The 57,671-nt window shown below is 49.4% G+C and carries 55 protein-coding genes and 1 tRNA gene (2 of these 56 cut by a window edge); 34 read left to right on the plus strand and 22 right to left on the minus strand.

Annotated features, from left to right (window positions below):
• The 3 genes in view from D4L85_RS33780 to D4L85_RS34600 are tightly spaced (at most 10 nt apart) and all read right to left on the minus strand, a layout consistent with a single transcriptional unit that may run on beyond the window.
• Nucleotides 1-308, minus strand: the 5' portion of a protein-coding gene (locus D4L85_RS33780; RefSeq protein WP_119758503.1) for a carboxymuconolactone decarboxylase family protein. The gene continues 292 nt to the left of window position 1, outside the view; 308 of the gene's 600 nt are visible here — the first part of the coding sequence; its start codon is at nt 306-308; its stop codon lies off the left edge, out of view.
• Complete coding sequence (locus tag D4L85_RS33785; RefSeq protein ID WP_119758504.1) at nt 286-864, minus strand: cupin domain-containing protein; 579 nt, start codon at nt 862-864, stop codon at nt 286-288. Before D4L85_RS33785 ends, D4L85_RS33780 begins: the two co-directional genes overlap by 23 nt.
• A 10-nt stretch (nt 865-874) precedes the next feature.
• Complete coding sequence (locus D4L85_RS34600) at nt 875-1,105, minus strand: 2TM domain-containing protein (protein ID WP_160144191.1); 231 nt, start codon at nt 1,103-1,105, stop codon at nt 875-877.
• 183 nt (nt 1,106-1,288) lie between these two features.
• Here D4L85_RS34600 and D4L85_RS33795 point away from each other — a divergent pair, with 183 nt between their 5' ends.
• Nucleotides 1,289-5,434: a hybrid sensor histidine kinase/response regulator transcription factor gene (locus D4L85_RS33795; RefSeq protein ID WP_119758506.1), complete on the plus strand. Its 4,146-nt coding sequence runs from the start codon at nt 1,289-1,291 to the stop codon at nt 5,432-5,434.
• Nucleotides 5,435-6,155: 721 nt separating this feature from the next.
• Here the strand turns inward: D4L85_RS33795 and D4L85_RS33800 are convergent.
• The 5 genes from D4L85_RS33800 to D4L85_RS33820 form a co-directional block, all read right to left on the minus strand.
• Nucleotides 6,156-6,527: a hypothetical protein gene (locus D4L85_RS33800; RefSeq protein WP_119758507.1), complete on the minus strand. Its 372-nt coding sequence runs from the start codon at nt 6,525-6,527 to the stop codon at nt 6,156-6,158.
• A gap of 1 nt (nt 6,528) precedes the next feature.
• Nucleotides 6,529-7,284 carry a hypothetical protein gene (locus tag D4L85_RS33805; RefSeq protein WP_119758508.1) on the minus strand — a complete coding sequence of 252 codons (756 nt, stop codon included), beginning with the start codon at nt 7,282-7,284 and terminating at the stop codon, nt 6,529-6,531.
• Nucleotides 7,285-7,370: 86 nt separating this feature from the next.
• Complete coding sequence (locus D4L85_RS34905; RefSeq protein ID WP_228450720.1) at nt 7,371-8,120, minus strand: hypothetical protein; 750 nt, start codon at nt 8,118-8,120, stop codon at nt 7,371-7,373.
• Between the two features lie 56 nt (nt 8,121-8,176).
• The gene (locus D4L85_RS33815; RefSeq protein WP_119758509.1) at nt 8,177-11,272 is read right to left on the minus strand and encodes a T9SS type A sorting domain-containing protein; all 3,096 of its coding nucleotides are present in this window, start codon (nt 11,270-11,272) and stop codon (nt 8,177-8,179) included.
• A gap of 196 nt (nt 11,273-11,468) precedes the next feature.
• On the minus strand, nt 11,469-12,143 hold the full coding sequence (locus D4L85_RS33820; RefSeq protein ID WP_160144192.1) for a hypothetical protein: 675 nt from the start codon (nt 12,141-12,143) through the stop codon (nt 11,469-11,471).
• Nucleotides 12,144-12,695: 552 nt separating this feature from the next.
• Between D4L85_RS33820 and D4L85_RS33825 the strand changes: the two genes are divergently transcribed.
• Complete coding sequence (locus D4L85_RS33825; RefSeq protein ID WP_119758511.1) at nt 12,696-13,991, plus strand: BamA/TamA family outer membrane protein; 1,296 nt, start codon at nt 12,696-12,698, stop codon at nt 13,989-13,991.
• A 39-nt stretch (nt 13,992-14,030) separates the two neighbouring features.
• Here D4L85_RS33825 and D4L85_RS33830 read toward each other — a convergent pair whose 3' ends face one another.
• A complete protein-coding gene (locus D4L85_RS33830; protein ID WP_119758512.1) occupies nt 14,031-14,516 on the minus strand; it encodes a hypothetical protein in 486 nt (161 codons plus the stop codon).
• Between the two features lie 200 nt (nt 14,517-14,716).
• On the opposite strand from D4L85_RS33830, the gene D4L85_RS33835 reads away from it, so the two are divergent.
• Nucleotides 14,717-15,391: a potassium channel family protein gene (locus D4L85_RS33835; RefSeq protein WP_119758513.1), complete on the plus strand. Its 675-nt coding sequence runs from the start codon at nt 14,717-14,719 to the stop codon at nt 15,389-15,391.
• 4 nt (nt 15,392-15,395) lie between these two features.
• Here D4L85_RS33835 and D4L85_RS33840 read toward each other — a convergent pair whose 3' ends face one another.
• On the minus strand, nt 15,396-15,980 hold the full coding sequence (locus tag D4L85_RS33840; RefSeq protein ID WP_160144193.1) for a hypothetical protein: 585 nt from the start codon (nt 15,978-15,980) through the stop codon (nt 15,396-15,398).
• A 153-nt stretch (nt 15,981-16,133) separates the two neighbouring features.
• On the opposite strand from D4L85_RS33840, the gene D4L85_RS33845 reads away from it, so the two are divergent.
• The 17 genes from D4L85_RS33845 to D4L85_RS33925 all read left to right on the plus strand — a co-directional run bounded on the left by D4L85_RS33845 (nt 16,134) and on the right by D4L85_RS33925 (nt 34,966).
• Nucleotides 16,134-17,153: a hypothetical protein gene (locus D4L85_RS33845; RefSeq protein WP_160144194.1), complete on the plus strand. Its 1,020-nt coding sequence runs from the start codon at nt 16,134-16,136 to the stop codon at nt 17,151-17,153.
• A 310-nt stretch (nt 17,154-17,463) separates the two neighbouring features.
• A complete protein-coding gene (locus tag D4L85_RS33850; protein ID WP_119758516.1) occupies nt 17,464-19,566 on the plus strand; it encodes a sigma 54-interacting transcriptional regulator in 2,103 nt (700 codons plus the stop codon).
• A gap of 354 nt (nt 19,567-19,920) precedes the next feature.
• On the plus strand, nt 19,921-20,244 hold the full coding sequence (locus D4L85_RS33855; protein ID WP_119758517.1) for a hypothetical protein: 324 nt from the start codon (nt 19,921-19,923) through the stop codon (nt 20,242-20,244).
• A gap of 141 nt (nt 20,245-20,385) precedes the next feature.
• Nucleotides 20,386-21,525, plus strand: a complete 1,140-nt coding sequence (locus tag D4L85_RS33860; protein ID WP_228450721.1) for a hypothetical protein — start codon at nt 20,386-20,388, stop codon at nt 21,523-21,525.
• A gap of 60 nt (nt 21,526-21,585) precedes the next feature.
• Nucleotides 21,586-22,203: a DUF4136 domain-containing protein gene (locus tag D4L85_RS33865; protein ID WP_119758518.1), complete on the plus strand. Its 618-nt coding sequence runs from the start codon at nt 21,586-21,588 to the stop codon at nt 22,201-22,203.
• Nucleotides 22,204-22,214: 11 nt separating this feature from the next.
• Entirely contained in the window at nt 22,215-22,805 is a 591-nt protein-coding gene (locus tag D4L85_RS33870; protein WP_160144195.1) for an outer membrane beta-barrel protein, read from the plus strand.
• 51 nt (nt 22,806-22,856) lie between these two features.
• Nucleotides 22,857-24,212, plus strand: coding sequence for an anaerobic C4-dicarboxylate transporter family protein (locus D4L85_RS33875; protein WP_119758520.1), 1,356 nt, complete (start codon nt 22,857-22,859; stop codon nt 24,210-24,212).
• Nucleotides 24,213-24,301: 89 nt separating this feature from the next.
• Complete coding sequence (locus D4L85_RS33880; protein ID WP_119758521.1) at nt 24,302-25,351, plus strand: asparaginase; 1,050 nt, start codon at nt 24,302-24,304, stop codon at nt 25,349-25,351.
• A 111-nt stretch (nt 25,352-25,462) separates the two neighbouring features.
• A complete protein-coding gene (locus D4L85_RS33885; protein WP_228450722.1) occupies nt 25,463-26,917 on the plus strand; it encodes an aspartate ammonia-lyase in 1,455 nt (484 codons plus the stop codon).
• A gap of 49 nt (nt 26,918-26,966) precedes the next feature.
• Nucleotides 26,967-28,163 carry a porin gene (locus tag D4L85_RS33890; protein WP_119758522.1) on the plus strand — a complete coding sequence of 399 codons (1,197 nt, stop codon included), beginning with the start codon at nt 26,967-26,969 and terminating at the stop codon, nt 28,161-28,163.
• A 23-nt stretch (nt 28,164-28,186) separates the two neighbouring features.
• Nucleotides 28,187-29,500, plus strand: a complete 1,314-nt coding sequence (locus D4L85_RS33895) for an OprO/OprP family phosphate-selective porin (RefSeq protein WP_119758523.1) — start codon at nt 28,187-28,189, stop codon at nt 29,498-29,500.
• A 60-nt stretch (nt 29,501-29,560) separates the two neighbouring features.
• Nucleotides 29,561-30,274: a DUF2490 domain-containing protein gene (locus D4L85_RS33900; protein ID WP_160144196.1), complete on the plus strand. Its 714-nt coding sequence runs from the start codon at nt 29,561-29,563 to the stop codon at nt 30,272-30,274.
• Nucleotides 30,275-30,315: 41 nt separating this feature from the next.
• Nucleotides 30,316-31,404: a calcium/proton exchanger gene (gene cax, locus D4L85_RS33905; RefSeq protein WP_119758525.1), complete on the plus strand. Its 1,089-nt coding sequence runs from the start codon at nt 30,316-30,318 to the stop codon at nt 31,402-31,404.
• Entirely contained in the window at nt 31,401-32,078 is a 678-nt protein-coding gene (locus tag D4L85_RS33910; protein ID WP_119758526.1) for a hypothetical protein, read from the plus strand. The genes cax and D4L85_RS33910 overlap by 4 nt, the downstream gene beginning before the upstream one ends.
• Nucleotides 32,075-32,698, plus strand: a complete 624-nt coding sequence (locus D4L85_RS33915) for a hypothetical protein (protein ID WP_119758527.1) — start codon at nt 32,075-32,077, stop codon at nt 32,696-32,698. Before D4L85_RS33910 ends, D4L85_RS33915 begins: the two co-directional genes overlap by 4 nt.
• Before the next feature lie 235 nt (nt 32,699-32,933).
• The gene (locus D4L85_RS33920; RefSeq protein ID WP_119758528.1) at nt 32,934-33,461 is read left to right on the plus strand and encodes a DUF4136 domain-containing protein; all 528 of its coding nucleotides are present in this window, start codon (nt 32,934-32,936) and stop codon (nt 33,459-33,461) included.
• Nucleotides 33,462-33,661: 200 nt separating this feature from the next.
• On the plus strand, nt 33,662-34,966 hold the full coding sequence (locus D4L85_RS33925) for a BamA/TamA family outer membrane protein (RefSeq protein WP_119758529.1): 1,305 nt from the start codon (nt 33,662-33,664) through the stop codon (nt 34,964-34,966).
• A gap of 33 nt (nt 34,967-34,999) precedes the next feature.
• On the opposite strand, the gene D4L85_RS33930 is transcribed toward D4L85_RS33925, so the two are convergent.
• Genes D4L85_RS33930 through D4L85_RS33945 form a run of 4 tightly spaced genes read right to left on the minus strand, consistent with a single transcriptional unit; the run spans nt 35,000 to nt 37,535 of the window.
• A complete protein-coding gene (locus tag D4L85_RS33930; protein WP_119758530.1) occupies nt 35,000-36,247 on the minus strand; it encodes an RNA polymerase sigma factor in 1,248 nt (415 codons plus the stop codon).
• Between the two features lie 50 nt (nt 36,248-36,297).
• Nucleotides 36,298-36,642: a YciI family protein gene (locus D4L85_RS33935; protein ID WP_119758531.1), complete on the minus strand. Its 345-nt coding sequence runs from the start codon at nt 36,640-36,642 to the stop codon at nt 36,298-36,300.
• Between the two features lie 40 nt (nt 36,643-36,682).
• Nucleotides 36,683-37,030, minus strand: coding sequence for a YciI family protein (locus tag D4L85_RS33940; protein WP_119758532.1), 348 nt, complete (start codon nt 37,028-37,030; stop codon nt 36,683-36,685).
• Nucleotides 37,031-37,082: 52 nt separating this feature from the next.
• Complete coding sequence (locus D4L85_RS33945; RefSeq protein WP_119758533.1) at nt 37,083-37,535, minus strand: carboxymuconolactone decarboxylase family protein; 453 nt, start codon at nt 37,533-37,535, stop codon at nt 37,083-37,085.
• 253 nt (nt 37,536-37,788) lie between these two features.
• Here D4L85_RS33945 and D4L85_RS33950 point away from each other — a divergent pair, with 253 nt between their 5' ends.
• The 5 genes from D4L85_RS33950 (at nt 37,789) to D4L85_RS33975 (ending at nt 44,394) form a co-directional block, all read left to right on the plus strand.
• Complete coding sequence (locus D4L85_RS33950; protein WP_119758534.1) at nt 37,789-38,460, plus strand: succinate dehydrogenase cytochrome b subunit; 672 nt, start codon at nt 37,789-37,791, stop codon at nt 38,458-38,460.
• Between the two features lie 35 nt (nt 38,461-38,495).
• On the plus strand, nt 38,496-39,764 hold the full coding sequence (locus D4L85_RS33955) for a transglutaminase domain-containing protein (RefSeq protein WP_119758535.1): 1,269 nt from the start codon (nt 38,496-38,498) through the stop codon (nt 39,762-39,764).
• Nucleotides 39,765-39,991: 227 nt separating this feature from the next.
• The gene (locus tag D4L85_RS33965; RefSeq protein ID WP_119754284.1) at nt 39,992-40,381 is read left to right on the plus strand and encodes a hypothetical protein; all 390 of its coding nucleotides are present in this window, start codon (nt 39,992-39,994) and stop codon (nt 40,379-40,381) included.
• An 8-nt stretch (nt 40,382-40,389) separates the two neighbouring features.
• Complete coding sequence (locus D4L85_RS33970) at nt 40,390-41,232, plus strand: IS3 family transposase (RefSeq protein ID WP_119754285.1); 843 nt, start codon at nt 40,390-40,392, stop codon at nt 41,230-41,232.
• Between the two features lie 489 nt (nt 41,233-41,721).
• On the plus strand, nt 41,722-44,394 hold the full coding sequence (locus D4L85_RS33975) for an ABC transporter permease (RefSeq protein ID WP_228450723.1): 2,673 nt from the start codon (nt 41,722-41,724) through the stop codon (nt 44,392-44,394).
• Nucleotides 44,395-44,425: 31 nt separating this feature from the next.
• On the opposite strand, the gene D4L85_RS33980 is transcribed toward D4L85_RS33975, so the two are convergent.
• Nucleotides 44,426-44,956, minus strand: coding sequence for a hypothetical protein (locus D4L85_RS33980; protein WP_119758537.1), 531 nt, complete (start codon nt 44,954-44,956; stop codon nt 44,426-44,428).
• A 167-nt stretch (nt 44,957-45,123) separates the two neighbouring features.
• Between D4L85_RS33980 and D4L85_RS33985 the strand changes: the two genes are divergently transcribed.
• The 5 genes from D4L85_RS33985 to D4L85_RS34005 all read left to right on the plus strand — a co-directional run bounded on the left by D4L85_RS33985 (nt 45,124) and on the right by D4L85_RS34005 (nt 48,489).
• Nucleotides 45,124-45,711: a Crp/Fnr family transcriptional regulator gene (locus tag D4L85_RS33985; protein ID WP_119758538.1), complete on the plus strand. Its 588-nt coding sequence runs from the start codon at nt 45,124-45,126 to the stop codon at nt 45,709-45,711.
• Nucleotides 45,712-45,783: 72 nt separating this feature from the next.
• Nucleotides 45,784-46,251 carry a DUF4440 domain-containing protein gene (locus D4L85_RS33990; protein ID WP_119758539.1) on the plus strand — a complete coding sequence of 156 codons (468 nt, stop codon included), beginning with the start codon at nt 45,784-45,786 and terminating at the stop codon, nt 46,249-46,251.
• Between the two features lie 5 nt (nt 46,252-46,256).
• Nucleotides 46,257-47,069 (plus strand): helix-turn-helix domain-containing protein, encoded by an 813-nt coding sequence (locus tag D4L85_RS33995; protein ID WP_119758540.1) that lies wholly within the window; start codon nt 46,257-46,259, stop codon nt 47,067-47,069.
• A gap of 81 nt (nt 47,070-47,150) precedes the next feature.
• Nucleotides 47,151-47,537, plus strand: coding sequence for a YybH family protein (locus D4L85_RS34000; protein ID WP_119758541.1), 387 nt, complete (start codon nt 47,151-47,153; stop codon nt 47,535-47,537).
• Nucleotides 47,538-47,715: 178 nt separating this feature from the next.
• The gene (locus D4L85_RS34005; protein WP_119758542.1) at nt 47,716-48,489 is read left to right on the plus strand and encodes an isocitrate lyase/PEP mutase family protein; all 774 of its coding nucleotides are present in this window, start codon (nt 47,716-47,718) and stop codon (nt 48,487-48,489) included.
• A 77-nt stretch (nt 48,490-48,566) separates the two neighbouring features.
• Here the strand turns inward: D4L85_RS34005 and D4L85_RS34010 are convergent, their stop codons facing one another.
• From D4L85_RS34010 to D4L85_RS34020, 3 genes are all read right to left on the minus strand, one after another.
• Entirely contained in the window at nt 48,567-51,026 is a 2,460-nt protein-coding gene (locus D4L85_RS34010) for an ABC transporter permease (RefSeq protein ID WP_119758543.1), read from the minus strand.
• 140 nt (nt 51,027-51,166) lie between these two features.
• Entirely contained in the window at nt 51,167-51,598 is a 432-nt protein-coding gene (locus D4L85_RS34015) for a hypothetical protein (RefSeq protein WP_119758544.1), read from the minus strand.
• A gap of 93 nt (nt 51,599-51,691) precedes the next feature.
• Complete coding sequence (locus D4L85_RS34020) at nt 51,692-52,309, minus strand: FMN-binding negative transcriptional regulator (RefSeq protein ID WP_119758545.1); 618 nt, start codon at nt 52,307-52,309, stop codon at nt 51,692-51,694.
• Nucleotides 52,310-52,379: 70 nt separating this feature from the next.
• Between D4L85_RS34020 and D4L85_RS34025 the strand changes: the two genes are divergently transcribed.
• Nucleotides 52,380-52,703, plus strand: coding sequence for a hypothetical protein (locus tag D4L85_RS34025; RefSeq protein ID WP_119758546.1), 324 nt, complete (start codon nt 52,380-52,382; stop codon nt 52,701-52,703).
• Nucleotides 52,704-52,888: 185 nt separating this feature from the next.
• Nucleotides 52,889-53,854 carry a glycosyl hydrolase family 18 protein gene (locus D4L85_RS34030; protein WP_119758547.1) on the plus strand — a complete coding sequence of 322 codons (966 nt, stop codon included), beginning with the start codon at nt 52,889-52,891 and terminating at the stop codon, nt 53,852-53,854.
• Between the two features lie 15 nt (nt 53,855-53,869).
• Here D4L85_RS34030 and D4L85_RS34035 read toward each other — a convergent pair whose 3' ends face one another.
• From D4L85_RS34035 to D4L85_RS34050, 4 genes are all read right to left on the minus strand, one after another.
• Nucleotides 53,870-54,217 carry a hypothetical protein gene (locus D4L85_RS34035; RefSeq protein ID WP_119758548.1) on the minus strand — a complete coding sequence of 116 codons (348 nt, stop codon included), beginning with the start codon at nt 54,215-54,217 and terminating at the stop codon, nt 53,870-53,872.
• Nucleotides 54,218-54,283: 66 nt separating this feature from the next.
• A complete protein-coding gene (locus D4L85_RS34040; RefSeq protein ID WP_119758549.1) occupies nt 54,284-54,796 on the minus strand; it encodes an anthrone oxygenase family protein in 513 nt (170 codons plus the stop codon).
• A 150-nt stretch (nt 54,797-54,946) separates the two neighbouring features.
• Complete coding sequence (locus D4L85_RS34045) at nt 54,947-55,393, minus strand: DUF2141 domain-containing protein (RefSeq protein ID WP_119758550.1); 447 nt, start codon at nt 55,391-55,393, stop codon at nt 54,947-54,949.
• A 178-nt stretch (nt 55,394-55,571) separates the two neighbouring features.
• Nucleotides 55,572-56,297 (minus strand): DNA alkylation repair protein, encoded by a 726-nt coding sequence (locus tag D4L85_RS34050; RefSeq protein ID WP_119758551.1) that lies wholly within the window; start codon nt 56,295-56,297, stop codon nt 55,572-55,574.
• 113 nt (nt 56,298-56,410) lie between these two features.
• Between D4L85_RS34050 and D4L85_RS34055 the strand changes: the two genes are divergently transcribed.
• Both D4L85_RS34055 and D4L85_RS34065 read left to right on the plus strand, forming a co-directional pair.
• A tRNA-Arg gene (locus D4L85_RS34055) sits at nt 56,411-56,482 on the plus strand.
• Nucleotides 56,483-57,126: 644 nt separating this feature from the next.
• A protein-coding gene (locus D4L85_RS34065; RefSeq protein ID WP_119758553.1) for a hypothetical protein crosses the window boundary here: on the plus strand, nt 57,127-57,671 show its 5' end (the start). Its footprint extends 1,093 nt past the window's final position; only the first 545 of its 1,638 coding nucleotides appear in the window; its start codon is at nt 57,127-57,129; its stop codon lies beyond the right edge, outside the window.

The following is a 57,671-nucleotide window of genomic DNA, read 5'->3' on the forward strand; positions in this document are numbered from 1 at the left end:
TCGAAGCGGGCACCGAACGCTGCCCCTATCGTGAGAATGGCAACTTCACGTACCCGTTTTTCAAGTGTCGCGTGAATGTCCAGCGTTCGTATAAAGCTTAACGCCGGGACACCGAACTGTGGGTAGTGGAGCATGGGCGGAAAGGGTCCAAGCAACGCGCCTTGCTCGTCGATCATGGTCACCGGGCCTTGACTTCGCCCAATGAGGTTGGCGATCTCGTCATGCACGTGGCGGGCTTCGACACCGAGGGTATGGGGTGGTAACGGTTTGATGCGCATCGTTCTATTATTTTTTTGGTGCAAGGTCATGGGAGAATCGCCCATCGATCAGGACAAAAGCCATGCGGCAGATCTTTCCTGACCGGTTAGCCCAGGCGTGGTTTGTACCGTTTTGAACGATGACATCGCCGGCCTTGAGGGTGGTCTCGCCGCGATCGAGAACCATCGTGATCTCGCCTTCGAGCACGATGCCGTAGTCCACGGTTTGCGTACGGTGCATTAAGGGGTGAGGCGCGCCTGCCTGTGAAGTCGAGGCGCTTTCGTTGCCCATGGATTTGAATTTTGCCTGGGCATCTGCCCCGGTAAGTTTTCGGATCTCATCGCCTTCCGGTGGAAATTCGATAACCCGTATCCGGGTCCCGTTTCCAGGAGGCGCCAGCACCAGGCTATGCTCGTCTGGAGCGCCAGGCTGTGCCGTGATCAGAGCAGGTGTTTCCACTGTGTGCCATACTTCAAAGAAAGTAGGACCACCGGGCCCGCCGATAAGCTGTGTCGTCATCGGCGGCAGGTTGGGAATGATAATGGCTTTCCCTTCGGCGTCATGGCCTGTCACGATGCGCCGGAATAGCTTTGGCTGTTCGTTCATGCGATGGGTATTAATGGTTTACTGATTTTCTGAAAACGAATGCGCCGAGGTAGTGAAAGAGTACGCCGATGGCCCATGCCGGCGTTGACCAGAGCGGCCACGGATACGTTCTGTCGGTGAGGTACCAAACCAGCCATAGGACCGGTGTGGCCAGCAGAAAAACAAGCAGATGAATTCTGAAGCCCTTCTTCAAATTCTCATTGGTGGCGGCAGGCCAGTTCGATGGATGTTGATGTGTCATAAGATTTAGATTTAGTGTGATCGATTTATTTGTTTTTGCCTGCACAAATATTGTAGACGGACGGGCGAGGAAGGGGCGAAATTCGTTTGGAAATAGGGGTACAAATGTCCTGATTGAACACATCGCCACTGATTGAAGGCACATTTTTTTAAATTTGCTTAACTTGAGTTGCACCTACAGCCTATGAATTTTACGGTAACGGCCAGGCGTAAATATTACCTTGTATTACTAATCACAGGGCTCCAGTCCGGTTTGCTGGCTGCACAAACAGGCCCTGTCAATTTCAAACACCTTTCCTATCGCGAAGGCCTGGTGCAAAGTCCGGTTTCGGCATTCCTGCAGGACGATCAGGGTTTTATTTGGTTCGGCAATCTGAAAGGCCTTACCCGTTATGACGGCTATGAATTCAAAACATTCGTGCACAACGTTTCCGATACAACCAGCATCAGCAACGATCGCGTGAATGCTGTTTTTATGGATAATGAGAAAACCATCTGGGTGGCCACCGCGCATGGGCTAAATCGCTTCGATCGCGATCTTGAAACCTTTGAATCCATTGACATCGTCAAGGCAAAAGGCGGCAGAAACTACATTTCTGCGATCGCCGAAGATGGCCGGAAAAACTTGTGGATCGGTACTTTCGCGGGCCTGAAGAAATTGAATCGAGCCACTAAAACGCTGGAAAAGGCCTCCCTAACGGACACCCTTTCGATCGCCAACGAGGCCGTGTACTCCTTATACATAGACCACGAAGACAAACTGTGGGTTGGATCAAAAAGTGGGCTGAACCGATTTGATCCCGGTTCAAGAAAAATGCTCACCCTGCCCGATGCTATTCAGACGAGCAAGCTACACCAGGCTACAAAAGTTGTTGTCACCCGGCAAACCGCCGATGGCGACCTGTGGTTTGGCACGGAAACTTCCGGCGTCTTTCGGTTCAACGCTGTCAGAAATGAAATACAATCGTATGTTTTCAAAGAGCATTGCGCTAATTGTTTGTCGTCCGACTGGATCAAGGATATTCTGATCTATGATAACAACACATTGTGGTTTGCCACACAGAATGGCATTAGTCAATTGAATACCACAACCCATCAGTTTACCAACTATCTGCACGATCCTACCAATACGAACACGATCAGCGACAATGCAACGCGGTGCCTCATGAAGGATCGCGCATCTTGTGTGTGGGTAGGCACCTTCTCCGGTGGCATTGATTTCTATTACCCCGGAAATTCAAACTTTAGCAATATCGGTGAAGCCGTCGGTCCAAAGGGGCTGTTGCATCCACTGGTGAACGCACTGGTGGAAGATGCTGATGGTTCGCTTTGGGTGGGTACCTATGGCGGCGGCGTAAGTCATATCAATAGAAAATCAGATTCTTTCACGCACTATTCAGTCAAGTCGCCGCGCCACGGAAGGATCATCAATGGTATCAAATCACTGGCCGACGACGGAAAGAATTTATGGATAGGCACCCTGGAGGGATTAAGCGTCTTACAAAAACCGTCCGGAAAAATCACCCATTTCGATATTCCCATCCGGCAGGGGCGACTCGGTGAGAAGATCGTCAATACGATATTACCGTATGACGGTGGCGCATGGATTGGTACAAACGGAGGTGGATTGAAATTCTTCCGCAACGGGCAAACCATTCTTTCGTACTTAAATGAAGGCGGCGCAGGATCGATCGCAGACAATTTCGTTACTGCACTCCTAAAAGATTCATTGGAAAATATTTGGGTAGGCACTCAGAACGGCTTGTCGTACTACGATACCCAAAAGAAGGCGTTTACGCAACTCTATAGAAGGAGTCGGGACATTCAAAGCCACATCAGTCACAATCACGTCACGGTCTTCTTCGTTGACTCGAAGCACAGGATGTGGATTGGCACTGAAAGCGGGCTAAACTACTTCGACATAAAATCAAAGGAATTCTACCCCATCACAGACCTGTTGGGTCTACCCGATCAATTCATTCACGCCATCACGGAAGACAAGGATCAGAACTTGTGGTTTAGTACCGATCTGGGCATTGTAAAATTGTCGTTTCGAAAATTCAGTGCCCCATTTCATGTTGATGATTTCCACTTTACGGTATACAAATCGTCCGACGGACTGTCGGGTAATCAATTTTCCAACACCTGTGGTCTGTCGCTTCAAACGCATGAACTGGCCTTTGGCGGACCGAACGGGTTGTCTATTTTTTCTCCCGACAAATTGCTGACAAACACCAGTCCAGCAACGATTGTGTTGACGGAAATATTGATCAACAACAAACGCGTTCCCATCGGAAGCGAATCTCCCATAGCAAAGTCACCCACACGGGTTGACAAAATAACGTTGAACTATAACCAGGGCCTCGTTAGTTTTAAGTTTGCTGCCCTTAATTACATCAATTCGGAAAAGAGCCAATATGCCATCAAACTTGCAGGGCTACGAGGCGATGACGCGTGGCAGCCCCTAGGCAATCAGCGGCTCGTCAATTTCACCAACCTCCAGCCGGGCAGTTATACCCTTCAGATCAAGGCATCGAACGATGGCAAGCAGTGGGGTGACGAAATCAGAAAAGTAGCGTTGATCGTGCTCCCTCCCTGGTGGAGAACCTGGTGGGCTTATGCCCTTTACGTTTTACTGGCCATGGGGTTTGTAACGGCCGTGCTGGGCCTTATGGATTATCGGCGGCGAATGCGTGCTGACTTGCAAATGGAGCATCTTCTGAATGAACGCCGGCAGGAGTTGTACCAAATGAAAATGAATTTCTTTACAAATATTTCGCATGAGATCCGAACCCCGCTTACACTCATTCTTGGACCGGTACAAAAACTGATGGATAGTTTTCCCGGTGAAGGATTCACCAGTAAGCAACTTCACCTGATCCGGAATAACGCTTCGCGCCTCCTGAAGCTTGTCACGGAACTCATGGACTTTCGCAAGGCCGAAGAGGGGCATATGTCACTTTATATATCGCAACACGACATCGTCCCTTTTTGCAGAAAGATATTCGAACACTTCCAAGGGCTTGCAGACGACAAAGGCATTGCTTATGAGTTTTTAAGCCATGAAGAATCGATAGGACTTTACTTCGATTCAAATCATCTTGAAAAAGTAGTTTTCAACCTTCTTTCCAATGCCTTTAAATTCACACCAGACCATCGCAGGATCGTCTTGAGCATCGAATCCCGCCAGGATTGGGTGGATATTCATGTTTCTGATAACGGGAAGGGAATTCCCGAAATGCACCAGGATCAATTATTTAAGAATTTTTATCAGGTCGATGACTCGGGCAGGCAGAACATGGGGAGCGGGGTTGGGCTGGCGCTTTCAAAGACTATCGTGGAACTCCACAAGGGCATGTTGCATTTTAAGAGCCATACGTGGACCGACGAAAAAGCCGGTAGTACCACCTTTACAGTGTCGCTAAAAAAAGGGACAGACCATTTTGATAAGACCCAGATCGTCTCCGAGTCACTCTATCCGGATGATTACCCGGAAATCGAATCGTTTCCGGATCCCGTGCAGAACGACGCATTGGAAACGGTCTTTGCAGCGCAGGTGAAACCGACCATTTTGATAGCGGAAGACAATGACGACGTCCGGTCATTTATAGCCGATACGTTAAGACCAAACTATGATATCATCGAGTTCGCTAACGGATCGCATGCCCTTCTTTCCATGGAGCGCAACATACCCGATCTCATCATCAGCGACATCATGATGCCGGGCGCCGATGGGCTCGCACTGTGCGCTTCTGTTAAGTCCACGGAGAACACAAATCACATACCGGTAATCCTGCTGACGGCTCGTTCCTCTATCGGGCACCAGGTACAAGGCCTGGCTACTGGCGCCGATGCCTACATCTCGAAGCCGTTCAATACGAAAATACTCGAGCTTACCATAAAAAATCTCCTCATGGCGAAGGAGATCATGCGCGAGAAGTTCTCGCAACAACTGATCCTTCAGCCCAGCAAGATCTCTTTAACTTCAAATTCGCCAGAGGAAAAGTTTATCGGCAAACTCATGGCCATCATTGAATCAAAAATGGATAACCCGGAATTTGATGTCGATGCACTGGTCATTGAAATTGGCATGAGCCGGTCTGTCCTTTACAAGAAAGTACAAACCCTTACAAGCTATTCGGTTGCAGACCTTATTAAAGAAATGCGGCTGAAAAAGGCTGCCGAACTTTTGAAGCAGCCCTCTATGTCCGTGGCCGACGTTGCGTTTTCCGTTGGCTTTAACGACCGCAAGTATTTTAGCAAGGAGTTCAGAAAACAGTTCGAAATGTCGCCCTCTGAGTTTATCGACGCCCATCAAGCGAAGGGTTGATTCGTTCCAAAGCAGCTATTTTCCCATCTCTCTTTTTGATAGTTTTTCCCCAATCACCTGCATTCGCTTTCAATCTTCAAACCGCTGATCATAAATTCCCCAGCCGGCATCCTCAACTGGCGCAACCCGGTATTCAGCGAGGCAGGCAGCTTGCAAAAAACTCAATTGGCAATCGAATCAGGAAAAACGGGGAAACCCTTTTCTTACTTTGACAAAAGTACCATGGCTGTTATCGGGTGGAGAAAAGCTCAACTGGGCAACGGGTTACTTTTCAAGGGGTCAGACATTAAGACGGATCATCCGGCCAGAATCAAGACAAGACCGCTCCGAATGATCCTTAGAAGGAATCATAGTTCAACTATTCAAAGATAAAAACAATGACAAGAAAAATGATCAGCTTTTTAATCGGCCTTTCGCTTTTTCTCCTGATGCTGACTTTGAAGGTTATACATTGAGAAAAGCGCATCATTCGTGCAAGAACTACACAAGATAACGCTTTTCGCCAGGTCAAACATTAATGATCATCCGGCCGGAATCAAGACGAGACTGTGGCGAATGATGCTTCCATCGAATGGTCGGGGAGAGTCGTTTGGGAACCTTGAAATTCCCAAGCATCACATAAAAAATCGGAATTCTTTTTTATGATCTCCAGCTTTCAATCTGCACGGATGTTCCGCCGCTTGATCACGTTTATAGAGAAAAATGCCGGCTAATAAAATATTCACAGCCTTTTATATAGTGTTGATCCGATTTTAAGTTCTTCAAAAGAATCAAAGCTGAACTTGTAGGTCACCGGTGGCTCGTCTCCCGGGGATTTTACTAGTCGTGTACTGTCGTTCACTTGAACTACCTGCAAAAACTGAAAGGTGACACTATCGTTCTGAATTCGCCAGGCACCCTTCTCCACGATAGCGACCTGGTTGGAGTCGTCGATCAGATTGGAGACAAAGTCGCCGTTGGGTAAAACAATAAAGATTTCGCTTACATTCCCGTTCTTGGATCGTATCCACGTCCCTGACAAATCGTGGCCTGCGTCGGAGCAACCCTCCAGCAGGACTAAAAAGAGACAGCAGAGTTGAACGCGCCGGCGCATACTATTGAAAATGGGTTATCGTTTTGAGCTTCGTAAAAATTATCCCCGGATAGTGCCCTTCCAATTTTAACAGCTCATGGCCTTCCTTACTGATCCAGCTATAGTCAAAGCTCTCGCTGTCGTACTGCAGTTTTATCTTCCAGCACTTTATTTTCACACCATTCGGCCCCAAAAAATCCTCTTCACTCAGAACCTCTACCGGATAATACTGGGGTGGCGTTTCGCCTCCCGGGTGATAGAAGTTAATGGCCAACTTCTGCCCAACCTTCTTAATGGGTAACAACGCCAGCGTCTCCAAATCCATTTCGAAGCAAAATGGAAAATCCCTAAATTCCGTGGCGAAACCAGCTTTCGTGTTGTGCTCAACCGTATCTGCTCCAACGATCCGGCCAGGCAAATAATTGAATGCCTCAATTCCGGATCTTAGCCTCCTCGTGTAGTCATAGATAGTCCTCAGGCTGCCACGATCAGAGAGGGTATAGACAAACTTGTTATTTACAGTATCCGCATAATATCTCATCTGTTTCACAAGGACCACGTCCCGCCCCTCTTTTTTTTCAAATCGCGTCTCGCGGTTCCACATTGAAATTTGAGTAACCGCTCCCGTTTTGGCGTTTGCAGAGGTCACCAGGTAGGTTGATTTACCGGGTTTCAAAAACTTAATCAACAGGTTTCCCCTTTCAACACTGACCGAGTCGCGTTGCGCAACGGATTCAATAGAAAACAGCAGAAATAACAAAGCGAGTTTTGTCTTCATGGGTTCGAGCTTAACTATGTTTAGGCTGATGAACGTAAAAAATTGGCAAGCAATCGTATCAGGGAGCCATTTTTTTTACATTTTTTTTATGCATCATACCATTCAGCCTCCACGTTGCGGTATTGATCAGGGAGTTGTTTCATCGCCTCCTCTATCGAATCGTAAGGAGCGTCATTCTGAACTTCCCAATCGCTGGAGCAGCTAAAACGATATACTTGCGATGTATCCTTGTATCGGCAAATGGCCAGCCCGTATATCTCTATTTCACGCTCATCATCAACAAAGGGCATTACTCCAAAGGGTCTGTCGCCAGACCAGGCCCATTTGATTACCTGTGCTCCGTCTAATTCGGCTGGCGGTGCATGCTGTAGTTCGTCCTTCATCTCTTTCTTCAAGTCCGTAACTTCGACGCCGATGTCCAGCGGAAGTTTGTCGGTGTACCCACAGCTGTTGAACCAAAATGGATTTTCCTCATATCCCTCAACAACTTCCAAGAACTTACTCGACATCACGCCCCATCCCCTTCCGGGGAGTTCAATCCAGTTGTTTCGGAAGCCATCCTCCGTCTTGTAGTCGGATACTTTAAAAATATACCGGTCCACGCTTACCAGCGCTCCATCCTTGAACTTCGCTATTTTTCGAATTTCGTGGGCAAACGCTGATATCTCATCCGTTGTCCCTATGAATGTCACCTTCTCCTCTGAATGTTCAATGTTTAGACCCTTGGGGAGCGTTACACGTAATGTGATCTTGTTCGCCGAAAAAAGGTCAAACAGCCTCGTAAGTAACCTGGCCACTTTATCTTTTTGGCCTGAATTAAAAGCTGAGTCTTTCATACATTTTTTAGGCAAATGAATCATCTAATCACGCAGTCTTTTTGCGCAGTAAGAGATTATTCTTTCACCAACTTCACCTGCAGGGTTTGGCCACAATCCTTCCATTTCAAAATATAGACGCCGTTAGGTTGATAGGTGAGGTTCAGTACGAGTTCATCACCGGACCGCACTGCCGTGGCCGACTGCAGTTGCCCCATCGCATTAAAGAGATCATAACTTGTACTGCAACCTGTAGCAGGAATTTTTACATAATACGATCCGGCACTCGGATTGGGATACACCGCCAGCGGTTCGTTCGTTGACTGTTCCGTTGCTGTGATCAGCTTTACGACGAGTGTATGCTCTACCGGCGTGGCCGGCAGGTAGTTGGCGTTGCCTTCCTGGGAAGCCCGGATCGTGGCTTCGCCGCTTTTCAGAACGGTAACGGTGTTGCCGTTTATGGATGCGATCTCGGGATGATTGCTGGTGAACGCAACGACCAGCCCCGAGGAAGCTGAAGCTGTAAGATCAAACGGCACGCTGTCGGTATCTTTTTCTTCCAATGAACCGAACGTGATGACTTGCGTGGCTTTTTGGATCGTTAACGTCTGCGGCACAGCCTTTGCTGCGGCAAACGATTCGTTGCCTGCCTGCGTTGCTGTGATGATCGCGGTGCCCGCGCCGACCACCGTGATTTGATTTTCCAAAACGGTGGCGACCGCGAGGTTTGAACTGGAAAACGAAACAGGCAAATTCGAGGTGGCGGTGGCATGCACTTCAAAAGGTGCGTCACCATAAGTTTTGCCTGGCAGCGGATCGAACGTAATGGTTTGACCGGTCTTTAAGCCGGAATAAACAGAAGCCAGATGCGAACGGGGCCCATCGTTGTAAGTATAAAAATACCCCCCGATTACAAGCGTGCCGTTGGGATGAATGGCTATCGCGTTTACCGCGCCATCAAATCCGGTTCCGGCATCGAACGTAGGGTCTACCGTGCCGTCGGCATTGAGTCTTACGATATTGTTTTGTGTGTTGCCCTTGTACTTGGTGAAGTAACCACCCACCAGAATTTTATCATCGGGCTGCGATACAATTTTGTATACGCCAAGGTCAAAGCCGCTGCCGCTGTTGAAGGTGTTGTCGATGGTGCCATTGGTATTCAAGCGAACGATATTCTTAACCGCCGTGCCGTTATAGGACGAAAAGGTGCCGCCGACCAATATTTTCCCATCGGCTTGAACGGCCAATGCAAACACGCGATCGGTCACGCCGCTTCCCATTAAAAACGTATTGTCAACCGTACCGTCGGCGTTTAGCCGTACGATGTGGTTAGCAGCATTGCCGTTTACTTTTGTAAAACTGCCGCCCGCAATAATCTTTCCGTCGGCCTCCTGTACGGCCAGTACTTCGATCTCCTGGTCGAAGGTGAGTGCTGCGTCAAATGCGGGGTCGAGTGTCCCGCCAGGTAAAAGTCTCGCAAAATTTCCACGTGGCGTGCCATTGTAATTTGAGAAATATCCGCCGATCAGAATTTTTCCATCCTTTTGCAAGGCCATCGAAAACACGCCGCCGTCGAGGCCGGTACCTGCGGCCAGGGCGTTGTCTACACTTCCATCGGGATTTAGCCGGATTAACCCTCGATGTTGCTGGCCTTGATAAGTCGAAAATTGGCCGGCCACCAAAATCTTGTTGTCGGGCTGGACGATGAGATCGCTGAAGTAAGTATTAAAGCCCTTACCGACAGCAAACGTTTCGTCGAGGCTGCCGTCTTCGTTGATCCGCACAATTTTATTGCGGGCTTTCCCGAGGTATGATGTAAAATATCCGCCGGCAATAATCTTACCATCGTTCTGAACGGCCACGGCCGTCACCTGATCGTCGAAGTGGTAGGTGTCGTTTGTGTTAAACGAATCGTCGAGGGAGCCATCGGCATGGAGGCGTGCTATGCGTTCGCGGGTCACCCCGTTGTAGGAGGTGAATCCACCAGTCGCCAGGATTTTGTTATCTGCCGTCAATGCTAAACTTTCCACAACAAAGCTGGCGCCCCACTCTTGCTTAAAGTTGGGGTCGACAGCACCATTGGCGGTGAGGGCAACGAGGAAGCGATAATCTTTTCCATTGAGGCTGTTGAAAAATCCACCCACGAATATTCTTCCATCCGGATGCACCACCACGGCATTAAGATAGGCGGCGTTGTAGATACTGAATTCGCCGGCATCAAAATCTGTATCCAATGTGCCGTCGCTGTTCAGGCGGGCCAGGGCGACCCTCTTTACTCCGTTGTAGGTTGAGAAGTCGCCACAAACCATAACTTTTCCATCGGCAAGCAATTTAAAATCGTTTACGCGTCCGTTAAAACCCAGGTTGGTATTGAATGAAAGATCACGGGTACCGTTGAGGTTCAACAACACCATGTCATACGCCGCGGTACCGTTAAATTGTTCGATAAAGCCACCGACAAAAAGTTTTCCATCGAGGCGCTGCACCAAGGCATTAACCAATATGTCGACGCCGGTTCCGATGGCAAACGTATTGTCTACCGTGCCGTCGTCATTCAGTCGCACCAGGTTCTTCGATGAGGTTGCGTTTTTGGCAGTGAAATTTCCTCCCACCACGAATTTACCATCGGCTTGTCGCAGCATGGTATGCACCACCGGCATGTAGCGGGGCATGCCCAACGGATCAATAAAGAAACTGACCTCGCTGTTAAAGGAGTTGTCGCGACTGCCATCGGCATTTAGCCTGATCAATCCGTGTGCAGCGCTGCCGTTAAAGGAAATAAAGTCGCCGCCGACTAAAATCTTTCCATCGGGTTGAACCAGAATATCGACCACTACCTGGTCGTACAAATGTTCAAACCCAAAGCCGGAGCCGGTATTGAATGTATGGTCGACGCTTCCATCGGTGTTGAGGCGTGCAATGCCCCCCAAGGCCTCACCGTGATAATATGTGAATCGTCCGCCAATCAGGATCTTTCCGTCGGCTTGGATCGCGGAAGCATAAATCTCTCTTTCGGCGCCAACCAGGCCCGGATCCGCGGCATTAAAGTCGGGATTGAGCGCTCCCGCTGTTTGGCCATTCGCGACCAGTACCAGCAGAAAAAAATTGAAGAAAAGTACAATGAGAAGGGGCTTGATTTTGCTTAAGCGTAAGCAAGTAACAACTGTATTCATGGCGGATGGGGAATAATGGCGTAAAAACCGGTTTGGGATTTGATTGTACCCTCTCAAAGTTAAAATTTATTCCCTCAAATCGTTTCAGCCGAAGTGTTATATTTTCCAGTAAAAAAGAAGAAAACAGCATTGATAACGGCACCGCTACTCCAATGCACTATACCGATCGGTTTTGAAACTCCCGCTGTGGCGGCATTCAAAACGACACCGTAACATTCAATCCCGTGTTGACGAAGGCCAGGTTAAAATCAGATTGTATGTTGCTTAGGTTGCCAATCGTGGCCTTCACCCGCTGTCTGCCGGCAGAGTAATCCGCAAAACATCCGAGCTCCACGTTGCGGGAAAGTCGCACACCAAACTGCAGCCCAAGCAGAAAGCTAAAGTTGGGCGAGGACTTGAAATCGAGCAATTCGTTGAAGACCATGTTCCCTTGCGTGTCGTATGCGCTGATGACAAACGAGTCGATGTTGGTGAACATAAAACCGATGCCGGTCTTTATGCCCAGGTAGGTCGCTTTGGAGAGCAGGATCTCGAAGTACGGGCCAAGGCTGGCGAGCAAAGGGTTGTAGTTTGCCTCGGCCACTGCTGTGCGATAGCCAAGCGATGCAGTGAGGTTTTCCTGCAAGGCCATGTTGTCGAGTTGGTTTTGTTGATACGACAGGTGGATGAGCATGTAAAATCCCGCGGGCCACGAATTCGTCCGGACTTTGTCTTCGAACACGGCGCCCCAACCGTTTTTTGCAAAGCTGCCGGAATTGTCCAGGCTGGTCGATTTAAATTTGCCGGTGGGGAAGCTTCGAAAAAATCCAATCGCGTATTTATTCTGGCCAAAGCTCGCCGTCGAGATGCCGAACAAAAAGACAAGCGCCATTCCGAAGCGCTTTGTTTTAAGCGACGCCAGCCGATATTGTTTTTTATTTGTGTCCATTCGATGTGCATCATTCCTTTCTTCGAAAGGACGACGATTCCGGGTGTATGTATCTGACCTTTCGAAAATGACGAAAATTGGAACCGAGCGTAGTGAAAGGACAGGATAGAAGTAAAATACGAAAGATGCGTGACATCACCATAAAAGCGTGCTTCGAATTTCATGAAGGTCCGCCACCAACGAAATCATTTCGTCATCGGCTTGTTCAAACGAAGGTGTCGAGCACTCCTCAACGATAAATCTAAAGATAACACCCAAACGGCTTTGCCAGGGCGTTGGTTTTGTTTAGATTCAGGTATGGCTTTCACGTTCACCGATCGGCCTATTCTATTGACGGTATTTCACCGCCCTGTTTTCAAAAATTTACAGACGTTTCTCTTATCAGTACTGCTGTTTATACCACGTTCCGTTTGCTAGTGGCCGCGTGAATTGCCGTCGCGCATGAAAAGATGGCCGGCCCGGCCGTGCCTTGGTTGTCTCTAAAAAAAGAAACAAATGAGACTCCCTTCATTTGCCCTGTTATTTTTAAGATTCGCTGTCGCGTTCGCCCAGCAAGAAAGCATCATGCCCGGCCACCCCGCCGGCATGACCGGTTTGACAACCGAAACGCCATCCGAAACCCGCGGGATCTATGACACCCCGGCAATGGACCTTCGTGCGCGACTAACCGCATCTGACAAAAACGTCTATCCACAACGTTCACTGAAACCAGCGTCCCATTCCCGAGACACGTCCAATACCATGAAGATGCTGAACAAGGCAAACGCTTTTATGCAATGGTACATGGTTTACTTTCCCATGCCGTTCGGCTCATACAGCAAGGAAACCAACTGGCTTTTTGGACTCAGCAAATACAATGCCTTCACCGTCAAACCAAAAAACACCATCGATTCTGTGACGCAGGCGTCCAGCATATCGGCTTTGGCATATTACACTCTGAATACGCAATACAAAATGGTGTTGGAGTCCAACATCATGCAGCATAACAACAAGGCGATCTGGAAAACAGATATCCTCTATACGTATTATCCGCTTCTTTTTTATGGCGTGGGCAACGACACGGACCTCGAAAACGAAAGTACGCTCAACACGACAAACGTCCAATGTTACAGCTATTACCTGTTCAAAGTCTATAAAAAATGGTATCTCGGGCCGGTCTTCGATTATCTCAACTACTACCAGGTGAATTTGATCGATGGCTCCAGCACCGACCAACAAGGCACCACCCTGACGGAATACCAGGGAAGACAAACCGGCCTGGGCATTAAGCTCTCCATGGAGGGACGCAACAACCGGCTCAATGCCAAGTCGGGGGTGTATGTTGATGCGGGGTTTACGCGCTACTCTACTGCACTGGGTGGCCGCTTCAACTATTCTTATTTTCAGTTTGACGTGCGCTACTACCACACGTTTCGAAAAAAACTTACGGTGGCCACACAACTGCGAACCGAATCCAAGCGAGGTGATGTGCCGGTTCAGTCGCTGGCCTTCCTGGGAGGAGATTACTTCATGCGTGGGACTTACCTGGGACGATACCGCGACCATGTCGCGCTCGATTCGCAGGTCGAACTCCGGTTTCCCATCTTTTGGATCATCGGCGGAACCTTGTTCGGTGGTCTTGGTCAGGTGGCTCCTGCGTATAGCAAAATCAATATCGGGTCCTTTCACGAAACCCACGGCTTCGGCCTTCGACTCCAGGTCGATCGCGCGCATGACATCAATCTCCGGCTTGACATCAGCTTCAGCAAAGATCAGTCGATCATTATTATGAATTTCGCGGAGGCTTTTTAGGGACGTCGTGATGGCAGAAAATTAAACGAAGCGATCCAGTCAATTCCGCTTCGCGATGCTTTGCAGTTCGCCGTAGGTTGGGATTTGCTGCATGATGGATGCCCTGATCTGCGTGAGCAGGTATATTTCCGCCTGGTAAAATTCAAAGGCTACCACCGAATTGGTGGCCGTCTTTATTTTCTTGTAATAGAGTTCTAGCATTTTTTCCTGGTTCATCCGGTTTGCAAAGTATTGTTGTGCGAGCGAATCGGCGCGGGCGGCGGTCATTTGCTGGTAGGCCTGCGCCGTGCGTTCGTAAAGTCGTATCCTCGCCTTTGCCTCGGGTTTGACGGCAACCTGGTACTCGTTATAGATCTTCCAGAACGCCACCGAGTCCTTTCCCGAAACGGGCACTAATTTTTGAATGATCTCCAGCTTCTGTACGTGTAGCAAATTGACGATGGCATCTGCTTCGGCGTCCGAGGTTTGTGCATAGGCTCCCCCTGCACAAACAGCAACGAGCACCAGGGATAGTATTGTTTTCATGAGTTTTATTTTTGAACGTTTATCTCCATTGCGCTGACGTCTATCAAGGTACTCATATTTGTTGCCCGATCTACGTTAAATGAAGCTGTTAACCGTTAAACGGTGTTGGATGAATAGGGCGGTTGTTATCGGGAAGTAATTTATTGAGTACCTTCATCATTGAACCCTAACCCCTACCGTACGTCTCGTACGCGATTGCCATGAACGCCATCGACAACCTCTGGAAAAACGACAAGGGATTTATCTGGATGTTGGTCATCGCTACCATAACCTTAATCAGCAGCCAGCTTTCCGAAGGGATCCTCTGGGAGAGCAAGTTTATTGTGCGAGCAGGATTCTTCTTCGTTACGCTTATTGCCATCCGATCTTCCACCCTATCGAAGTTCGGAAAATTGTTGGGGTATGCCATTGCTGCCGCGATCTTGCTATTAGCCGTGGTCATGATCCGCGAGGAAAGACCAGCGTTGAATTTAGTTTATACCATACTGGTCGCCGGGTACATGATCTACATTATTACCATGGTCATCCGTCAGATCTTTACAAGTCAAATTACTACGGTCTATCAAATTGGTGGTGGTGTGGCGGCTTATATCTTACTGGGCCACATCTGGGCGTCCATGTACCTCGCTCTATACATTATTCAGCCTGGTTCATTTCAGTATGGCGGCGCAGCCATTCAAAACGACGAAGCACTAAAACAATTATCGTACTTCAGTTTTGTGACGCTGACCACCATCGGTTATGGGGATATCACGGCGGTGGGCCCGGTGGCGCGTATCTTGGTTATGATCGAAGGGCTTTTGGGTCAATTGTTTCCCGCTATTTTTATTGCCACGCTGGTCAGTCATCAAATTGAGGACTCCCGGAAAAAATAGCCAATCAGATATCCGGAGTAAAATCACGCACGTGGATGTTGTCAACACCCTTGCTGTCGAACGGATATTCGATCAGCGTTTGGAAGTTACTGAGGGTTACCAGGATCAGGCTGGTGAGCGCCAGAAAAATATAAATGGCCCATGCCGGAACCAGCGACTCCAAGCGAAACAGAAGGATTGGAGCCTGGACCAATGGAAAAATGATGATGAATAAGATCGTATAAAACCGAAGCCCGATCATGGTACGGTGACGGACGAGGCTGATCAAATAAACGGAACTCTCGGTGACATCCTTCAGGTAGCGGATGGTTCGAAGCACGTTGCGTTTTGAAATTTCCTCGCGGTTGGTTTCAATAAACGCGAACACTTCGTTTAGTTTTTTTTGCAATAGTGCGTAGCCCAACGTCCGATGCTCCAACTGGTCGATAAGCTGCGCAGCCACGCCTTTCAACAACCGACGCGCCTCGGTTTTCTTTTCCGCAAGCAGGTCTTCCGGGATCTGAAACGAATAATGCAGCGCCATCGACGCTCCTTTGAATAAACTGAAATATTCCAGTGCCTTGTCACGGCGCTTGAATGCGGCTTGCATAGAGAAATGTAAGGGAAAAACCACGCAAAGGCCGAACAACAAGAGATCGAGGTGAAATTTTATCTGGAAATGAATAGCCAAAAATGCCGCCACCTGCGAGATGACTAAGGCCAAAAAAGTTCGTAAATTGAAGAAGTTCAAAATTTTCATGGCATGAAAAAGCGCTACGGTTTAATAATGACCCTGGTCATTGTTTTCACCTGTTCCTTTGGCCAGGATGTTCCACTCTTTCAATCAAAGGAAGCGATTAACGTTCGTATAACCGGCTCAATCAAATCTATCAAAAAGAAGTCAAATGATTCCACGCTGGTTGCCGGAAAGTTTCTGTACGAGCAAGGTCAGGATCAATGGATCACTGTACCTGTACAAGCCCGGGTAAGAGGAAACTATAGACTGGCCAATTGCTTCTTCCCTCCCTTGAAACTGAAATTCGCCAAAAAGGACGTTGAATCAACGCTTTTTGCGGGAAACAAAGCCCTGAAGCTGGTGTTCCCTTGTCACACGTCGTCGGACAAGAACACCCTGGTTCGCAATGAATATCTCTGCTATCAATTTTATCAAATCCTCTCCCCCTACTATTTCAGGACCCGGCTTGCCCACCTCGACGTCACCGAAATCTCAAGGAAGAAACCCCGCAGCTATGACCTGTTGTCTTTTTTTGTGGAAGACAATTCGATGGTGGCCAAACGCAGTCACGGCAAGATCGTCGAAACAAAGGGCATTAACCCGGCATCTTTTGATGAAAAGCAATCGGTACGAAACGATTTCTTTCAATACATGATCGGCAACGCCGACTGGTCTGCCGTCTTTCAGCACAACAGCAATACGATGTTTGTCAACGGCAAATACGTTCCGTTGTCCTACGACTTTGACATGTCGGGGTTTGTGAATGCAGGCTATGCTCACGAAAATGCGCCCACCCTGGGAACGGGCGATCCACGCGAGCGCGTTTACCGCGGCTATTGCAAATCGAAAACCGCCATGGAAGAGATTCGGAAAGAATTTTTGGAAAAAGAATCCGCGTTGCATGCCATCATCGATCAACACGCCGCGCATTTCACCAAAAATGAATTGGAAGACATGCACGGTTACCTCGATGAGTTTTTTAGAATTCTAAAAAGCGACGACCGGTTTAAAGATTCCATTTTGGACTTGTGCCGGACGACGAAATAGACCTCCCTTATTTCCTCCCCGTTTTACGTCTCTCGTTTTACCGTATGTTACCGTAAAACGGGCCTACCGGTGTGGCATTTACCTTTACTGTCAGCCTTGTTTTATCTACCTTCGAAAGGGTTGTTACCAGGGCTCACGTCATCCTATTCCAATGATCAACAGGTTGAATTTGGAGAAGCGCTAGCCTCCGGGCGCAACCACGCATTTAGGGTTACTTCGCGAATTGTAGTCCAAGCTTTCTTTCGCTAGTAGTTCATGGATAGCAGGTGTTGATTTGAGTAACCGGCTTCAAGTACCAAACAAACGCGACATGGAAGTTTTTTACACGTCCTTCGGCCTTGTTACTGCTGGCGTATCGTTAGCCATGGGTTCTATTTATCTTTTTCTGGCGGTGAGGAAAAGTGAACGTACCTATTTGTATTTCGGTCTGATGGGATTTGCCCTGGTGTTCTTCTTTCTTACACCACCGATCGGGTTTATTCTCCATGACGTGCCCCCCTATCCTGCCAACATTCTTCTAAAGAGAGTCTTCATCTTTTCCTACTACGCGCTCACGCCCTGGTTCATTCTGGGGTATTCCGGATATCCCAAAAAATGGCTCGCGTACGCGATCGGGATCATCGTCGTGGTTTGTTATGCCGCGATGTATTTCACGGCCGATCCCGCCACGAAGCCCGCCTGGGCGATCGTAAGTTTGTTAGGTTTCGGTTGCACATTGCTGCTGGGGATCCTGGCCGTGCGCTGGCAATTTGTGAACGACCAAAAAAAACGCGCCTATCCCCTGGCCATGGTGATGGCGATCTACGGTGTTTTGTGTTTGCTCGCCATCCTAAACCAACTGACGCCCGGCGATCGCACGGTGATATCCAACCTGAAATTGTTTTTCCCCATGCATTTCCATGCGCTTTTGTTTATGTTGATCATGGGCCAACGCTTAGCATCGGGCTTGCTGGAAAAGTATGCCCTGGAGCAAAGCCTGCAGCTCAGCGAAGGGAAGTGGGATTCGTTTATGCAGCATGCCACCTTTATGATCGTGGAGCATGACCGTGATGGCCGGATCACATTTGTCAATGACTACTGCATCCGTTTACTGGGCTATTCGAGTGCGTCGGATTTACTCAAGCTCAACTGGTTCGACAAATTTCTTTCTCCTGCCGACCGCAACTATATGCGGAACCTCGTCCGGGAGGCCCGCCATCCGAAAACTGCGCTGCCGGTCGTTAAGACTCCGATCCAGGCAAACGATGGACAAGAGCTTGTGATTGCCTGGTCGAATTTTCCGATCAACGATGCCCAGGGTGTTGTTCAAACCGTGATGAGTATTGGAAGGGATGTTACGGAAGAAGAAAAGGCAAGTGCGCTGGTGGAGAAACTGAAAAACGAGTTGCTCAAGGAACAAATCATGTTAAGCCGTCAACCGCCGGTTGAAAATCATGGGATCGTCGGTGAAAGCAAGGGCTTGGGTTATGCCATTCAAAAAGCCGAACAGGTGGCAACAACGCTCGCACCGGTGCTGTTGGAAGGCGAAACGGGTGTAGGCAAAGAGTTATTTGCCAACCTCATACACGACAACAGCTTGCGGTCCGACAAACCTTTTGTAAAAGTGAATTGCAGCGCTCTGCCCAAGGAACTTATGGAAGACGAGTTGTTCGGTCACGAGAAGGGCGCCTTCACCTCGGCCGCACAATCGCGCAAGGGGCGTTTTGAATTGGCGGACGGCGGAACCATTTTTCTCGATGAGATCGGGGAGCTTCCCCTTGACATGCAACCGAAATTATTGCGCGTGCTTCAAAATGGAGAGTTCGAGCGCATCGGCGGGCAAAAGACCATCCGGGTAGACGTTCGCATCCTGGCGGCCACCAACCGGAATCTCTCCGCAGAAGTACAACAAGGCAATTTTCGCAGCGACTTGTATTATCGGCTCAACGTGTTCCCCATCACCATTCCACCGCTACGCAACCGCAAGGAAGATCTCCCACTCCTTATTCATCATTTTATGGATCAGAATTGCAAAACGTATCACCGGAATTTGGAGCAAATATCTCGGGCCAACCTGGAACATCTTCTGAACTATGATTGGCCCGGCAACATCCGTGAGCTGCGGAATGTCATTGAACGTTCGGTTATTGTCAGCCAGGGAAAGACGCTGCAGTTGGATTGGTGGGTGGAGGAAACCGTGAGCAAAATACCGGCCGGCGACCACACGCTCGGCCACATTGAAAGAGATCACATTATCTCGGTGATGGAGCGCTGCCATTGGAAGATCAACGGCGAAAATGGTGCCGCTGAAATCCTGGCCATGCATCCCAACACGTTGCGCTCGAAAATGAAAAAACTCGACATCAAAAGGCCTGGCTTGCCCGAGGATCTTGAAACTTCTCCAGACGATCTGCCGCACCACAGCTCCTTGTGATCGTTTCCTACAAAATCTCAACCCCTCTGGTTACATCGCTCCCGGATCCAGCCGGTCTATTCATTCACTAATGATGCTGTGATTTTTTAAGCCGCGCGTGACACCCAGCGCTCGCTCGTCAATCTTCTTTAACGATTCGATAACAATGCTCACGATATTTCGTGAGGCTCACGAAATATCGTGAGCACTATCATCACCCAAGGCCCACTCGCATACAACTTTATTTTACATAAAGCGCTTTTGCAGGCTGTCAAGCCACACGATGGCGATGACGAAAGTTTTGGTATGGCGATTGTATAGCCGCACGTTACCGATTTTGTTAACAACCCCCAAAACGCCTGAACCATATTCGTTATGGAAAGCAAACCCTGCTTGTTTAAGATCTCCGGATCGATCAATACGGAAAAACACAAGGAGTTTGAGCAAACGGTCCGGTTCGTTTTCAAACTGCTTCCCCACAGTTGCTTTTCGAGTCACCTGGCATTAGATGTCTTTAACAACAACGTCTATCATCTTTTCATGCTGTGGTCATCGCATGTCGAGCTCGAGACTTTTAAGCACAGCAATGAATATCACGTCATCAAAGGTTCTTTTCAAACCCTTGGCTTAATGGATAGCTATGTTACGGCAACGTGCATGGACGTACACGGGTTGGAGATGAACGATGCCGACACGTGAGCGTCACTGATCAACTAAATCGACCGGCATGAATTTCCAGACGACTTCGCCAGCGACGGCAATATTTTGCAAGGATAGTATACGATGTTCTTACACTCTGAAAAACCTGCAACGGGATGAAGTAGACTTAAATACAACGCTATGAAACGAAAGATCTTTACAACCTTCTGTCTGCTTGCTGTGCTCTGGTGTCGTACGGACCGAAACGCTGTGTACGGACAGGTCTATTCAAACAAAGTTGTCGGCAAGAAGAACGCGGACGTGATCGATAGCTTAAAGGCCGCCCCATACCCTTATGCACTCCCCATCCTTGGCAAAAAGGCCGCCGCATTGGGTTTCAACTTGCCGTACTCCGCCGGGATCGGCATCAACTACCTGTGGCAAGAGTCCGACCTGGTGATCAACAACCTGGAAATTGGTTTTAACAACGGCCCGCTACACAACCTGGATGAGATCGTGCGCTTCAACAACGCCACGTCTAACGCATCGGGCTGGAATATTCGCCCAGACATCTGGCTGTTTCCTTTTTTGAACATCTATGGCATTCTCGCCAAATCCAGTCCTTCCACCGCCGTCGACTTCAGTGTATACGTGCCGGACGCCGATGGCAATTGGAACAGTGTGCTGACGATGAACACCAAGGCCAATTTCCAAGCGTCCACCCTGGGATTCGGATTGACACCAACGATCGGTGTGGGGGGCGGGTGGATGGCGCTCGATATGAACTTCAGCTGGAGCGATATACCCGAATTGGAGAAACCTGCCTTTGCCACGGTGTTCGGACCCCGTCTGGGCAAAAGTTTTAAGCTCAAAAAACCCGAACGCAACATTGCCCTATGGGTCGGAGGCTTCAGGCTCCACCTCAACTCCGGCACTACCGGTTCGATCCAATTGAATGAAGTGATCGATGTCTCCGGGCTACAGACCCGTGTCGACAATGGAATCACCAAAGTTGGTAACGGCCGCCAGCAAGTGGACACCTGGTGGGGCGGTCTCACACCCGTGGAGCAAAAGAACCCCGTGAACGTCGCCAAATATGAAACAGCCAACCGCGCACTCAACGCCGCCGGCAGCTTTCTAAACGGACTCGATGAAGCCCTTAACGATGACCAACACGCCACGGTTCAATATTCGCTGAGCAAGCGTCCCAAGGACATGTGGAATTTTCTGATCGGCTCGCAGTTCCAATACAGCAAGCATTGGATGGTGCGGTGTGAATACGGCTTCCTGGGATCGCGCACGCAGGTGATCGCCGGTCTTCAATACCGGTTTGGATTATAAAGAATAACTCGTCCGGCGCGTGCCGGCCATATGAACATATACTCTAAACAATTTTTACGTATGAAAACAAAATTAATTACTGTCTTACCGATGATGGTGCTGCTGGGGGCCTGCTACCCCAACGGCCCCGAGTATGTTAACGATGCCGACGTTGTGGCCACGAGCTACGATGTGAAGTATGATTTCAAATCACAATCGACCTTTGCCATGCCCGACAAGATCGTGGTGGACGTCGAGATCAAACAAGGCGACACCACCTACGAATACATGCCGGACAAATTTGCCACCGTCGTTTTGGATGCCATACAGAAAGACATGGAAGCCTACGGTTGGGACCGTGTGGACATCGATGAAGATCCGGATGTGCTGCTCACACCGGCGGCCATTTCGTCGACCACGTACTTTTATACCTATTGGTATGATTGGTGGTATGGTGGTTGGTACGGCGGATGGGGCTGGTATTATCCTCCGTATTACACGGTGAGCAGTTACACCACAGGGACGATGATCCTGGTGATTGCCGATCCCAGTCAGGCAAGCGAAAGCCCGATCAATCGCTCGCAAGCTGCATGGGTAGCGGCCTCCAACGGATTGCTGACGGGCTATTATGACATCTCGCGCATCACCGACGCCATACACCAGGCTTTTGCACAATCGCCCTATTTAAAAACCAACTAATGCCCTCCGCCATGAAAAAAATAATCATCCTCGCGCTGCTCGGCATTTGCGCCGGCACGCCGCTATTGGCCCAAAACAATTTTGTCATCAGTTATTCGATCGCCCAGCCCACCGGAGACCTCAACAGCTTCATTGGTAAAACCAGTTTTCGCGGGATCGCATTTGACTATCGCTATACCGTGAAAGACAACATGGCGCTCGGTTTCTCCCTGGGCATGAACACGTTTTACGAGTCCAAGCCCAAGGATACTTACACGGTCGACAACATATCGCTGACGGGAAAACAATACCGGTACAGCAACAATATTCCCATGCTGGCTACCGCCACCTATTTTCTGAGCCCGGAAGAGCCACTAAAACCATTTGTTACGCTCGGCATCGGCACGATGTATTCGCGACGCAATACCGACATGAATTTATATACGATCGAATTGGAAGCCTGGAACTTCGCCTTGCAACCCGAGATCGGTGTGCAATATGAAATGACAGACATGACGGCCATTCACCTGTCGCTAAAATACATGCAAGGATTTCAAGCCGGCAGTGAATTGAAGTCAGCGCAATCGTATTTCTCACTGAACGTCGGCTTTGCCTTCTTTTGAAAGGGCTGGCTTTGAAAACCATTTGACTTCGTCTACACTAACCCATACGCTATGTCCCCCCTGGTTCAATTGGCGATCTTGTTAGCCTGCATCTTCATCGGCGCCCGCATGTCGGGCATCGGGCTTGGTGTGATGGGAATGATGGGTTTGCTCATCTTCATCTTTGCCTTTGGCGTGGAGCCCTCCGACCCGCCGTTGGAAGTCATGCTGATCATCCTCAGTGTGGTGACTTCGGCCGCGGCGTTACAGGCCGCCGGTGGCATGGATTACCTGGTCGATGTAGCGGGAAAAATTTTACGCAAACATCCATCCCAAATCACGCTGCTGGGGCCGCTGGTGACTTATGCTTTTGTGCTCTTTGCCGGTACGGCGCACATCTCCTACTCCATCATGCCCATCATCGCCGAGGTCGCCATTAAGAACAGGATCCGGCCGGAACGCGCGATGAGCATGAGTGTGACCGCTGCACACATGGCCATCACGGCCAGTCCGGTATCGGCGGCAGCGGCAGCCTTGCTTTCGGTGCTTGGAGGAACCGGTGTCGGGCTCGCGCAAATTCTGTTGATCGCTATACCCTCGACGCTGATCGGTGTGCTGGTTGGGATTCTATTTGTCTGGAAACGCGGCAAAGAGCTCGACCAAGATCCCGAATTCCTGGAGCGTATGAAAGATCCGGCCTTTGTAAAAAATCTTGAGGGCAACGAAGAACAGGCCACCACAACCTTGGCCCCAGGGGCCATCAAGTCGGTCGTCATTTTTGCGCTCGCGATATCGGCCGTTGTCCTCCTGGGATCCTTCCCGGATCTGTTACCCGAGTTTTCCGGTAAAGAAGGATTCACGCCGGGCTTCGCTGTAAATGCATCGGGGCGATTGCAGATGCCTTCCATGATCATGATGATCATGCTGTCGGCCACCGGATTGATCATTCTGTTCGCCAACACGACGGCAGCAAAAGTGACGAAGGCAAGTTTGTTTGCCTCTGGCGGTCAGGCCACGATCGCCGTGTTTGGGGTGGTGTGGATGAGCAGCACCTTTATGGATCACAATTTTGAAGTCATCAAAAATACACTGGGCGAAGTGGTGGCGGCTTACCCCTGGCTTTTCGCGGTTGCTCTATTCTTGTTGAGCATGTTGTTGTACAGTCAAGCCTCTACAACGAAGGCCCTCATGCCGTTGGGCCTTTCGCTCGGATTGTCGCCCGCCTACCTGATCGGAATATTTCCGGCCTGCAACGGCCACTTTTTTATTCCGGGCTATCCCACCTTGCTCACCGCCATCCAATTCGATCGCACGGGCACGACGCGTATTGGCAAGTATGTATTGAATCACAGCTTCATGCTACCGGGCATTGTCACCACCGTCGCTTCGGTCTTGGCTGGACTGCTGCTACAATCCGTCCTGCTGTAACTTAAAAACTCAGCGCATGAAAAAATGAATTAAAAATCCTCGATAGCCCATGTGGCATTCTACTCTAACTAAACCCTAACAATCATATCATGAAAAAGCTACTCACCATTCTAACACTCTTGATCTTGACTGCCCAAGTTCAGGCGCAGTCATTACCCAGGGTAATCATTTTAGCCACCGGCGGAACCATTGCCGGTGCAGGGGCCGCCGCAGACCGGGCCGGCTACACCGCCGGAAAGATTCCGATTGACGATCTGATCGGCGGTATACCTTCCGTAAAGAAAATTGCCACCATCACTGGCGAGCAAGTCGCCTCGGTTGGCAGCCAGGACATGACCATTGATATCTGGAAAAAACTGGCCATTCGCGCCAATGAAATTTTTGCAAAAAATGAAGCGGATGCCATTGTTGTCACACACGGCACCGATACGCAAGAAGAAACGGCTTACTTTCTCGACCTGGTCATTCCCTCCGACAAACCGGTTGTCCTCACAGGCTCTATGCGTCCGGCAACTGCCATTAGTGCGGACGGTCCAAAGAATCTTTATGATGCCATCACCGTAGCGATCAATCCAGCCACCAAAGGCAGGGGCGTATTGGTGAGCTTCAATGAAGGGATCTACGATGCGAGAGAAGTTATGAAGTTGAGCACAACCAAGACCAATGCTTTTGGATCGCCCAATACCGGCCCCGTGGGTCAGGCTTATGATGGCCGCGTGGAGTATTATTCTTCATCCGATCGTGAAGTGAATCCTAAAAAACCAATTGTGTTAACCACCGACACAAAATTACCCCGGGTGGATATTGTATACATGTATGCCGATGCCCCCGCTGACCAGATCGATATGCTGATCGGTAAAAAGGTAGACGGCATCGTCATTGCCGGTGTGGGAAACGGCAACTTCAACAAAGCCTACATGGAGGGTGTGAAACGCGCTGTGAAGGCAGGCATTACGGTTTGCCGCGCCAGCCGGACACCTTCGGGCAGGGTCGTGCTTCACGACGAGATCAATGATGATGAATTGGGCACCATTGTCTCGGACGATCTGACACCTCAAAAAGCCAGAGTCTTGTTAATGCTTGCCCTGACAAGGACAAAAGATAAAAAGCAACTTCAGGACATTTTCTTCAAATATTAAAACACCGAACCGCTGCACTGATTTCCATTGCGCTCAGGTTCATCATCTGGGCGCAATTCGTCAGGGGCTGTGTGATTTATCCTAAAGACAAAAAATAAAATAATGAAAGCGATGAAATTTATAAACGTGCTGTCAGGGTTGATGCTGATCGGTCTTCAATACACACTGGCACAACAAACCCGCACCGAAAAAGACCTGCTGGGTGAAAAGCAAATTCCAGCCGATGCCTACTACGGTGTTCAAACCCTTCGCGCGCTGGAGAACTTCCAGATCAGCGGGGTAAAAACTAATTTTTATCCTGACTATGTCAAGGCCTATGCCATCGTGAAACTGGCGGCGGCCCGTGCCAACACAGAAGTGGGGCGAATGAAAAAAGAACGAATGGACGCCATTGAGAAAGCCTGCCAGGCCGTGATCGGCGGGAAATATCACGACCAGTTTCTCACTGACCTCTACCAAGGAGGTGCCGGCACATCGGCCAACATGAATGCCAACGAAGTGCTGGCCAATATTGCGCTGGAAATGGGGGGTCATAAAAAGGGAGAGTATCAATTTATTGAACCTCATGACGACCTGAACATGGGCCAGTCCACAAACGACGTATACCCAACGGCCATTCACATCGTCTTGATACTACACAACGACAAAGTGATCAAAGAAGCGGAGTTGTTAGCTCAAGCCTTTCACAAAAAAGGAGAAGAATTCAAAAACCTGGTGAAGATGGGCCGCACCGAAGGCCAGGATGCTGTGCCCATGACATTGGGACAGGAATTCCATGCCTTTGGTTCCCAGATCGATGCTGCCATTGACGCCCTTCGCAAAAGTGAAGCCTATCTATACGAAGTGAACATGGGCGCCACCGCGATTGGCACAGGGCTCACGGCGTCGCCCGGTTATGCCGAAAAATGTGTGGCACAACTTGCCAAACTTACGGGCAAACCCATCGTTGGACCAAAAGATCTGATTGCCGCTACGAGCAGCATGCAAGCGTTTGTCATGTTTTCTTCCGCTTATAAAAACCTGGCGGTTACCCTTTCCAAAATTAGCAGCGATTTAATTTTCCTTGCCTCCGGTCCACGCAACGGGATTTTTGAGATCAATCTACCGGCGCTGCAACCGGGTTCGTCCATCATGCCGGGAAAAGTAAATCCCGTCATGCCGGAGGTGATGAATCAAGTGTGCTACAAAGCGATGGGCAACGATGCAACGGTTGCGATCGCTTCACGCGACGGCCTCCTGCAACTCAATGCCTATGAGCCGGTGGTCGCCACCTCCATCATGGAGTCGCAAGCGCTTTTTTATAAGCTGATGCCTTTGTTCCGCAAAAATTGTATTGACGGAATCACCGCGAATGAAAAAGTCCTCAAGCATTATTTGGAAACGACCGTGGGGATCGTGACGGCGCTCAATCCTGTTCTTGGCTATGAAAAAACAACGGAACTGGCCAAGGAAGCACTTCAAAGTGGCAAGGGAATTCTTGAGTTGATCCGGGAGAAGAAACTGCTGACGGAAGACCAGATCAAGAAGCTTATGGACCCGGCTGCTTTGACCGGACAAAAACTGTAGTGCTAAAAGGTCAGCTTTTAAATCCAATTGTCTTACTAAACCACAGGTTATGAAATCATCCATACGTATAAAGCCTCTCCTGTTGTTATTCCTGCTACCCTGCATCGGTTGGGCGCAGAAACAGGAGCGCCAGGTGGGCGACACTACCTACTATCCCTCTCTGATTCCGCAGGCAAAGCAGGGATTGCTCAGGGATGTGAGCGTGATTGCCAATATGAATTTCGCTTTGCGAAACGAATTTCAGGATGGCGAATACATGAAAACCAGGTTTCGCAACGAGCAGTTCAGATTAGAAATCCGGGGGAAAGTTCACGAAAAAGTGTACTTCCGTTTTCGCGACCGGTATACGCGTGCGCAAACATCGGAATCGGTCGACAATCTAAGCCGCTCGGTCGACCTGGCCTATCTGCGTTTCGACATCTCGGAAAAATGGAGTGCCTCGGCCGGCAAGATGTGCGCCGATTGGGGCGCCTGGGAGTTTGATTGGAATCCGATCGACATCTATGAATACTCCGACATTGTCGAGTATGCCGATAACTTCCTCACGGGGGTTGGCGCCACCTATACACCGAGCCACCGAAACCAATGGACCTTCCAGGTATTGGACTCCCGGACAAAGACATTCACGGAATTATATGGAACGCAACCCAACTTCACGGAGTCAAAAGCGCCGTTGGCTTTTGTGGTGAACTGGCGGGGAAGTTTGTTGGATGGCAAGATAAAAACCATCTGGTCGTATTCCCTGTTCAACGAAGCCAGCAATGCCAACATGAACTACATCGCGTTGGGTAATGAGTTCACGTTTAATAAATTCAGATTTATTTATGATTTCAAATGGAGCGATGAACAATTGGACCGAACCGGTATCGTGAGCCAAACGGTTCCGGACGACATTTATCCCTATGCCCTGGCGAAGACGCGATACATCGGCCACTGGATTAACATTCGCTACATGATCACGCCGAAACTTCATCTCACCTTTGTGGGCATGCTGGACATTGCCCAATGGAGAAACAGTTTCAACGATCCCGAAAATACAGCGGGAGAAGAACACATTCGAAACGCATGGGGCTATATCCCGGCCGTGGAGTATTATCCCTGGGACAATTTAAATCTCAAGTTTTTCGCCAACTGGGTCGGACGGGTGTATAAGTATTCTGACTATGCCAAAACCCGGTTTGGTGTATCGGATTATAACACGGGCAGGTTTACGGTTGGTTTTATTACACCGTTGGGTATCCTTTAAATAAACGGGATGAGGGGTGAAGGATGAAATATCTATTACCAAAAGAACTACGCAGTTTGCAACCCGCTGGGGTGACGGTGGTCATGCTGCTGATGCTCCCCTGGAATTCCTTCGGTCAGCAAAAGGATTATATTCCTGATGGTACCCAAGGGGAACTGCTTGAAGTTATAGATAGTAGTAAAGTACCCGTCAAATGGAAGGACAAGCGCTGGCGGTTATTTCCCGGGAAGTTTTCTTCACTAAAATTTGGAGGAGGATTTCTTTATGACTTTGCCGGCTTCGTACAAAATGCGGAAGGCAAAGCACAAACGGACTCGCTAGGCACTGAGCTAAAAAATACTTTCGCCGTCCGCGATTTTAGAATTACGGCTAGTGGAAAGTTCAGGACCAAACGAACCCTAAGCTGGAAGGCCGGCTTTCTGTACGATGACGACGCCCGCTCATGGTATGTACGGGAGACGGGGCTCATGATCGGTGTACCGGAATTGTGGGGTAGCATATTTGTCGGACGAACCAAGGAGGGCTTTTCGATGAACAAAGTTATGGTAGGATATGCCGGCTGGACGATGGAACGACAAATGGCTTTGGACGTCATCCCGATCCTTGCCGATGGTGTGAAGTGGCTCGCATACTTGCCCAAGCAACGGCTCTGGTGGAATGCCGGGATATACACCGATTGGCTCTCGGAAGGACAGTCATTCTCTACGTACAAGTGGCAGACGGTAGGACGGTTCGGGTGGCTGCCCTTATATTCACCGGAAGACAATGTTGTCTTTCATGTTGGAGTGAGTTACCGCTATGGCCGGACGAAAGATGGTCAAATCCGTGTGCGCTCAAGGCCTGAAGCCGATCCGGCTCCACAATTTATCGATACCGGCAAGTTCCCGGCCGATCACTCCAATCAAATCGGAGGTGAAGCTTATTTCCGATCCGGCCCTTTCATGGTAGGTTCTGAGATTTATATGCATCGATTCAATTCCCCGGAAACCGGCAATCCCGTATTTGTTGGAGGCGACGTCATGGTAAGCTATTTCTTAACGGGAGAATCACGTCCCTACAATACCGCCACCGGGATCTTTGGTTTCGTGGCTGTAAACAAATCTGTTTTTAAAGGTGGTCCGGGAGCCTGGGAGGTATTGGTTAGATATTCATCGCTCGATCTGAATGGAGGCACACTGCAAGGTGGAAAATTCTGGCGAATTACGCCGATGGTAAACTGGTATCTCTCCAAAGATGTGCGGCTCGAGTTGGCCTATGGATACGGGGTCTTGGATCGATTCAATCTGAGAGGGGTGACACAATTCTTTCAGGCGCGTATCCAACTAACCTTATTGTAAATCCTTCAGAGGTAACCTTATGTTAAAGACCCATGCTGCATGTATAAACGCATCTGCTTAATGGCTGCTCTTCTTTTTATTACCGACATGCAAGGTCGTGCGCAACGGCACGAACAACTCTGGTTTGATTATCAACTGGACTATCCGTTTGCGAATGTGTTTCTGTTCGAAGTTTCGGCAACATACTCAACGGTTTTAACACAAGAATTCAAATGGAGAAGCCTTAGCGTGAGCCCAACGTTTGAGTACACGATGTCGCGATGGGTTGATCTGACGGCCGAAGTACCGCTTGGCTACACGCTCCAGAAAGAGGGCAGCAACTCCTTTGAGGTCTCCCCCATTGTTGGTGCCCGTTTCTATATCACACAAAATAAGCGGATCGACACGCGGATCCTCCTGCGGTATCAACAGCGCTACTTCAGAGAGATCGAGAAAGACGATTGGGACATCAGCAATCGTACGCGGATCAAAGCAGAGGCCTATGTCTGCATCAATCAGCCAAATCTTTTTACCAACAATCTATGGTATGGCATTGTGGACTACGAAGAATTTATCGTGCTCGACGAGCAGGTGGACGAACGCTATGCCAATCGCCGGCGCGCCAGGATCGGGTTGGGATACCGGCTGAGCTACAAACACCGGTTTGAATTGATATACACCCGGCAATCGTCGCGCAACGAAATCGATGGGGACTTTATCAGCAACGATAACGTCATTCAGCTCCGGTATAAAATGTATTTAAACCCGAGCAAACCTGTGCCAGCGAACGACTAGTATCGATCGCCAACTATCGGCTACTTAAAACAGATCGTGCCATGAAAAATTTCTTAAAACCCGGGATCCATTGGTTGTTTGCTTTTATTCCCATCACGTTCATTCTTGAATACCGCCATGCTACGGCACCGCTGATCTTTTTCTCGGCCGCCCTTTCCATTATTCCCATCGCCCGGCTGATCGGATCGGCTACCGAACAACTCGCCACGTATACGGGCGATGCCGTCGGCGGATTGCTCAACGCCACCTTCGGGAATTTCCCGGAATTGATCATTGCCACCATCGCCCTGAAAGCGGGATTGCACCAAATGGTGCTGGCCTCGTTAGGAGGAGCCATACTCGCCAATTTACTGCTGGCCATGGGCGTATCATTTTTGCTGGGAGGCCTGAAATTTCTCAACCAGGACTACAACGTCACCAGCGTCCGGGTATACAGTTCCATGATGATGATGGCCGTCATCAGCCTTACCATACCGAGCTCCTTTCATGTCTACGCCGTCGACAAATTCCCGGTCGAGATTGAAAATTTGCTAAACCTGAACGTGTCCATCGTTTTACTGATCGCCTATGTATTGTATCTCGTCTTCATGCTCAAAACGCACCCGGATTTCTTCCGCAGCGAAGCCACGGCGACACATACGGCCGACGAACACGAAAACCGATGGTCGCTTCCCGTTGCTGTGACCACATTGGTCATTGCATCGGTCCTGGCCGCCTTGATGAGCGAAGTGTTGGTGGGAGCCGCCGAGGAAACCGGAAAAGTCATGGGCATGTCGAGTGTTTTTATCGGGATCATCTTCCTCGCCATCGTGGGAGGGGCTGCGGAAAGTCTTTCGGCCATCGCCATGGCGGCTAAAAATAAAATGGACCTCAGCATCGGCATCGCCCTGGGCAGCTCGATCCAAATTGCGCTTTTCATTGCACCCTTGCTGGTCATCCTCAGCAATTTCGTCGGGCCGCGGCAACTGAATCTTTCTTTTTCAAGAGGTCTGATCTTAGCCTTATTCCTGGCGGTCATTCTGGCGAGCGTGGTCGTCGGCGACGGGCGCTCCAATTGGTACAAGGGGGTTCAGTTGATCATCGTATATGTCATCATGGGCACGATGCTTTATTTCATTCCTGCTGTATGATGGAAAATCAAAACTTCTGGAAAGGTGTCGTCAAAAAAAGCTCCGTATTAAATCCGGTCGACAGGACTTCTGAAGTGTTGTTCGGATTGATCATGGTCTTGAGCTTCACCGGTGCCATCAGCGTAGCCACCGACGGCGAGCAGGAGATCCGGCAACTGCTCTGGGCGGCCTTGGGTTGCAATCTCGCCTGGGGGTTGGTGGATGCGATCATGTATGTCATGAATGTTTTGCTGGAACGGGGACATAGTCTCACCATCCTGAAAAAGATGACCCATGCCGAAAGCAAAGCAGCATCCCGTGTGGCACTAAAGGAGGAACTCCCGGCGCTGGTTGCAACCCTTCTGACAGACGAGGAACTCGATCGCATGAGCGACCGGTTGAAGAACATACCCGAACCTTCTAAAGGGCATTTGCTTACCTGGGCCGACCTGGTTGTCGGACTTGAGATCTTCCTGCTGGTGTTTTTGTGTACGCTCCCCGTGGCGCTTCCCTTTGCGTTTTTTCACGATGCCGCTATGGCCTTGCGGGCGTCGAATGGCGTGGCCGTTTTTCTATTGTTTATCGGCGGCTACGTTCTGGCAGGATATGCCGGCTTCCGCCGCTTCACTACGGCCGTGGTCTATGTGGGCATCGGATTATTATTGGTCGCACTCACCTTAGCCCTGGGAGGATGAAAAAGCGTATCGGCAGCTTTCTTTTCTTCGCGCTGGGCGGTGCCTTTGTGTTCGCACAGGAGGCGCCCGCTTCCGGTCCCACAGCCTGGCAGTTTAATGCGCATGCTAACTTTTATTTTATTCCCGATGACTTCTTTATACTCCCCGTGTTTCAGGCCGACAAAAACAAACTACACCTGGAAGCCCGCTATAACTACGAAGACCGGGAGACATTTTCGGCGTGGATCGGATATAATTTCCAGGGTGGAAACAAGCTGGAGTACACCATCACACCGATGCTGGGAGGAGTCGTTGGGCGTTCGGACGGCATGGCCCCGGGCCTCGAGGTGACCTTGAATTTCAAAGGCTTTGAATTGTACAGCGAAGGAGAGGTTTATCTGGACTTTCAAACCGAAGAAAATCACTACTTGTACAACTGGAGCGACCTCACCTACTCCCCGAAGGATTGGTTGTGGTTTGGTATCAGCGCGCAACGAACCCGGGTGTATCAGACGGCATTGGATATTCAACGGGGTGTATTGATCGGAGCGGGTTTGAAAAACTGGGAACTCACCACCTATGTCTACAACCTCGGTTTTGAGGATCCCTTTGTGCTGGTATCGATCTCAAAACAATTCTAATCGCGCAAGGGATCGAAAAACGGGTCGCAGTTAACCGTTAATTAACGTCATGTAACTTATATGGGTGTTCAAAGGCGTCTATCTTTAAACACCATGCAATTTGGTCCTGGGGACAACTACTTTGCATTTATACAGCGGGGTATGCGTCGCGCAAAGGGCTAAGGTATCTGGAAAGGAATAGAAAAATAGTATAATTCACCTTATCCAATTTCCCATTTAAACTAACCACAACGATATGAAAAAATTTGCCATTCTTATTTTAGCAGCCACCGCCTGCAGTTCCATTACCGTAAGCTATGATTACGATAAGACAGCCGATTTTAATAAATACAAGACCTATGCGTACACCGAGGAAACATCAAAATTGCCGGTGGGCGATTTGGACCGTTCCAGGTTGATGAGCGCCGTAGACGCTGAGCTGGCAGCGCGCGGGTTGACGAAATCAAACAATCCCGATGCACTGGTAGATTTGCAAGTGAAAGCAAAAGAAAGAACCGAGGCTACGGCTACCAATACGGGTGGGCTGTACGGTGGAAGATATGGCTATGGCGGGGGCTTCAGTACCACGAACATTGATTACAACACCTATGTCGACGGGACGCTCTTTGTTAACCTGATCGATAAGGCCAGTGAAAAATTGGTATGGCAAGGCCGGGGCACTAAAACGATAGACGAACATGCCTCTCCGGAGAAGAAGGAAAAAAATATTGCCACGGCTGTAAAAATGATCTTTACAAAGTATCCCGTGCTCGCAAAAAAATAAAAAAACAACAAGAACTCACCGCACACTCCAGACACAACCTGGCACGCGCATAGGGAACATTTTGATTTTTGTCCTGGCTCCCCGCAAATGCTCACCACGGAGGTGAATCGCAAAGATCACAATTCGCCCTATACGCATGTCTCGCTTGCGAAAGGCAACAGTCGTCATGCACATCGGGAAGCATACCCAAAATCAAAAACATGCAGGCTACAACCTCCCGGCTTTCGATCAAGTTAATTTGCCTGCTCCTGCCGGGTTTGCTGGTGCACGCCGTTGTCTACTCACAAGAGACATCGACAATTACGGCCGATACCAGTTGTGTTCAACGCGATCTTCCCGACGTGCTTCGTGAAGCTTTGCGCAAACCTGTCAAAGTCGATACCAGCGGTGCCGGATCTATTCTGCTCATTCCTATTATCGGCTCCAATCCGGCAACCGGTTTTATGTTGGGGATTGGCGGGCAATATGCATTTAAACTTTCCGGTGCCGACACCCGCTATTCCATGCTCTCGGGCAGCCTCCAGTTCACCTCTAAAAACCAAAAACTATTTCTGCTAAAGAATAATATCTATACCAAAAACAACAACATCTTTTTTACGGGCGACTGGCGCTACCTCATCTTTTCGCAATCCACCTATGGCCTGGGGACGAATGCTCCGGAGGGTGGAATTCTGGACTATCAATTCAACCTCGCGGGAATGGAGACGTCCGACGACTCACTGGCACAGCCCCTGAACTTTAACTTCCTGCGCTTCTATCAATCCGCTTCATTCAAAATAGGAAAAGCATTTTACCTGGGCGTTGGGTACTACCTCGACTACTACTATAAAATTGAGGACGAAAAACTCCGGCTGAACCCCGGCGACTCGGTGATCACAAGCCACTATGCCTACAACAAATACTACGGTTTCGATACGGATAAATACTATTCGTCCGCCTTAAACATAAACCTGATCTCCGATACACGCGATAACATGATCAATCCATACAAAGGACATTTTCTGATGATCAACTGGCGCGGCTCGATGAAATTGCTGGGCAACAAAAACAACGCAAATTTTTTCTCCATTGAGTGGAGAAGCTTTCACCCGCTCTCGGCACGAAATCCGCGCCACCTCATGGCCTTCTGGTTCATGGGCAACTTCTCGCCCGAAGGCGAGTTTCCCTATATGATCCTGCCGGCCACCGCATACGATCAACGGAGCCGGAGCGCACGGGGCTACACGCAGGGACGTTTTCGCGGCAACAACCTCATGTATGGTGAAGCGGAATATCGTTTCCCGCTCTCCCCTTGCGGAGGCATCTGGGGAGGCGTGCTGTTTGTCAATGCCACGACGGCCAGCAACCCGAAACAATCGTTAAAATTAATGGAATCGATAAAGCCCGGCTACGGTCTGGGGCTTCGGATCATGGTCGATAAGAAAACGCGTACAAACCTTGCTGTGGATATCGGCTTCGGTGACCGGTCGTCAGGGTTTTACCTGGCTGCGTCAGAAACGTTTTAACTCGGGTAAAGGCGTAAGTCAGGACGATACTGTTTAGTTAACCGCTTTAGTCTCCTTCAACCGTTGAATATTTTTTGCCAAGGTTATTTTATCCCCCGGAGAGTTCGTCAGGCGCAAGGCCGTCTCAAAATGCTGAATGGCTTTTTCATTGTCAATGTCCGAATAGAGATTGCCCAGCAATGAAAAATAAAACGGATTGTCCGTGAGCTTTAGTTTTTCTGCTTCAACAAGAGCGGCTTTCTTTCCATGGGTTTTCGAAAGCGCAAACGTCCGGTTCAGTGCGGCGATCGGTGAATATTCCAAAATCAGCAAGCTGTTGTAGAGCGACAAAATACTCTCCCACTTTTCGGTCGTGTCCTCCTTTTGTGTGTGCCAATAGGCAATGCCGGCTTCCAAATGATATTTTGTCAGTTCGTCGCCCGTGGACGCGCGATTTAAATAGACCGTGCCGGCGTCAATCAGTTCTTTGTTCCAAAGGGTTTGGTCCTGGTCCTGGTACAAAATAGCTTCTCCCTTCTCGTTTGTCCGGGCTTCAAAACGCGACGCATGAAAACACATCAACGCCAGCAGCGCGTTGACGGCGGGTTTGTTCGTGGTTTTGTTTTCGATCAGCAAGCTCGTCAGCCGCATGGCCTCGCTGCAGAGGTCCTTGCGCAACGTGGTGTCCTGGGATGTCGAATAATAACCTTCGGAAAATAATAAATACAACGTTTTCAAAACGGTCTCCAGCCTTTCACTTATTTCCACCACGGTGGGTTGCTCGATCTTGATATTGGCTTCCTTCAATTTCTCCTTCGCGCGGTTGATGCGCTTATAGATAACTTCCTTGTTGGTCAAAAATGCATCAGCGATCTCTTGGCCACCAAAACCACACAAGAGATTCAACGCCAGGGCGATTTGAGATTCCGGGGCATTGCAAGGGTTGCAGATGGTGAAGATCATGGCCAGCTGACTGTCGGCAATATTCTTTTCCGACAAATCGATCTCCATCTCTTCGGTTTTGTCGGCGCTATACTTGATCTCTTTTGAAAGACGGTTTTCAAAAAGTGCGTTCCGTTTTAAATAATTTTTGGTTTTATTCTTGGCCACCGCGTAAAGCCATGCCCTGGGATTGTCTGGCACACCCTGTATGCTCCAGAGTTCGGTGGCAGAAAGAAACGCATCGCTCACCAGGTCTTCTGCGGTTTCGATGTGTTGGATCCCAAATAAATAACAGAGTACCGAAACGATGTTCCGGTACTCTGTTCTGAATAAATGCGGTAAAAGCGTTTGGTCTTCCATCGATAAAAATAAAAATGCCCGTAATGACTACGGGACATTTTCTTTATGGGTCAGGCGTTTACGAGGGCCATGCGCACCTCCACCGTGGCACCCCATTCCAGGATCGGGCAACCTTTTGCAATCTCCACGGCTTCATCATAGTCTTTGGCCCGCACCACGATCAAACCTCCCAGCGATTCCTTGATCTCGGCATAGGGCCCATCCGTTACAGCATCCTTTTTCACCACCCTGCCCACACCGTCCCAGCGTCTGTAGGGATTGACCAATCGGTCTTGCGCGATGAGCTTGCCGATCCATTCCTGGAAAGGTTTTATGGAGGCTTGCATTTGCTCGGGCGAAGGACTCGCGTCCTTGCTTTTCAAATCGCGGTGGATCGCTATGAGGAATTCGTTCATGTGGCGCGCTGGTTTGCGATTCAATTTACAAAAAAAAGCGTCAGACGGCCGGGATGGCCATGCGCACTTCCACCGTCGCGCCCCATTTCAGGATCGGACATCCTTTTGCCATCTCCACGGCTTCGTCATAGTTGGCGGCTCTCACCAGGAACAAGCCGCCCACCGACTCCTTGATCTCCGAATACGGACCGTTTGTCACCACGTCGTTTTGTTTCACTACGCGTCCATCCAAATCCCAGCGCTTGGGGGGAGCCACCAGTTTGTTTTGTGCTGCAATGCCACCAACCCAATCCTGAAAAGGTTTTATCGCTTCCTTCATTTGTTCGGGCGACGGGCTGGCATTTTTACTTTTCAGATCTCTGTGGATCACAATTAAGAATTCGTCCATGTTACTTTTCTTTTTTTGTTTACTTTTCTTTGAACGGTGTCAATGTCAGGTCTCATCCAAACTGACCTACTTGATAGGTTCCGATCGCGTTCGGGAACGAAATGTTGAGCCGGTTCCAGACGTTGATCGCGCCCACGGAGAGTGTCAGGTCGACCACTTCTTCGTCGGTGAATTGTTTTTTCACCTCGGCATATACGTCGTCGGGAACGTGGCAAGCGTTCACAGCTTCCGCCCAGGCAAGCGCAGCTCTTTCACGATCGGTATAATACGGTGACTCCTTCCATGTGCTCAGACCGTACAGCCGTTGCTCGGTTTCACCATGGGCACGCGCATCTTTATAGTGCATGTCCAGGCAATAGGCACAGCCGTTGATTTGCGAGAGGCGGAAATGGATCAGCTCCTGGAGCGGCACTCCGATCGATGATTTCTTCAAATAACCGCCGATGCCAAAAAGGGTCTTCACGGCGTTTTGGCCCTTTTCAAAAACGTTTAATCTTGGTTCCATTTTGTAAATTTTGTTGTTTGAAAGGAAGACAACCGGTTTACCCGATCTGGACAAAATCCCAACTATTTTTTTCTAAAATTTTTCCGGCGGCACAGGCCCTTTCCGAGGCTATTATCCCTTTGAACCCGGCTGAATCCACTATGACAACCGTATTTTACGGATTGGACATCCTCGATAAAATATTTTTTTAATCATACGGAATAAGGCGTTGTGATGTATTTTTGTTGCGATTCAAACAAACACAACACGCGTCATGGAATGGTTTATCAAGTTTACAAGAAGCTCTATCGGAAGGAAATTCCTGGTAGCGCTAACGGGGTTGTTTCTGATCAGTTTCCTGGTCGTCCATTGCACCATCAACGCGATGATCTTTTACAATGATGGCGGAGTAACCTTCTCGCATTGGGCCCATTTCATGGGCACAAACCCGGTCATCCGCACGCTGGAGATCGTGTTGATCGCTGGGTTCCTGATCCACATCATCGATGCCCTTATATTATGGAGACAGAACAGGAAGGCCCGGCCGGTAGGGTACTACGCCGTAAAACCTGCCGAAAAAGTGACCTGGTCCAGCCGCAGCATGACCCTACTGGGAACGCTCATCCTGCTCTTCCTGGTGGTGCACACCTCGAGCTTCTGGATCCCCAATCGCACGCATCAACTTCTGGAGGGCGAAGAATTGCCCCTCTACGCCATGATGCTGGACAAATTTCAGAGCCCGGTTTTTGTGGTCATCTATTTGTTTGGATGCTTGTCGCTCTTCTATCATTTGCTGCATGGTTTCAAAAGCGCTTTTCAATCCCTGGGATTAAACCATTTAAAGTACAATGCCGCCATCGTGTTTGTGGGCACAGCTTTCGCGATCATTGTGCCTATTATTTTTGCCATGATGCCGCTCTCGATTTATTTCCACCTCATCGGGTAGAGCGCTGCATCGTCGTTAACTGACAGATTCTAAAAATGAAAACCATTATCTTTTTCAGCGTTTCCATATTGGTATTTATGGGAAATGCTTCGCGCGCGCAAGATCGTCAACAGGTCGACGCGGTCTACAAAAATGCGGTGTTGCTTTATGAACAAAAAGACACGTTTAAGGCAATTGCTGAATTTGAAAAAGTTATCCAGCAAGATCCCAATCACAAAGATGCATTGTATAATCTGGCGGTTATCAACTACGCGTTGGGTGATCAACCCACGGCCATCAAGTTCCTGAAGCGAGGCGTTCACCTTCACGACCCAAGAGCATTAAAACTTTTAAGAGGTCAGCTCCACGAAAAGATCACCTATGCCGACACCATGCAATATATCGATCCGGCAACTGCTGAAAAGTTTGAGAAGATCAAAAACCTGAACGCTCCAACCCTGAACGATATCACGAAAAATATTCTTTCCGTTTCCACGAACGCGAAGGAGCAACTGCAGCTGCTTTTGTTGTGGAGCCATCACTACATGCGTGCCGATGGGGCGCGCTTTTTTAACGGCGGATTTCCATTGAGTACACCTGAAGCTATTCAGAAACGCACGGGACTTTGCGACGAGTACTCCAACATTGTCGATGCGTTCTGTAAAAAGATCAAGGTTCAGAGCTTTCGGGTGACCGGCTACGTGAGGTATCCTGACTTTCAACCGGGCGATGCCCTGCGCCAAACCAATCACGCCTGGAACTTTGTTTACCTGGATTCCTCCTGGCTGGCGTGCGACCTTTTCTGGTCGACCACGGCGCTGGAGGCCGAGGGTCCTACGCCACATTTCGTGAAGCGCCTTGAACCGGAATATTTTCTTGGACTCCCCAGCGATTTTATAAACCATCACTTACCGGCAGATCCCGTATTTCAATTTGATGCGCAACCGGTCAAGATCGATGCCTTCGCGAACAGCCCCGACGGCATTGACCCCCAGGTGAAAAGAATGCCCTACCTGAACTATCCGGACTCTATCAAAATCCTATTGAAACTCAACCCCGAAAGCCGTTTGCTCAAAATGGCAAGACACGCTTACACCTACAACAAGGACAACCCCAATGAGTTGATCAAAGAGTCCTACAACTATGCCGTAGGCATTTTGAATGACAAAGTTTCAACAAAGAACGATTTGAAATCCGCCAAGCAATACCTGGTTCTGGCAAAATCCCTGATACCGTTGTCAACCGATAGTGACATCAAAGCATTAAAAGAGAGCTGCGACGCCGGGCTGACCATGGCCGATAAGAGGATGGCAACGGCGCGGTAGGAATGGCTGAGAACCTTACGCAAAGAGAATTGGCTGTCTCAAAAAAGGGCAGCCAATTTTCTTTATAACCCCAGGCTTTATCCCTAGTCTACGCACACAAGTTATGACGACAATGTATAACCCCAGGCTAAAGCCTGGGGTTAGCGCAACGATACTGACTGCGCCACGCTCACACTTCCTGGTTGTCTTGTCCTGAAATAGGTTTACACTAAACCAGTAAACCTGCAATGAGAACTAAAAAGAGAAAGTGGACCCGTTTAAGCGACGAAGAAAAGAAGCGGCTAATCGAATTGTATCATTCAAGAGGTGGATGCAAAGATGAATTTTGGCGTCAGTTCATAGATAAGGGCAGTAGAAATCAGGGTCGGTTATTGAGGTGGATGCGTCAGCTTGGTCTCGAGAAAAAACGTGTTCCAAGGAAACCCTTAAATTTGCGACCTATGGGTAGTAAGAAGAAGGGCAAAAAAGACTCAGATCAGGCGCTAACAGCCAGGATTAAAGAACTGGAAAAGCAGCTGGAGGATAGCCGACTAAAAGAAGAAGCTTACAGACGGATGATTCAGATAGCGGAGAAGGATCTCAAAATTGACATCCAAAAAAAGTCCGATACCAAGTAATCCATCAAATGAAGTTGCGTTACAAACACATCGCCCTGATCCGGCTATGTCGATTACTTGGTATAACTTCTCAGGCTTATTATCAACATTTCAAACATCAAAACTCTCAGCAGACTACGCTCAAAGTTGTATTGAGCCAGGTATATAAAATTAGGGACCGACATCCTCGCATGGGAGGAAGAAAAATTTATCGAATGATACAGTCTTTTTTGCACGAGCACCAAATCAAAATGGGCCGTGATGCATTTTTTAAGTTGCTAGAAATCAACAACTTATTGGTTGTCCGGAAAAAGAGAAAGGTATTTACGACAAACTCCCAGCACCACTTCCATAAATACCCTAATTTAATTAAGCAATGCATTCCAGATCGCGTAAACCAACTTTGGGTAAGTGATATAACTTATTGGAAAATTAATAGTGGATACGTTTATATCAGTTTGATTACGGATGCCTATTCGCGAAAAATTATTGGCTATCATGTAGCCAAGACACTGGAAGCTACTGGAACTGTCCAAGCATTAAAAATGGCTCTACGTACAATCCAGACGAAGCCCATCAGCCTAATCCATCACTCTGACAGGGGTCTGCAATACTGCTGTCGCCAATACACGCAGTTGCTTCGGGATAGCCTGATTCAAATTAGTATGACAGAGAATGGAGACCCCTATGAAAATGCTTTGGCTGAGCGTGTGAATGGTATATTAAAAGAAGAGTACCTTAACGAATACTCCGTTCACAATTTGAATCAGGCCAAGATGACAATGGATTTGGTAGTTAGGCTATATAATGAAGAACGCCCTCATATGAGCTGTGGCTACCAGACTCCTGAAATTATCCATTCAAGATGTTGAAATATGGATAACTCTCAAAAGTACATTACTTTGAAAGGTATTCTTGTGGAGTTATCCACATTCCAACATCAAAACACGACAATAGTAATGATGTTAAATCTGTAAACTTATTTTAGGACGAGACAGGTCGCTCGAGCGTTCATGGCGCACCCCCACTGCGTCTGGCTTCGAAGTGCCATTAGGTCACGTCGCTCAAAGGATACACGACACTCGATGGAGGGCTCGCCACGTCGGCTCCAGAGACCGAGCGCATGGTCGGTGCCATGAAACGTGAAGATCGATCCGGCTTTCCTATGGCACCTTTTTTCATCACACCGATAACCCCAGGCTAAAGCCTGGGGTTATTAAAATCCGAAGTGAATGCCAAAGGATGACTCTCGACTCACATTTTTTTTGTCGCCCCTTGCAACCTTTTACCTTTCCGCCGGTAATTAGGCAAAGGTGAAACAAACATTAAGGAAAACCCCCTTCTGTCTGAAAAAGAAAGCCATGAACCAACCCAGTCCAGAAAAAGCACGGCCGCCTCAGTGGGCCATGCGCTTTTTTCGATGGTTTTGTAACGATCACTTGTCGGAAGCCGTGTTGGGCGACCTGGAGGAGCTTTATGCCCGCCGGCGTCCTGTCCTTGGAAAAAAGAGGGCGGATTTTCTGTTTGTGATCAACGTGTTGCTCTTCCTCCAGCCTTTTGCGATAAAGAAAAGATCATCGTCGTCATCCGTAAATCACCTCGCCATGTTTGAAAATTACTTTAAGATTGCCTGGAGAACCATGTCTCGTCAGCGGCTCTACACCGGCATCAAGATCGGTGGGCTGGCCATTGCCATCGGCACCTGCATTTTAATCACCTTGTTTGTCCGCCGGGAGCTTACTTACGATCAGCATTATCAAAAGGGCGATCTGGTGTACCGGGTCTATCGCGAAAGTAATCTCCATGGGGAGACCGAACGGGGCGTATACTTCCCGGCTCCTTTTGCCAAAGCCCTCCAGGATGAGTATCCTGAAATTGAATTGGCGGGCCACTACAATCCGTCAGCAAATGCCGGGGCCGGAGGCAATACGGTAAGGCGCGGAGATGAAATTGAGAGTGCGCACGAAGAAGGGTTTGTTTATGTAGACCAAGGTTTGGCCGACATCTTTGAACTATCTTTTATTCGCGGCAACGCACAAAAGGTATTGCTTGAACCCAACACCATCGTGATCACGCAGCGTATAGCCGACAAATATTTTGCACACGAAGACCCGGTGGGCAAAATCCTGATCCTGAACAATGACGAGACGCAAGTGTACACGATCTCGGGTGTCGTACAGGATCCTCCCGCCACCACCCACTTTCAATTTAACTTTCTTATTTCCCTTGCCGGGAAGGAATTCTGGAAAGGCGAAAAAACAGCCTGGATGTCGAGCAATTACTTGGACTATATCCGTGTCAGGCCTGGGACGGACGTTGCCGCGCTGGAAAAGAAGATGGACGCCCTCATCGGCAAATACTTTGTGCCTTCGGCCGCCGCCAGTGGAGACGATCGCAGCTTGATGGCCTGGGTGAAAAGTCTTCATTTTAAACTACAGCCTGTCCGCGATATCCATTTAAACACGGCGGGGGTAGGCGACAACCTGCCGCATGGTGACATCCGTTATGCGTGGCTCTTTGGCGCCATCGCGTTTTTTATTCTGACTATCGCTTGCATCAACTTTATCAATCTTTCTACGGCGCGGTCGGCCCATCGCGCCAAAGAAGTCGGCCTTCGCAAAGTCGTGGGTTCGCCGAGGAGTCAACTGGTCAACCAGTTTTTGATCGAGTCGCTGGTCTTCAGTTTTATTTCCTTTGCCCTGGGGCTTGCTTTGGCGCGTACCTCCCTGCCCTCCTTCAATACGCTTCTTGCCAGTCCGCTAACATTTCCCTGGGAAGCCTGGTGGTTCGTCCCCCTCCTCTTTTTAGGAGCGGTGTTGATCGGCTTTGTCGCCGGGATCTATCCTTCTTTTTATCTTTCTTCCTTCAAGCCCGTGGACGTGTTGAAAGGCCACACCACGCTAGGCGCCCGGAGCTCCATCCGAAGCCTGCTGGTCGTCTTCCAGTTTAGCATTTCCATCATCCTCATCGTTGCCACGCTCGTCATCCAGCAACAGATGCATTTCATTCTCACCAAGAAATTAGGATTTGATAAGGACCAGGTGCTTATCCTTCAAGACACGCACACCCTGGGTGACCAGATCGTTGCATTTAAAAACGAGCTTGTGCAATTACCCAACATAAAAAACGTCACCATCAGTGGCTATCTTCCCCTGGAGGGCGCCGCGCGCAACGGCAATCCTTTTTGGGCGGAGGGAGCGAAAGAACCGGAAGAAGGCGTCGGTGCACAAATCTGGTCCGTCGATCATGACTATTTACCTACGCTGGGTATTGACCTTGTAGCAGGACGAAACTTCAATGTGGAGTTGGCTTCGGATTCACAGGCCGTCATCATCAACCAGACCATGGCCAACGCGCTGAACCTGCATGATGCTGTTGGCCGTGCCATCGTCAATCCCTGGAATCAGAAATGGAATGTAATTGGCGTCATGGAAGACTTTCACTTTGAGACATTGAAAAAACATATCGAGCCTTTGTGCGTCGTCATCGGCCGGAGTTCAAACATCGTGATGGTGAAAGTCGGTTCGAAAGATTTTCAGCGGGCGATCGAATCGGTATCCGGTCTATGGAAAAAATTCTCGCCACATCAAGTCCTTCGATATACTTTCCTGGATCAACGCTACGCGGCCATGTACGAAGAAGTTCATCGCACACAACAGATTTTCACAGGCTTTGCCGCGCTGGCCATTCTGTTGGCTTGCCTGGGATTGTTTGCGCTCTCGGCCTTTTTAGCCGAACAACGAAGCAAGGAGATCAGCATCCGGCTGGTCTTGGGGGCTACGACAGGAAGCATTTTTCAGCTGCTCACACGGAATTTTATGACGCTGCTTTTTATCGCTCTGGTTATTGCCACGCCGCTAGCCTGGTATATGATGCAACGTTGGCTGGAAGATTATGTATATAAAATCTCCATTTCCTGGAGCACGTTCGCCGTGGCGGGATTGGTGTCTGCGGTGATCGCTTTGTTCACCGTCAGTTATCACACGATTCGGGCGGCATTGGCGAATCCGGCTAGCCGGTTGCGGTCTGAGTGAATGGGGACTTGGAAAGTTAACGCACGAGGTCTCATTGAATTTTCGATTGATTCCGAAAGTTGTATTTCATGATGTATTCCAACAGCATTTTCTTTTTCGATCTTTCTTTCATGAATTCCGCCAGCAACTCGGGATCGGTTTCCAAGATCTTTTTTGCCAGTCGTTTGTTGAGCAGGTAGATCGCGCCGGTGTTGTAGTTGATGATGACCCGATCGGAATACGGAATGAGTGTGAAACCAACACCCTTTTCCTGGAAATAACAGTAACGCCCCAGCACGGTTATTTCGGGATATCTATTCCATCGGGCGTATAGGTGCTTGCCGTCACTATACCCCCATATGGTTTTCCGTTTGATCTTTTTCTTTTCGCCGGTCCGGTCGGTCCAGAATCGCTTGCCGTCAAAAGTGTAATGATCGACAATGGCAGGGCTATTGTATTTAAATTCTTCAAAAGAAGTATAAATACCCGGCTTATAACTATTGGCCCGAATGATGTAACTTGCTTTTCTGTTCAGGGAGTCGTTTGCGATTTGGGAAAATGTATCGGCACAGATAACACTCATGGCGCAAGCGAAAAAAATTGATTTCCTGTTCGATATCATGTGGACTGAAATTGTGACATGCGAAGTAACGACACGTCTACACAGGGTAAAAGTAATTTAATTTTCAGTTTGAAACCAAATGCGCAACCAGAACCAAAGCCCGATCCGTTCCGTATTGTTCTAATACCATGAAACCCTCTCCCGAATCCAACGCAACCTTTCGAAAACACCTGGAGCAATTCATCAAAATCGACGACGCGGAGTTCGAAGGGATCCTTGCTTACTTCTCGCCCAAGAAACTGGAAAAACACCAACTCCTCATCCGCGCCGGCGACGCCGTGCATCACACCTACTGGACAAAGAAGGGATTTCTCACCTCCACCTTCACCGCGCCCGACGGCAAAGAACACATCATCCAGTTTTCCGACGAGGGCTGCTGGATCACCGATCAAAACGCCTTCTACCATCACGCGAAAGCCATCTTCAATATCTCCGCCGTGGAAGACTCCGAATTGCTGAGCCTCTCCTTCGAAAACCGTGAAAAGCTGTGTGCCACCTTTCATAAAATGGAACATTTCTTTCGGAAAAAGGCGAACGACAGCTTCACCAAACAACAGAAAAGGCTCCTCACCTACCTCACGTCCGATTCCCAGCAGCGCTACGAACTCCTGCTCCAGGAATACCCCCGGCTCATGCAACGATTGTCCAAAAAAACCGTAGCGGCCTACCTGGGCGTGTCCCGCGAAACGTTGAGCCGGTTTACAAAGAAAGGGTGATCTCAAATTAGTGACATAGATCACTTTTTAGCAGATCCCCATGGCGGATTTTTACATAAAAAAACAAACGCCATGAAAAAAATCGAAAAAGCCATCTTTGCCCTGTTAGCCCTGGGATGCTCATTTGCACACGCCCAATCCGGGAACATTTCCCTGGAAGAAGCCAAAAAAGCGATCGCCGCCAGCAACGCTATTTATTTTGAGTCTTTTGCCAAGAACGACCCCTCCATTTTTGTGAACCGCTACGCCAAAGACGCCTGCATCCTCGCCCCCAACGCTCCCGCCATGTGTGGCCGGGAAGCGGCTGCACAGTTCTTTAAAACAGCCTATGAAGAATTCGGTCTCAAAAACGGCAAGTTCATTACGACCGCTGTCTATGGCGACGGAAAAGAATACGTGACAGAAGAAGGCCTCTGGCAATCGTTCGACGCTCAAGGCAAGCTGTTTGACGATGGCAAATTTCTCGTGCTCTGGAAAAAGACCGAAGAAGGTTGGAAAATGTATCGCGATTCGTTTAGCAGCAACCGGGTTCAACAATAAGCAATATGTTCACCGAGATCCGTCCACAGGAAGCGCTGAAACAATATGTAAAGCGCTTCTATTATTATGATGCACCATCGGCCCACGCGTTCGACGACCTGGTGTTTCCCAGCGGAAACCTGGAGCTCATCTTTAACCTGGGCAACGGGCTTTGGAAAACCAAAAAAGACGAAGCCTTTTATACGACCCCCGCTGTCGAGTTGTGGGGACAAATCACCAAACCCTTGGAAGTGCGATCGGTGGGAAAGAATTTTATGTTGGGGGTCCGGTTTCATCCGCATACCGCGGCGTATTTCTTTGACGAAGACATCTCCGTCTTCAACAATGAGATCACCAACGCCGTTGACGTCTTTGGACCATCGCTCAACAATCTACACGAACTGTTGCTGACCTTCACAGACCCCAAAGATCGAATTGCCATGCTCGAAAATTATTTATTGAACCGGCTGGCCGCGTCGGAGAAAAAGCATGCCCGCATCCGGTTGGTGGAAGCCATCGCCAACGGTTTGAAAAATCATGCGGAGGGTGAACGCATCGGCAGGGTTTCCGAACGGAACAAAATTTCGCCGCGGTACGTCCACCGACTGTTTTCGCAGTACACGGGCCTCACACCCAAGCTGTTTTGCCAGATCAACCGGTTTCAATACAGCTTGCAGCTCATGCAAGGCGGCGATCAAAAAATGACCAGCGTCGGCTACGACTCCGGATACTTCGACCAGTCGCACTTTATCCGCGAATTCAAATCATTCACCGGGCTCACGCCGAGCTCATTTTCCACACAGGCCACACCGATCAATCAAATTTTAAGCAATATTTAGACTGTTCCGATTTATACAATTCCAGGCCGCTCATCGAATCTAATTTTACAGCAGTTAAAACAAACTAAAAAGTCAAACAAGATGAGAGCACCTAGAAAAGCAGAAGAAGTTCACGCCACACTGGCTAACGCCTTCAACACCGGAAATGTCGACGTTGTCATGAGCATGTATGATGTTTCAGGCATTATTGTTCCTGAGCCCGGAAAACCCGTGTCGGGGCATGCAAAATTTGAAGAAGCCATAAAAGGCATCTTATCCATCAAGGGCAAAATGGAAATCAAAACCGTGTATTGCCTGCAAACCGGGAATATCGCCGTGGGCCGCTCCGAGTGGAACATCACCGACAACGGCGACGTGAAGATCAGCGCCAAGGGCATCGAAGTGATGAAGCAACAACCCGATGGCAGCTGGAAGATCGTTGTCGATCACGCGTTTGGCGCGGAGGCCGGGCTGGTCGTGGCTTCGTGATGCCGCAAGTACAAAATGACCGGTCGCGCGCCGGTCATTTTGTATTTCAATTTATGCTCACAACGCGCAACGGAAGTATACATTTTACGTTCTCCGAAGAAGCATCCGGCTGGAGAACACATAAATGATTTTCCGGATCACGGCTGAACATTCAAAATAAAAATTTAATCTTTATCCTATGAAAAATAGATTTGACGATTTCCTGAAACTACATCACCAACCCGAGCCTCTGCTCATCGGCAATGCCTGGAATGTTCAAAGCGCCAAAGTCTTTGAACAGCATCAACTTAAAGCGCTGGCCACCTCCAGTGCGGCCGTAGCGGAAACGTTGGGCTTTGCGGATGGTCAGGGAATGGGCCTCGAAGATTATCTCTTTGTTATAAAACGCATTACCTCCTCCGTCTCCCTCCCCTTATCGGTCGATTTTGAAGCCGGCTATGGAGACACACCGGAAGAAATCGCCGCCGCCATTACCCGGCTGAGCGAACTCGGTGTCGTGGGCATCAACATTGAAGACTCGGTCGTGGTGAATGGAAAAAGGAGCATCGTCGATGCCGGAGCCTTTGCGGAAAAATTAAAACGCATTGTCAAGCTGTTAGAAACAGTAAACATAAAAATGTTCATCAATGTGCGGTCCGATTCCTTTTTGCTCGCCTTACCGAATGCACTGGAAGACGCCTTGTCGCGGATAGACGCTTATCAAAACACCGGCGTGCACGGAATATTCCTTCCTTGCATCAAAAACATCGAGGACATCGCCAAGGTGACAGGGCGTTCGAAGCTTCCCATCAACGTCATGTGCATCCCAGGCCTGCCCGATTTTAAAAGCCTGCAAAGCGCCGGTGTGAAGCGGATCAGCATGGGACCTTTTTTGAATCTCAATATTTATCAGAAATTAGGAACGGCCACCGACAAAATATTGGCCGATGGAAGCTTTAACAGCCTCTTCTAGGCGGCTATTCCCGTGTCACCTAGTCAACCGGTCTAAACCCTTGAAACTCCGGTCTCAAGGGTTCATTCCGTTAGGCGTCACTCGTTCCTTAAACTATTCACCGGATTTGCCCGTGCCGTCCGAATGGTCTGCACGCTCAACGTGATCAGCGCCACCACGATCAGCATCACACCGCTCACCACAAACACCCACCAACTGATCGGGGTCCGGTACGCAAAGCTCTGCAACCACCTATCGATCGCCCACGCGGCCAAGGGAGCGGCAATCACAAAAGCGATCAACACCAGCTTCACAAATTCTGCCGACAACAGCGACACAATGTGAGAAACGGAAGCGCCCAAAATTTTGCGCACGCCGATCTCTTTGGTGCGCGCCGCCGAAGTATACATCACCAATCCGAGCAGCCCCAGGCAACTGATGAGCACCGACAACCCCGTGGCCCAATTCAGCAGCACAGAAGTATTGCGTTCCGTCGCATAGAGTTGCGCGATGGTGTCGTCGAAAAACCGGTAGTTGAACTCTGCATCGGGATAGGCTTCGTTTACGGTCTTGCCGATCTTGGCGATGGCGTCTTGCCATTGATGCGTGCCCCGGGGTTGCGGTCGCAGGGCCACGTGAACAAAACCACCTTGTGTTCGCGACTGGTACACCAGCGGTCCGATCGGGTTGTGGAGCGATCCTTCATGAAAATCCTGCATGACGCCTACAATGGGTACTTTCTTTTTTCCGGAGAACGTAAGCTCCTTGCCTATCGCATCTGCGAGCTGACGGAAACCCAAGGCCTTTGCATAGCTCTCGTTGATCAACGCTTCATCGACGTTCCTGCCTGCGCGCACGTTGCGGCCGGCGACCAATTTGATTTGGTAAACGTCGAGGTAGTTGGGATCGCCAAAGCGCAGTTGGACCGTGCGCAGCCGATCGTTGGCAACGGACTTTGATTCGGTGCCATCGTCGTAGGTGATGTTGGCATAGGCCCCTCCCTCCATGGCGGGCGGAAGAAATCCGATGCTCATATTTTCTACTTCCGGAAGATTGGAAATTTCGTTCAGGATCCTGTCGTAATGTGTTGTGTCGCGCGGCAATTCAAAATTCAGAATGGCTTCTTTGCGGTAGCCCAAATCCTGGGTCAACGCAAAGTGAATTTGTTTGCCCACCATGAAAGCGGCAATGACAAAGAATTGGGCAATGACAAATTGCGAGACGGTGAGCACCTTTCGAATGCCGGAGCGGCGTGTAGGCATGCCGGCAAACGCCTGGCTCTTTAGCACTGCCGAAGGTTTGTAGCCCGAAAGAATAATGGCCGGATACAACCCCGCCACAAAACTGACTGCCAGCGTGAGCACGACCAGGAAGGCCATCACCGAAGGTTCGCGGAAGAGGTCGAAGTGAAGTCCGGGGGGAAGAAATTCAGCAAACCACTGTAGCAACGCGGGCGTCAGACCAGCCGAAACCAGCATGGCCAGCAAGGTGATGAAAAATGTTTCGCTTAAAAACTGGAACACCAATTGACTTCGCGAACCACCCGATGTCTTGCGGATGCCGATCTCGCGCGCCCGCTGCGATGCCTGCGCCGTGGCCAGGTTGGTAAAGTTGATACACGCCAGCAGCAATAAAAATGTTGCTATGGCCAGCAGACCCATCAGCACTTTCCGGTCGGCCGTGCGTTGACCAAAACCGGCATACTGCAAATTGAAGTGAATATCGTTCAGAGGTTGTAGCCCGAAATCCAGTTGATTCTGCTCATCCTTGTGGGAACCATATTTTTGAAACATCACATTCATGCGCGCCAGTACATCGGCGGCGTTGCTTCCTTTCGAGAGCTTGAGATACAGTTTGGAATAGGCCATCCAATCGTTCCAGAGGTTCATCATGAACTGGTCCTGCAGACTGGTCTTTGCAATGGTGGCGTAGGAAATAAATTCAAGCGAGGTGAGATCGGAAGGTTTGTCAAAGTCTTTTACGATACCGGTCACGGTCACCGGCAGGTCGTCGTTGTATTGGATCTCCTTGCCGATCACATCGCTCAAGACCGTGCCCGGAAAATATTGTGCAGCCCTGCTTTCGGTGAGCACCACCGAGAAAGGATTCGACAACGCCGACGCTTTGCTCCCGGCAAGCCATTCGAAGGGAAGCAAATCAAAATACGGATTGTTGGTAAACACCATCCCCGGCTGCTTCTTGAACACGACCTGCTCGCCGGCCCGCGCGATCATCACTTTTGCCGTGGCATCGCCTTGGAATTGCATCACGGGTACCGTCGCCTCCACACCACTGATCTCGTTTTGAATGGCCATCGCCGCGGGCGCAGGCACGGCCGGCGAGTTCCCATCGCTTTCACCAAATTTCATGTGAAGCACCACGCGATAGATCCGGTCGCCATCATCCTCAAACGTATCGAAACTATTTTCATAGCGGACCAGGAGATAGATGACCAGCGCGGCGCTGATGCCGATGGAGAGCCCCAGGATATGAATGATGGAAAAGGTGATGTTCCGTGTGAAAGCACGGAAGGCGACGGTCACATAATTTTTCAGCATGACTTCAGGGTTAGGTGCACGGCACTCCTACCAATGCCAGTGCCAAAGGCATCTATTTGACTATCAGTAAACTTAAGCTTTATTTTTGGGTTGTGCTTGTTCGGTTTCGGAACGTTCGTGTTCGATAAGGCCCAACGGCATCACCCTTTGCGTATGCTTTTTAAAAACGCCGCTTTGTCGCGGGTGTTGATCACCACTTGTTTGCCTTCGCCTTTTTCACCTTTAAAGACCAGCACGATGCCTTCTTTGTTCTCTTTCGCGGAGGTGATGCGGCCCAGCGGGATCTTGTGCAGCAGGTCGTGTTGTTTGGTGATGCCGGCCAGCAACAAGAAACTTCGCAGCCATAGTTCGTTATCCGTCACCACAATATCGAGCGAACGGCTGGCGCCACCGAATTTTGTCTTCCACGAGCGAGTGGAATACCCTAGCGCTGTTTTGTCGCGGTAAACGACGTTCACCGAATGGATGTCCGGAAAGATCGATAGCGCTTTCTTTCCCTGGTCATAAAAGGTTTTCAGAATGACAATCCCGACAGCAATGCCGACCAGCACGAGGAGCGATCCAACTTCCATTGACAACTTATTTTAAACTACAATATTACATGTTTTCATCGCGCACGAATGAATGGGCTTTGCATTTTCCACGAGGTCGGCCCGGATTTTTCGTCACGATCCTTTTTCCCTCGCTTTCATTGCTGCGGCAATCTGTCGCTCACTCTCGTGGTCGCTTTTGGAAAGCGTCTCGATGATGCGGTGACGTTCGGCCTCGGTTTTATTTTGACTGAGCTTGTTCTTGCCCTGCAGTTCCGTGACAGTGATCTCGAAGGCCATGATGCCATTGACGGCTTTTTCCCTGAAGTCGGGAGGCAGGCTGTCCCATTGCTGGCGATAGGAGGCTTCGAACGTCTCTATCATTTGTTCCAGCACGGCAACCGCTTGCTGCGGATCGGGCAATGTTTTCCCCCGGCCATAGGCATGCACCGCCATGTAGTTCCAGGTGGGCACGTTCTGAACTTTGTCGTAATGTTTCGGAGAAATGAAGGCATGGGGTTCGCTGAAAATGACCAGCACCGGGTTGGTCTCGAGCTCCATCCATTGTTTGTTGGCCTTGGCAAAGTGTGAGGTGAGCACCACCGTGTTGTCCACCTCGCGAACCAGAAAAGGCAAATGGGTGGCCGTTTGATAATTATTTTTTACGGTCACGATGGTGGCAAAGCTGAATCGCCTCATGAAGGCCACCATTTCGGCTGTGTCGGTGGTCAGGAAAGCACTGGGCGTATACATGATTGGTCGACGCGTATGCGTACGGATAAATTTTTACCCCTAATTTAGTACTGGGAAAATTGAAAATTCTATGCTGACCGACAAATTAACACACCCCGTTGTCAAGCGCGCGTTGACGGCCCTCGACAAAGGCGATGCCAAGGGCTGGTTTGGGTTGTTCACTGCGGATGCCGAGTTGTATGACGATGGGAATAAAGTGAGCTTCGTCCCTTTTTTTACAAAAGCGCTGGGGCACGAACGGTTCACGACGATCGATAAGGTGGAGAACGAGGGGTTGCATGTTTATGGGCGATTTCATTCGGATCAGTGGGGGGATTTTAGGACGTATTTTAAGTTTCATGTTGATGGGCAGAATAGGATTTATCGGTTGGAGATTGGGCAGGCGGATTACTAGGGGGCGGTATTCAGGAGCCAGAAGCCAGGAGCCAGGAGCCAGAATTTAGTAGTCGGTACTCAGTAGCCAGTAGTCAGTAGCCAGTAGTCGATATTTTGAGAGTTGGTCGTTGGGGGATAGTTTTTGGGTTGTCCTTTTTGCAGGTGCTTTTGTTTGATATTTTTTAACTTTGAAATTGGGATGATATGAAATTGTTTTTTCGCTTTGCTGTGCTCTTGTCGTTTTTGGGGAGTGCTGTCCAGGCACAGCCTGGGGAGCCTTTTCGGGTGGTGGGGTATTATTCGCTGGCGTCGGCTTTGGCGGGGGAAGATGACGTGGCTTTTAAATATGTTACGCATGTGAACCTTTGGTTTTTGAATCCGGATTCGGTGGGGAATTTTACGCGGGATCTGGGTGCGCTGGGGGGCTTCGTTGAGCGAGCGCATAAGAAACAGGTGAAAGTGTTGTTTGCTATTGGCGGGGGGACGCGGCAGCCGCAGTATCACCGGTTGTTGCAAGACGACAAGCGCAGTGCGCTCATCCAAAACCTGGTGGCGGAAGTCGAGAAGTACCATGTCGATGGTGTGGACGTTGACCTGGAGGGGACGGACATTGATGGGAACTACGAGAACTTTGTGGTAGAGTTGGCGCAGGCTTTACATGCCCGGCAAAAGCTGATCACGGCGGCGATCGCGGTGTATTATAAGGATCAGTTTACGGACAAGGCATTGGCACAATATGATTTTGTGAACGTCATGAGCTACGACCGCACGGGGCCATGGCGGCCGGATAAGCCCGGCCCACACGCTACCTATGCCCATGCGGTCGAAGACCTTGATTATTTTGGTATCGAAAGAAAGATCGCTCCGCAGCGCATGAACCTGGGAGTTCCTTTTTATGGTTACGGCTACGGGCCCGAGCTGACCTCGCGCGCCACCAGCAAGACCTATAAAGAAATTGTGGCCGCTTTCCCCGGGGCGGAAAACGTGGATGAATGGAGAATGCCGGATGGTCATATCCTCTATTACAACGGCATCCCTACCATGCGGTTAAAGACACAGTTGGCGCGCACAAAAGCATCGGGTATCATGATCTGGGAACTGCGCGGGGATAGCAAAGGGAAAAAGTCGCTGTTAAAAAACATTCACCGGGCATCCAAGACCAAATCTTAGCGCCAGCCGCAAGCATTACTTCTTCTCCCCCACTACGCCCTGCGTTTCCAGCCAGCGCAGCAACGTGTCTTTCTCCTCCTGGGAGAGTTTGATCACATTGCCCCGGGGCATCCTTTGTTTCACAAACACCTGCTTGTAGATCTTCGGCGCATGGGTTTCCATGTTGGAGACGGTGAATACTTTGCCGGGGTTTTGGCGTTCATGACAAACATTGCATTTGCCTTGCAGGATCATCAGCGCCTGGTCTTTCACGGTGTCGTCCTTTCGACGGGCAACAGGATCAGGATGAACGTTTGCCTGCGCCAAAGGGGAGACTGACATCAGCGCCACGACCATCAGTCCCTTGAAGAAATGTGTTTTCATAACTTTCTGTATTTAATAAGACAAACCTAACCTGTCATACAGGATGAGGATAGAACAAAACCGACATCACGCCGCCGCTACCGATTCCTTCGGACTGAGACACGCCAGGATCACCAACACGATGGCGAGCACGGCAGCGTAGGTTCGGATCGTGTTCAGACTATTCCACGGTCCTTCAAAAGACAGGCGCCGGGCGGTCACTTCGGCGTCGGACGCGGTGGCCAGGGGGAAGACGTCGATTGCGTTGTTCAAGGGCACATTTCCTACGATCGTCACGCCAAAGACGCCCACGACATAGACGACGGTGGCCGCCAGCAGAAACCAGAAGCGCGCCGACATCGGTTGGGCATAGTGCATGTAGGTGCTCACCGGCAACAAGAAGAGCGTACCCATGAAGGCGGCAAAAAAAACGGGATTCAATATGGCCCGGTTCATGGCCTGCATCGCCGCGACATATTCGCGGTCGGTCACATGGGCCAGGCCTGGGGTGACGGAAACGGACCAGGCATAAAACAAGCCGGCCATCAGCGCGGTGGTGGTGGCCGTTAGCACAAGGAGGAGATTGGAAGGTGTTGTCATCGCTATTTTTTTTATCAAAAATAGGATCATCCCTTCTTTCAGAATTGAACAAAACCGACACGCTGCCCAACAGACTAAAAAAAATCAATCCGCGTCTGGGTTTTTAGGCTAAACCGGGATAAATGCGCCATCCCAAACCAAGGACAACGGTCAGTCCGTCTTATTTTTGCCGATCATATACCGCATATCAATAGCAATAACGGTGTCTTTCCGGTCGGCCAGCACTTCGATGGAGGCTTTTTCAAAAGAAGGTGGGCCAATGGCACCCATGGCGTTATTGGAAAACCCGAAGCCTTCCTTGGGGATGCCGAGCCTGTTTTGATCGAGGTCTTTGTTCTTGTTTTCATCGTGCAGGATGCTGACAGCATATTTGCCCGGCTTCACGTTGTCGAAGACCACGATTACGCCGTCTTTGGAGGCCTTCACGATCTTGCCTTCCATGGCGTTGCGGGGGAAATGATCGTCTTTGTCGTACAGGCCTACGATGATGTTGCCCTTGTTGCTTTTGATCTTGTCGATCTTTACTTCCAATTTGTTTTGCGCCACGGCCATCGTGATAAAGGACAACCCTATGGCAATCATTATGCTCCTTCTCATAAAACTCAATGCTTACGAGGATAAAACAACAATGCGATCAAAAAAGTTATGCGTTCCTGTAGGGAGAGGGTTATTTAACGTGGGGGCTGGTCGCTCAAATTAAACCGCAAAGACGCAAAGGGCGCAAAGTTAACGCAAAGCGCTTCGCGGTGACTTTGCGTCCTTTGCGCCTTTGCGGTTAAAACTTCTTCGACGTCTTCCGCCCCGTCTTCAACTTCACCATCGTCTCGCGCACGGCAATGCGGGGAAGGCTTTCCGAATTTTCTCCCAGGTATTCTTCCACCGCCTCCCGGTAATGCTTCACCATGGTGCGCAGCAGCCACGAGATGGCCTTGGTGATGAGGATGTCTTTTTCGCCTTTCAGCCGGTCGATGTTTTGCAGCGCCACGGTCACCAGCTCGGCGTTCACGTTCCGGCTCAGCGGCGAGCAAAGCAACACCAGCGAAGCACGGCGCGTTTGAATGTTCTTGCTTTTGGCAAACTTGAGCAACAAGGGTTTCCAGGCTTGCCACTGCGCGGGGATCTCCGTGAGCGTATATTTTCCGGTGCACACCACATCCACTTCCGCCCAGCCCACCAGGTGCTCCAACCATGCTCCAAAGACCGTCGGCTTGAACTGGCGCTGGTCTGGGGTGGCGTAGTCCAGCAACACCCCGGCCATGAATTTCTCGGTGGCCGACTCCCCTTCGATGAGGCTGGTGAGCACCGGCACAAACCCTTTTGCCGGCATCTCCCGGTGTGCCTTTATCCATCCACGGCCAATGGCGCGCAGGGTGGGCGCGTTGATGGCGTAGCGCGGGTGCGGGTTGCCCAGGTAGCTATCCGAAAAAGTATGTTGCGTGGCTTTGCCCGCCTTGGCTTTGATGAGCTTCAACAGCTCCTGGTGATGGGGATTCATGGCCATATTGCCGTAATTTTAAACGTTTCCCCAAGATAGCACACCAAACCAAGCCCTTTTTAGCAGCGGGATTTTTTAGGCCCAAACCTTTCCTTATTTTTGCAGGCAATTGAAAACAGGGCTCCGTATTTCAATGGATAGAATTTCAGATTCCGATTCTGAAGATGCAGGTTCGATTCCTGCCGGGGCTACTTTCCCACAAGATTGAGCCAAAAAGGCTGTTTGGGTAATCCCAGCAGCCTTTTTAATTGGGGTATTGTTTCGTAATTGTTTCGCATAAGTTTCGCAATAAATGGGGTATTCAAGACTCTAACGTTGGATAATTTTACGCAGGATGGAAAGTTGAGCCCTGAAACCACACAAGACAGGGAAATACGGAACGAAAGTGATAAACAAGCCCCTGAACGATCTAGCCAGGATCCTTCTTGGAGATGAGATCAACGAGCGCACTGACCGGAGGATATTTCACCGTTACAATGAACAATACAGTAACGAGCTTTTGAAGGAAATTGCAAAAGGAATAAGCATCAAACGCCGTCTATACCATCACGTCGGCCGCGCGACGTTCGCAAGCCTATACGACCAAGCTGGCGGTAACCATCGGAGCCTAATGGAACATATGGGGCTAAGGAAAATGAACACCCTAATGAGATACGTAAAGACGAACGAGAAGGTCATCGCCGATGCAATTGGAAAGATGAATGATTCGATGAGCGATTCTTTATCAAATAAGATCAGTATGCCCGGCTTCTGATCTCCAAAGTATGGGATCACTGTCAACGAGTTCAAAGGACTAAACCATGTTTTCAAACATTCCCCATACGGCAAACATATTATGAAACAAATATCAGCAGCTGAAGCGATCGAATTGCTTAAAAAAGGCGACAACGCAAAGCCACTCCTAACTGGTTACACCATCACGGAGCCACTAGCCATTACAGAGCCCTTCAACAGCCAACCGATTAGTGACTGTAAATTTCAGTCCGTATCCATTACGGCTAATGCAGCAATTAGCTTTTCGTTTAACGGTTGCGCATTTGCAAATGGGCTGGAGCTTGACGGTGTTACGAATGACTATTTCGGTGTATCATCATGCACAATGGGTGGCACCTTGACAATAAAAAACTGTAACATTCTTACCTTACACATTAAAGGAGGAACAACAAATATTCATGAAGTTGACTTTAGAGGAACGAAGATATTGCATGAGCTGATGATTAGAAATGTAAACCATGTCAGTTTTGATTCAAAAAGCTCAGTAGAGGACAGATTCTTAATTTCCGAACGTTGTGGAAGTTTATATTTTGACGGAAAATTCAAACAGCTGGAGATGGGTAAATGCACTCCTATCAAAGAATCGATTAAGGCGCACTTCGTTGG

This window comes from Chryseolinea soli (genome assembly GCF_003589925.1).
GTDB lineage: Bacteria > Bacteroidota > Bacteroidia > Cytophagales > Cyclobacteriaceae > Chryseolinea > Chryseolinea soli.

Coding starts and splice junctions, on each gene's coding strand:
- D4L85_RS33785 (WP_119758504.1), bottom strand. CDS start 864: ATGAACGAACAGCCAAAGCTATTCCGGCGCATCGTGACAGGCCATGAC.
- D4L85_RS34600 (WP_160144191.1), bottom strand. CDS start 1,105: ATGACACATCAACATCCATCGAACTGGCCTGCCGCCACCAATGAGAAT.
- D4L85_RS33795 (WP_119758506.1), top strand. CDS start 1,289: ATGAATTTTACGGTAACGGCCAGGCGTAAATATTACCTTGTATTACTA.
- D4L85_RS33800 (WP_119758507.1), bottom strand. CDS start 6,527: ATGCGCCGGCGCGTTCAACTCTGCTGTCTCTTTTTAGTCCTGCTGGAG.
- D4L85_RS33805 (WP_119758508.1), bottom strand. CDS start 7,284: ATGAAGACAAAACTCGCTTTGTTATTTCTGCTGTTTTCTATTGAATCC.
- D4L85_RS34905 (WP_228450720.1), bottom strand. CDS start 8,120: ATGAAAGACTCAGCTTTTAATTCAGGCCAAAAAGATAAAGTGGCCAGG.
- D4L85_RS33815 (WP_119758509.1), bottom strand. CDS start 11,272: ATGAATACAGTTGTTACTTGCTTACGCTTAAGCAAAATCAAGCCCCTT.
- D4L85_RS33820 (WP_160144192.1), bottom strand. CDS start 12,143: ATGGCGCTTGTCTTTTTGTTCGGCATCTCGACGGCGAGCTTTGGCCAG.
- D4L85_RS33825 (WP_119758511.1), top strand. CDS start 12,696: ATGAGACTCCCTTCATTTGCCCTGTTATTTTTAAGATTCGCTGTCGCG.
- D4L85_RS33830 (WP_119758512.1), bottom strand. CDS start 14,516: ATGAAAACAATACTATCCCTGGTGCTCGTTGCTGTTTGTGCAGGGGGA.
- D4L85_RS33835 (WP_119758513.1), top strand. CDS start 14,717: ATGAACGCCATCGACAACCTCTGGAAAAACGACAAGGGATTTATCTGG.
- D4L85_RS33840 (WP_160144193.1), bottom strand. CDS start 15,980: ATGCAAGCCGCATTCAAGCGCCGTGACAAGGCACTGGAATATTTCAGT.
- D4L85_RS33845 (WP_160144194.1), top strand. CDS start 16,134: ATGAAAAAGCGCTACGGTTTAATAATGACCCTGGTCATTGTTTTCACC.
- D4L85_RS33850 (WP_119758516.1), top strand. CDS start 17,464: ATGGAAGTTTTTTACACGTCCTTCGGCCTTGTTACTGCTGGCGTATCG.
- D4L85_RS33855 (WP_119758517.1), top strand. CDS start 19,921: ATGGAAAGCAAACCCTGCTTGTTTAAGATCTCCGGATCGATCAATACG.
- D4L85_RS33860 (WP_228450721.1), top strand. CDS start 20,386: ATGAAACGAAAGATCTTTACAACCTTCTGTCTGCTTGCTGTGCTCTGG.
- D4L85_RS33865 (WP_119758518.1), top strand. CDS start 21,586: ATGAAAACAAAATTAATTACTGTCTTACCGATGATGGTGCTGCTGGGG.
- D4L85_RS33870 (WP_160144195.1), top strand. CDS start 22,215: ATGAAAAAAATAATCATCCTCGCGCTGCTCGGCATTTGCGCCGGCACG.
- D4L85_RS33875 (WP_119758520.1), top strand. CDS start 22,857: ATGTCCCCCCTGGTTCAATTGGCGATCTTGTTAGCCTGCATCTTCATC.
- D4L85_RS33880 (WP_119758521.1), top strand. CDS start 24,302: ATGAAAAAGCTACTCACCATTCTAACACTCTTGATCTTGACTGCCCAA.
- D4L85_RS33885 (WP_228450722.1), top strand. CDS start 25,463: ATGAAATTTATAAACGTGCTGTCAGGGTTGATGCTGATCGGTCTTCAA.
- D4L85_RS33890 (WP_119758522.1), top strand. CDS start 26,967: ATGAAATCATCCATACGTATAAAGCCTCTCCTGTTGTTATTCCTGCTA.
- D4L85_RS33895 (WP_119758523.1), top strand. CDS start 28,187: ATGAAATATCTATTACCAAAAGAACTACGCAGTTTGCAACCCGCTGGG.
- D4L85_RS33900 (WP_160144196.1), top strand. CDS start 29,561: ATGGCTGCTCTTCTTTTTATTACCGACATGCAAGGTCGTGCGCAACGG.
- cax (WP_119758525.1), top strand. CDS start 30,316: ATGAAAAATTTCTTAAAACCCGGGATCCATTGGTTGTTTGCTTTTATT.
- D4L85_RS33910 (WP_119758526.1), top strand. CDS start 31,401: ATGATGGAAAATCAAAACTTCTGGAAAGGTGTCGTCAAAAAAAGCTCC.
- D4L85_RS33915 (WP_119758527.1), top strand. CDS start 32,075: ATGAAAAAGCGTATCGGCAGCTTTCTTTTCTTCGCGCTGGGCGGTGCC.
- D4L85_RS33920 (WP_119758528.1), top strand. CDS start 32,934: ATGAAAAAATTTGCCATTCTTATTTTAGCAGCCACCGCCTGCAGTTCC.
- D4L85_RS33925 (WP_119758529.1), top strand. CDS start 33,662: ATGCAGGCTACAACCTCCCGGCTTTCGATCAAGTTAATTTGCCTGCTC.
- D4L85_RS33930 (WP_119758530.1), bottom strand. CDS start 36,247: ATGGAAGACCAAACGCTTTTACCGCATTTATTCAGAACAGAGTACCGG.
- D4L85_RS33935 (WP_119758531.1), bottom strand. CDS start 36,642: ATGAACGAATTCCTCATAGCGATCCACCGCGATTTGAAAAGCAAGGAC.
- D4L85_RS33940 (WP_119758532.1), bottom strand. CDS start 37,030: ATGGACGAATTCTTAATTGTGATCCACAGAGATCTGAAAAGTAAAAAT.
- D4L85_RS33945 (WP_119758533.1), bottom strand. CDS start 37,535: ATGGAACCAAGATTAAACGTTTTTGAAAAGGGCCAAAACGCCGTGAAG.
- D4L85_RS33950 (WP_119758534.1), top strand. CDS start 37,789: ATGGAATGGTTTATCAAGTTTACAAGAAGCTCTATCGGAAGGAAATTC.
- D4L85_RS33955 (WP_119758535.1), top strand. CDS start 38,496: ATGAAAACCATTATCTTTTTCAGCGTTTCCATATTGGTATTTATGGGA.
- D4L85_RS33965 (WP_119754284.1), top strand. CDS start 39,992: ATGAGAACTAAAAAGAGAAAGTGGACCCGTTTAAGCGACGAAGAAAAG.
- D4L85_RS33970 (WP_119754285.1), top strand. CDS start 40,390: ATGAAGTTGCGTTACAAACACATCGCCCTGATCCGGCTATGTCGATTA.
- D4L85_RS33975 (WP_228450723.1), top strand. CDS start 41,722: ATGAACCAACCCAGTCCAGAAAAAGCACGGCCGCCTCAGTGGGCCATG.
- D4L85_RS33980 (WP_119758537.1), bottom strand. CDS start 44,956: ATGAGTGTTATCTGTGCCGATACATTTTCCCAAATCGCAAACGACTCC.
- D4L85_RS33985 (WP_119758538.1), top strand. CDS start 45,124: ATGAAACCCTCTCCCGAATCCAACGCAACCTTTCGAAAACACCTGGAG.
- D4L85_RS33990 (WP_119758539.1), top strand. CDS start 45,784: ATGAAAAAAATCGAAAAAGCCATCTTTGCCCTGTTAGCCCTGGGATGC.
- D4L85_RS33995 (WP_119758540.1), top strand. CDS start 46,257: ATGTTCACCGAGATCCGTCCACAGGAAGCGCTGAAACAATATGTAAAG.
- D4L85_RS34000 (WP_119758541.1), top strand. CDS start 47,151: ATGAGAGCACCTAGAAAAGCAGAAGAAGTTCACGCCACACTGGCTAAC.
- D4L85_RS34005 (WP_119758542.1), top strand. CDS start 47,716: ATGAAAAATAGATTTGACGATTTCCTGAAACTACATCACCAACCCGAG.
- D4L85_RS34010 (WP_119758543.1), bottom strand. CDS start 51,026: ATGCTGAAAAATTATGTGACCGTCGCCTTCCGTGCTTTCACACGGAAC.
- D4L85_RS34015 (WP_119758544.1), bottom strand. CDS start 51,598: ATGGAAGTTGGATCGCTCCTCGTGCTGGTCGGCATTGCTGTCGGGATT.
- D4L85_RS34020 (WP_119758545.1), bottom strand. CDS start 52,309: ATGTATACGCCCAGTGCTTTCCTGACCACCGACACAGCCGAAATGGTG.
- D4L85_RS34025 (WP_119758546.1), top strand. CDS start 52,380: ATGCTGACCGACAAATTAACACACCCCGTTGTCAAGCGCGCGTTGACG.
- D4L85_RS34030 (WP_119758547.1), top strand. CDS start 52,889: ATGAAATTGTTTTTTCGCTTTGCTGTGCTCTTGTCGTTTTTGGGGAGT.
- D4L85_RS34035 (WP_119758548.1), bottom strand. CDS start 54,217: ATGAAAACACATTTCTTCAAGGGACTGATGGTCGTGGCGCTGATGTCA.
- D4L85_RS34040 (WP_119758549.1), bottom strand. CDS start 54,796: ATGACAACACCTTCCAATCTCCTCCTTGTGCTAACGGCCACCACCACC.
- D4L85_RS34045 (WP_119758550.1), bottom strand. CDS start 55,393: ATGAGAAGGAGCATAATGATTGCCATAGGGTTGTCCTTTATCACGATG.
- D4L85_RS34050 (WP_119758551.1), bottom strand. CDS start 56,297: ATGGCCATGAATCCCCATCACCAGGAGCTGTTGAAGCTCATCAAAGCC.